Annotated in this window: 51 protein-coding genes and 1 riboswitch (2 of these 52 running past the window's edge); of the genes, 44 read left to right on the top strand and 7 right to left on the bottom strand. The window is 52.7% G+C overall.

What is annotated here, in order from left to right:
• From J2Z18_RS06685 to J2Z18_RS06640, 10 genes are all read left to right on the top strand, one after another.
• A protein-coding gene (locus J2Z18_RS06685; RefSeq protein WP_028403780.1) for an aminotransferase class I/II-fold pyridoxal phosphate-dependent enzyme crosses the window boundary here: on the top strand, positions 1 to 205 show its end. 1,001 nt of this gene lie to the left of the window's left edge; the window shows 205 of its 1,206 coding nt (coding positions 1,002-1,206); the start codon falls outside the window, past its left edge; it ends in the stop codon at positions 203 to 205.
• A 118-nt stretch (positions 206 to 323) separates the two neighbouring features.
• A complete protein-coding gene (locus tag J2Z18_RS06680) occupies positions 324 to 587 on the top strand; it encodes an aspartyl-phosphate phosphatase Spo0E family protein (RefSeq protein WP_007127268.1) in 264 nt (87 codons plus the stop codon).
• A gap of 209 nt (positions 588 to 796) precedes the next feature.
• Positions 797 to 1,357, top strand: coding sequence for a cob(I)yrinic acid a,c-diamide adenosyltransferase (locus tag J2Z18_RS06675; RefSeq protein ID WP_210094421.1), 561 nt, complete (start codon positions 797 to 799; stop codon positions 1,355 to 1,357).
• A 3-nt stretch (positions 1,358 to 1,360) separates the two neighbouring features.
• Positions 1,361 to 2,374: an RluA family pseudouridine synthase gene (locus J2Z18_RS06670; protein ID WP_210094577.1), complete on the top strand. Its 1,014-nt coding sequence runs from the start codon at positions 1,361 to 1,363 to the stop codon at positions 2,372 to 2,374.
• A gap of 34 nt (positions 2,375 to 2,408) precedes the next feature.
• Positions 2,409 to 2,771 carry an arsenate reductase family protein gene (locus J2Z18_RS06665; RefSeq protein WP_007127271.1) on the top strand — a complete coding sequence of 121 codons (363 nt, stop codon included), beginning with the start codon at positions 2,409 to 2,411 and terminating at the stop codon, positions 2,769 to 2,771.
• Between the two features lie 419 nt (positions 2,772 to 3,190).
• Positions 3,191 to 4,054 carry a 5'-3' exonuclease gene (locus tag J2Z18_RS06660; protein ID WP_186332859.1) on the top strand — a complete coding sequence of 288 codons (864 nt, stop codon included), beginning with the start codon at positions 3,191 to 3,193 and terminating at the stop codon, positions 4,052 to 4,054.
• 1 nt (position 4,055) lies between these two features.
• Positions 4,056 to 4,895 carry a molybdate ABC transporter substrate-binding protein gene (modA, locus tag J2Z18_RS06655; protein ID WP_007127273.1) on the top strand — a complete coding sequence of 280 codons (840 nt, stop codon included), beginning with the start codon at positions 4,056 to 4,058 and terminating at the stop codon, positions 4,893 to 4,895.
• Positions 4,892 to 5,569: a molybdate ABC transporter permease subunit gene (gene modB / locus J2Z18_RS06650; protein ID WP_276825267.1), complete on the top strand. Its 678-nt coding sequence runs from the start codon at positions 4,892 to 4,894 to the stop codon at positions 5,567 to 5,569. Before modA ends, modB begins: the two co-directional genes overlap by 4 nt.
• A 93-nt stretch (positions 5,570 to 5,662) precedes the next feature.
• On the top strand, positions 5,663 to 6,544 hold the full coding sequence (locus tag J2Z18_RS06645) for an ROK family protein (protein ID WP_007127275.1): 882 nt from the start codon (positions 5,663 to 5,665) through the stop codon (positions 6,542 to 6,544).
• A 206-nt stretch (positions 6,545 to 6,750) separates the two neighbouring features.
• Complete coding sequence (locus tag J2Z18_RS06640; RefSeq protein ID WP_210094420.1) at positions 6,751 to 7,764, top strand: HRDC domain-containing protein; 1,014 nt, start codon at positions 6,751 to 6,753, stop codon at positions 7,762 to 7,764.
• Between the two features lie 186 nt (positions 7,765 to 7,950).
• Here the strand turns inward: J2Z18_RS06640 and corA are convergent, their stop codons facing one another.
• Positions 7,951 to 8,886, bottom strand: coding sequence for a magnesium/cobalt transporter CorA (gene corA, locus J2Z18_RS06635; RefSeq protein WP_007127277.1), 936 nt, complete (start codon positions 8,884 to 8,886; stop codon positions 7,951 to 7,953).
• 422 nt (positions 8,887 to 9,308) lie between these two features.
• Positions 9,309 to 9,433, top strand: a riboswitch (SAM riboswitch).
• 132 nt (positions 9,434 to 9,565) lie between these two features.
• Here corA and metA point away from each other — a divergent pair.
• The 25 genes from metA to J2Z18_RS06510 all read left to right on the top strand — a co-directional run bounded on the left by metA (position 9,566) and on the right by J2Z18_RS06510 (position 40,297).
• Positions 9,566 to 10,483, top strand: coding sequence for a homoserine O-acetyltransferase MetA (metA, locus tag J2Z18_RS06630; protein ID WP_210094419.1), 918 nt, complete (start codon positions 9,566 to 9,568; stop codon positions 10,481 to 10,483).
• Between the two features lie 23 nt (positions 10,484 to 10,506).
• A complete protein-coding gene (locus tag J2Z18_RS06625) occupies positions 10,507 to 11,691 on the top strand; it encodes a PLP-dependent transferase (protein WP_210094418.1) in 1,185 nt (394 codons plus the stop codon).
• Positions 11,688 to 12,911, top strand: coding sequence for a trans-sulfuration enzyme family protein (locus J2Z18_RS06620; protein WP_210094417.1), 1,224 nt, complete (start codon positions 11,688 to 11,690; stop codon positions 12,909 to 12,911). The genes J2Z18_RS06625 and J2Z18_RS06620 overlap by 4 nt, the downstream gene beginning before the upstream one ends.
• 196 nt (positions 12,912 to 13,107) lie before the next feature.
• A complete protein-coding gene (gene mqnC, locus J2Z18_RS06615; protein WP_007127282.1) occupies positions 13,108 to 14,241 on the top strand; it encodes a cyclic dehypoxanthinyl futalosine synthase in 1,134 nt (377 codons plus the stop codon).
• Positions 14,242 to 14,443: 202 nt separating this feature from the next.
• On the top strand, positions 14,444 to 15,349 hold the full coding sequence (locus tag J2Z18_RS06610) for a putative sporulation protein YtxC (RefSeq protein WP_210094416.1): 906 nt from the start codon (positions 14,444 to 14,446) through the stop codon (positions 15,347 to 15,349).
• Between the two features lie 454 nt (positions 15,350 to 15,803).
• A complete protein-coding gene (gene thrS, locus J2Z18_RS06605) occupies positions 15,804 to 17,741 on the top strand; it encodes a threonine--tRNA ligase (RefSeq protein WP_210094415.1) in 1,938 nt (645 codons plus the stop codon).
• Positions 17,742 to 18,087: 346 nt separating this feature from the next.
• On the top strand, positions 18,088 to 18,636 hold the full coding sequence (locus tag J2Z18_RS06600; protein ID WP_376773063.1) for a 3D domain-containing protein: 549 nt from the start codon (positions 18,088 to 18,090) through the stop codon (positions 18,634 to 18,636).
• A gap of 147 nt (positions 18,637 to 18,783) precedes the next feature.
• A complete protein-coding gene (locus tag J2Z18_RS06595; RefSeq protein WP_007127286.1) occupies positions 18,784 to 19,083 on the top strand; it encodes a hypothetical protein in 300 nt (99 codons plus the stop codon).
• 316 nt (positions 19,084 to 19,399) lie between these two features.
• Positions 19,400 to 20,578, top strand: coding sequence for a cell wall-active antibiotics response protein LiaF (gene liaF, locus J2Z18_RS06590; protein WP_210094413.1), 1,179 nt, complete (start codon positions 19,400 to 19,402; stop codon positions 20,576 to 20,578).
• 4 nt (positions 20,579 to 20,582) lie between these two features.
• Positions 20,583 to 21,683, top strand: a complete 1,101-nt coding sequence (locus J2Z18_RS06585; RefSeq protein WP_210094412.1) for a sensor histidine kinase — start codon at positions 20,583 to 20,585, stop codon at positions 21,681 to 21,683.
• Positions 21,683 to 22,342: a response regulator gene (locus J2Z18_RS06580; RefSeq protein WP_028403794.1), complete on the top strand. Its 660-nt coding sequence runs from the start codon at positions 21,683 to 21,685 to the stop codon at positions 22,340 to 22,342. The genes J2Z18_RS06585 and J2Z18_RS06580 overlap by 1 nt, the downstream gene beginning before the upstream one ends.
• Before the next feature lie 147 nt (positions 22,343 to 22,489).
• Complete coding sequence (locus tag J2Z18_RS06575) at positions 22,490 to 24,139, top strand: S1C family serine protease (RefSeq protein WP_028403795.1); 1,650 nt, start codon at positions 22,490 to 22,492, stop codon at positions 24,137 to 24,139.
• Positions 24,140 to 24,270: 131 nt separating this feature from the next.
• Positions 24,271 to 24,957, top strand: a complete 687-nt coding sequence (locus J2Z18_RS06570) for a response regulator transcription factor (RefSeq protein WP_007127291.1) — start codon at positions 24,271 to 24,273, stop codon at positions 24,955 to 24,957.
• 2 nt (positions 24,958 to 24,959) lie between these two features.
• Positions 24,960 to 26,405, top strand: a complete 1,446-nt coding sequence (locus J2Z18_RS06565) for a sensor histidine kinase (RefSeq protein ID WP_007127292.1) — start codon at positions 24,960 to 24,962, stop codon at positions 26,403 to 26,405.
• A gap of 52 nt (positions 26,406 to 26,457) precedes the next feature.
• A complete protein-coding gene (locus J2Z18_RS06560) occupies positions 26,458 to 27,414 on the top strand; it encodes a 4-hydroxy-3-methylbut-2-enyl diphosphate reductase (RefSeq protein WP_028403797.1) in 957 nt (318 codons plus the stop codon).
• Positions 27,415 to 27,745: 331 nt separating this feature from the next.
• On the top strand, positions 27,746 to 28,702 hold the full coding sequence (locus J2Z18_RS06555; RefSeq protein WP_007127294.1) for an ABC transporter permease: 957 nt from the start codon (positions 27,746 to 27,748) through the stop codon (positions 28,700 to 28,702).
• 31 nt (positions 28,703 to 28,733) lie between these two features.
• Positions 28,734 to 29,630 carry a carbohydrate ABC transporter permease gene (locus tag J2Z18_RS06550; RefSeq protein WP_007127295.1) on the top strand — a complete coding sequence of 299 codons (897 nt, stop codon included), beginning with the start codon at positions 28,734 to 28,736 and terminating at the stop codon, positions 29,628 to 29,630.
• A 200-nt stretch (positions 29,631 to 29,830) separates the two neighbouring features.
• On the top strand, positions 29,831 to 31,513 hold the full coding sequence (locus J2Z18_RS06545; protein ID WP_210094411.1) for an extracellular solute-binding protein: 1,683 nt from the start codon (positions 29,831 to 29,833) through the stop codon (positions 31,511 to 31,513).
• Between the two features lie 76 nt (positions 31,514 to 31,589).
• Entirely contained in the window at positions 31,590 to 33,164 is a 1,575-nt protein-coding gene (locus tag J2Z18_RS06540; protein ID WP_210094575.1) for a response regulator, read from the top strand.
• A gap of 41 nt (positions 33,165 to 33,205) precedes the next feature.
• Positions 33,206 to 34,993: a cache domain-containing sensor histidine kinase gene (locus J2Z18_RS06535; RefSeq protein ID WP_210094410.1), complete on the top strand. Its 1,788-nt coding sequence runs from the start codon at positions 33,206 to 33,208 to the stop codon at positions 34,991 to 34,993.
• 185 nt (positions 34,994 to 35,178) lie between these two features.
• Positions 35,179 to 36,234: a 3-deoxy-7-phosphoheptulonate synthase gene (gene aroF, locus J2Z18_RS06530; RefSeq protein ID WP_210094409.1), complete on the top strand. Its 1,056-nt coding sequence runs from the start codon at positions 35,179 to 35,181 to the stop codon at positions 36,232 to 36,234.
• Between the two features lie 329 nt (positions 36,235 to 36,563).
• On the top strand, positions 36,564 to 37,988 hold the full coding sequence (glnA, locus tag J2Z18_RS06525) for a type I glutamate--ammonia ligase (RefSeq protein ID WP_210094408.1): 1,425 nt from the start codon (positions 36,564 to 36,566) through the stop codon (positions 37,986 to 37,988).
• Between the two features lie 181 nt (positions 37,989 to 38,169).
• Positions 38,170 to 39,255: a 3-phosphoserine/phosphohydroxythreonine transaminase gene (gene serC, locus J2Z18_RS06520; protein WP_210094407.1), complete on the top strand. Its 1,086-nt coding sequence runs from the start codon at positions 38,170 to 38,172 to the stop codon at positions 39,253 to 39,255.
• Positions 39,256 to 39,390: 135 nt separating this feature from the next.
• Positions 39,391 to 39,855, top strand: a complete 465-nt coding sequence (gene trmL, locus J2Z18_RS06515) for a tRNA (uridine(34)/cytosine(34)/5-carboxymethylaminomethyluridine(34)-2'-O)-methyltransferase TrmL (protein ID WP_210094406.1) — start codon at positions 39,391 to 39,393, stop codon at positions 39,853 to 39,855.
• 187 nt (positions 39,856 to 40,042) lie between these two features.
• The gene (locus tag J2Z18_RS06510) at positions 40,043 to 40,297 is read left to right on the top strand and encodes an AbrB/MazE/SpoVT family DNA-binding domain-containing protein (protein WP_007127303.1); all 255 of its coding nucleotides are present in this window, start codon (positions 40,043 to 40,045) and stop codon (positions 40,295 to 40,297) included.
• A 295-nt stretch (positions 40,298 to 40,592) separates the two neighbouring features.
• Here the strand turns inward: J2Z18_RS06510 and J2Z18_RS06505 are convergent, their stop codons facing one another.
• Positions 40,593 to 41,678, bottom strand: coding sequence for a phosphodiester glycosidase family protein (locus J2Z18_RS06505; RefSeq protein ID WP_007127305.1), 1,086 nt, complete (start codon positions 41,676 to 41,678; stop codon positions 40,593 to 40,595).
• Positions 41,675 to 42,088 (bottom strand): hypothetical protein, encoded by a 414-nt coding sequence (locus J2Z18_RS06500; RefSeq protein ID WP_007127306.1) that lies wholly within the window; start codon positions 42,086 to 42,088, stop codon positions 41,675 to 41,677. Before J2Z18_RS06500 ends, J2Z18_RS06505 begins: the two co-directional genes overlap by 4 nt.
• Positions 42,089 to 42,452: 364 nt before the next feature.
• Here J2Z18_RS06500 and J2Z18_RS06495 point away from each other — a divergent pair, with 364 nt between their 5' ends.
• Both J2Z18_RS06495 and J2Z18_RS06490 read left to right on the top strand, forming a co-directional pair.
• On the top strand, positions 42,453 to 43,109 hold the full coding sequence (locus tag J2Z18_RS06495; protein ID WP_028403806.1) for a response regulator transcription factor: 657 nt from the start codon (positions 42,453 to 42,455) through the stop codon (positions 43,107 to 43,109).
• Positions 43,110 to 43,221: 112 nt separating this feature from the next.
• A complete protein-coding gene (locus J2Z18_RS06490) occupies positions 43,222 to 44,442 on the top strand; it encodes an aminotransferase-like domain-containing protein (RefSeq protein ID WP_210094405.1) in 1,221 nt (406 codons plus the stop codon).
• Between the two features lie 373 nt (positions 44,443 to 44,815).
• Here J2Z18_RS06490 and J2Z18_RS06485 read toward each other — a convergent pair whose 3' ends face one another.
• Positions 44,816 to 45,640 carry a DUF2161 family putative PD-(D/E)XK-type phosphodiesterase gene (locus J2Z18_RS06485; RefSeq protein ID WP_210094404.1) on the bottom strand — a complete coding sequence of 275 codons (825 nt, stop codon included), beginning with the start codon at positions 45,638 to 45,640 and terminating at the stop codon, positions 44,816 to 44,818.
• Between the two features lie 265 nt (positions 45,641 to 45,905).
• Here J2Z18_RS06485 and prkA point away from each other — a divergent pair, with 265 nt between their 5' ends.
• Together prkA and J2Z18_RS06475 are read left to right on the top strand one after the other, a co-directional pair.
• Positions 45,906 to 47,801, top strand: coding sequence for an ATP-dependent protease PrkA (gene prkA / locus J2Z18_RS06480; protein ID WP_007127310.1), 1,896 nt, complete (start codon positions 45,906 to 45,908; stop codon positions 47,799 to 47,801).
• 438 nt (positions 47,802 to 48,239) lie between these two features.
• A complete protein-coding gene (locus tag J2Z18_RS06475; protein ID WP_210094403.1) occupies positions 48,240 to 49,310 on the top strand; it encodes a globin-coupled sensor protein in 1,071 nt (356 codons plus the stop codon).
• A gap of 146 nt (positions 49,311 to 49,456) precedes the next feature.
• Here J2Z18_RS06475 and J2Z18_RS06470 read toward each other — a convergent pair whose 3' ends face one another.
• The gene (locus J2Z18_RS06470; protein WP_210094402.1) at positions 49,457 to 50,848 is read right to left on the bottom strand and encodes a SpoVR family protein; all 1,392 of its coding nucleotides are present in this window, start codon (positions 50,846 to 50,848) and stop codon (positions 49,457 to 49,459) included.
• Positions 50,849 to 51,160: 312 nt separating this feature from the next.
• Here J2Z18_RS06470 and J2Z18_RS06465 point away from each other — a divergent pair, with 312 nt between their 5' ends.
• Positions 51,161 to 52,954 carry a S9 family peptidase gene (locus tag J2Z18_RS06465; protein ID WP_210094401.1) on the top strand — a complete coding sequence of 598 codons (1,794 nt, stop codon included), beginning with the start codon at positions 51,161 to 51,163 and terminating at the stop codon, positions 52,952 to 52,954.
• A gap of 102 nt (positions 52,955 to 53,056) precedes the next feature.
• Here the strand turns inward: J2Z18_RS06465 and J2Z18_RS06460 are convergent, their stop codons facing one another.
• Positions 53,057 to 54,046: a cation diffusion facilitator family transporter gene (locus J2Z18_RS06460; protein ID WP_210094400.1), complete on the bottom strand. Its 990-nt coding sequence runs from the start codon at positions 54,044 to 54,046 to the stop codon at positions 53,057 to 53,059.
• A 319-nt stretch (positions 54,047 to 54,365) separates the two neighbouring features.
• On the opposite strand from J2Z18_RS06460, the gene J2Z18_RS06455 reads away from it, so the two are divergent.
• The 4 genes from J2Z18_RS06455 to glpX all read left to right on the top strand — a co-directional run bounded on the left by J2Z18_RS06455 (position 54,366) and on the right by glpX (position 57,391).
• Positions 54,366 to 54,542: a GapA-binding peptide SR1P gene (locus J2Z18_RS06455; protein WP_007127315.1), complete on the top strand. Its 177-nt coding sequence runs from the start codon at positions 54,366 to 54,368 to the stop codon at positions 54,540 to 54,542.
• A gap of 237 nt (positions 54,543 to 54,779) precedes the next feature.
• Positions 54,780 to 55,439, top strand: a complete 660-nt coding sequence (locus J2Z18_RS06450; protein ID WP_007127316.1) for a helix-turn-helix transcriptional regulator — start codon at positions 54,780 to 54,782, stop codon at positions 55,437 to 55,439.
• Positions 55,440 to 55,452: 13 nt separating this feature from the next.
• Entirely contained in the window at positions 55,453 to 56,259 is an 807-nt protein-coding gene (locus J2Z18_RS06445; RefSeq protein ID WP_007127317.1) for a pyruvate, water dikinase regulatory protein, read from the top strand.
• Between the two features lie 154 nt (positions 56,260 to 56,413).
• Positions 56,414 to 57,391, top strand: coding sequence for a class II fructose-bisphosphatase (gene glpX, locus J2Z18_RS06440; protein WP_210094399.1), 978 nt, complete (start codon positions 56,414 to 56,416; stop codon positions 57,389 to 57,391).
• Positions 57,392 to 57,532: 141 nt separating this feature from the next.
• Here glpX and J2Z18_RS06435 read toward each other — a convergent pair whose 3' ends face one another.
• Positions 57,533 to 57,671 carry the final stretch of a hypothetical protein gene (locus tag J2Z18_RS06435; protein WP_007127319.1) on the bottom strand. Its footprint extends 365 nt past the window's final position, so the window shows 139 of its 504 coding nt (coding positions 366-504); the start codon falls outside the window, past its right edge; its stop codon occupies positions 57,533 to 57,535.

The raw sequence follows: 57,671 nt of genomic DNA, 5'->3' as shown, positions 1-57,671 counted from the left end.
CGCATTCCCAAGCATTAAGCGGACGGGGTTAACATCGGAGGATTTCGCCCAGCAGCTCCTGACAGAGGCCAAGGTCGCTGCCGTTCCAGGCACGGCTTTCGGATCGGGCGGGGAAGGCTTTATACGCTGCTCTTATGCAACATCCATATCACAGCTGAACGAAGCGTTGGAGCGTATAGGAAAGTTTATGGAAAAATTAATATAAGCAAGGAATTCGTTGTACGTTTTCCTTGAATTAACAAAAGTTTTACTTTTCATTGGTCAGAAATATGTTATAATTTTATTTTGGGAGCAGAATTTTACTTTCCAAGGAGGGATCACCAGTGTTTTGTGATTATGAATTGTCAAATTACCGTGGTGATTATACGGCTGAAGACAATGATCACGGTAAATGGTCAATGAAATCAGCGAAATCCACTCCTCAGGAAATCACCTTGGAAGACGAAATTCACATGCTCCGCCGGAAGATGGAGCAGATTTTTCTTGAAGAACAGTCCTTCACTTCGGAGATCGTGATCGAAATCAGCAGTTTGCTGGATTTGAAGATTAACGAGTACATGAAAGCCAACCCGAAAAAGAAATTATAAACGCGAGTATCCTCTAATATATGAAAAATATAAAGATAAGGCTGTTCTGTGGGTGATCCAATTACCCGCGTGAGCAGCCTTATTCACATCTGGACAATCCTCTTTTGGCTTGAAGCGATTGGGGAAGTTGTACCGGGTTGTGCTATAGTTGAGCATAATAAGTTGATATAAGAAAGCTGCCTGAATCGGGATAAGGAGGAGACGCGTAAATGAAGATATACACGAAAACAGGGGATGCCGGTGAGACTTCCATTATCGGCGGACGTGTTCCTAAGGATGATCCGCGGATCGAAGCGTACGGTACGATTGACGAATTAAACAGCTTTACCGGACAGGCCGTGTCCCTGGCGAAGGAGAGCGGGTTCGAGGAGCTGGCCCGGCAGCTGGTCCAGATCCAGCATGAGCTGTTTGATTGCGGATCGGATTTAGCTTATGCAAGGCCCCGCGAGGATAAATATAAGGTGAGTGCCGGCCTGGTCGATCATTTGGAAGCGTGGATGGATGAGCTGGAGGAGGGCAATCCGCCGCTGGAACGCTTCATCCTGCCGGGAGGAAGCCCGCTGGCGGCCGCCCTCCATGTATGCCGGACCGTCTGCCGCCGGGCGGAACGGCTGACCGTTAAGCTGCAGCGCGACATTGAGAGTAATCCGGAGGTACGCCGTTATCTGAACCGGCTGTCGGATTATTTCTTCGTGGCGGCGCGCGCGGCGAATGCCCGTGCGGGAATACCGGATGTGGAGTACGAGCGCAGCGGGAAGGTGTTTCGATAATTGATGGACTCGTATTATCCGCCGATCAAGTATGTCATATCCGGGCATGAGGAGGGCATGCTGCTAAAGACGATCCTCCAACAGCGGATGGGGGTATCCCGGAAGCTGCTCTCCCGGCTTAAGCTCACCGAAAAGGGGATCATGCTCAACGGCGAGCGTGTGTACATCAGCGTCAAGGTTAAGACAGGAGATGTCGTTGAAATCCGCATGGAGCAGGAGCGCTCGGATGATATTTTGCCGCAGCCGATGGATCTGGACATTATGTACGAGGACGAATTCATCCTTGTACTGAACAAGCCGGCAGGGGTCATTGTACATCCGACGCACGGGCATTATACGGATACGCTGGCCAACGGCGTCGTTCATTACTGGCTGCAGAAGGGCTGGAACTACCGCTTCCGGGCCGTGCACCGTCTGGACCAGGAAACATCGGGGGTGCTCGTTATTGCCAAGAACCCTTATGTTCATCAGCATATTTCCGAGCAAATGATCGCCGGGACCGTGGATAAAAGATATGTCGCCTTCGTTCATGGACGACCTGAGCCCGCCGATGGCGATATTGACGGACCGATCGATCGGGACCCGCTCGAGCCTCACCGGCGGATCGTTACGCCGAGCGGCTACCCGTCATTGACCCGCTACAAGCTGGTTGCGGCATACCGCGACGCTTCCTTGGTTGAATTGAAGCTGGAGACCGGCAGAACGCATCAAATTCGGGTGCATATGCTAAGCATCGGTTGCCCGCTGATCGGCGATCCGATGTACCGGCATCCGGTCTACAGCCGGGTGTCGGGGGCGGAATGGGCATCCTCCGCAAATACGGACCCGCTACCGCCTGTGCTATATGAGAAGGTGGCGAGGCTGGACGAGAGAATCGGAAGACAGGCGCTTCATGCCTCGAGCCTTACGCTTGTGCATCCGATGGATGGACGGACGGTCCAGTTCCGCGCACCGCTGCCGGATGATATGAATCGGCTGAAAGCATGGCTTCATGAGGCTGAAAGGGCAAGATCTTAGCAGTTTTTACGACATAAGAAGGAGCACATAACGTATGAGCAAATTGAAGGTATACCAATATCCGAAATGCGGCACATGCCGCAATGCCGTGAAATGGCTTCAGAATGAAGGCTATGAGCTTGAGCTCCAAAATATTTTTGAAGAGGCCCCAAGCAAGGAAGAAATGGCCGATCTGGTTGCCAAGAGCGGGCTGGAGCTGAAGAAGTTTTTTAATACGAGCGGCGAGGTTTACAAGGAAATGAACCTGAAGGATAAATTGCCGGGTCTTTCCGATGATGAGAAGATCGAGCTGTTGTCCGGCAACGGCCGGTTGATCAAGCGTCCGATCGTGACGGACGGCAAACAGGTGACCGTTGGTTTTAAGGCCGAGCAATATCAGGAGGCTTGGGGCAAGTAGGATGGCAGCCCCACCGAGTCAGCGGCGGGTATAAGAACCCTCCGGTCAACCCGGACATCAATCGAAATCCGAAATCGTCTCAAAGCTGAACGCTGGTGCTGGAGAAGATGGGCATCATGCCGCCAACGGAGTTCACCCGGCCCCGGCAGCCGGCCAGTCAGCGGGATCCAACGAGGAAGCATCTTAAGGTCATGAGACCAAAGGATGCTTCTTTTTTGCGGATTTTTGAACCAGGCTGGTCTTCAGATGCCACCCGGATGAAAGGAATGGGCAGGAAATTCAAAGAAACGCCTTTAGACAAGCCCAAGATCCGAGGCTGATATGGTATAATGGCAAAGAATCATGATGGTAACCCATGCATAACAGAAGTATACAGTTAGGAGCGATATTACGTGATACCCCATCAACAACCATCCTTAATGCTCGTAGACGGGATGGCTTTATTATTTCGAGCTTATTATGCTACCGCATCCAGCGGATACATTCGCCGTACGAAATCCGGTCTGCCTACCAATGCAGTCTACGGATTCCTGCGTTATTTATGGGATGCAATCGATAAATTCAACCCGACCCATGTCGCCTGTTGCTGGGATATGGGATCGAAAACGTTCCGTTCGGAACAGTTTGCGATGTACAAGGGGAACCGTCCGGATGCGCCGGATGATTTGATCCCCCAGTTTTCCCTCGTACGAGAGGTGACCGAATGCCTCGGAATGCCGAATTTGGGGGTCGAGGGCTACGAAGCCGATGATTGCATCGGAACGTTGTCCAGACGGTTCGGCGGTGACATGAAGGTAATGATCTTGTCAGGGGACCATGATCTGCTGCAGCTTGTCAACGAATCCACCTCCGTCATTATTATGAAAAAAGGCCACGGCAATTATATGGTGTATACTCCGGAAACTTTGTATGCAGAGAAAGGCCTCCTGCCGAAGCAGGTCATTGATGTGAAGGGGCTTATGGGCGACACCAGCGACAACTACCCGGGCGTGCGCGGGATCGGAGAGAAGACGGCGGTCAAGCTGATTCAGGAATATGAATCGGTGGAAGGGATACTGGAAAATCTGGATGCCCTAACGAAGGGGGTTCGGAGCAAGATTGAAGCCGATCTGGATATGCTTCATCTGTCCCGTCAGCTTGCCGAGATCCACTGCGAGGTTCCGATGGAATGCGAGCTGGATCTATGCCGGTTGGCCGTGGATCCTGAACGTGCCCTGCAGAAGCTGGAAGAGCTTGAGATGAAGAGCCTTAGTCATCTGATCGGCGCTGCGGTGGTTTCCTGACATGGCCGGCCGCGGAACCTTCCCGAAACGGCCGATCATGATCACTGCGCTGTTAGCGGTGCTGCTCCTGCTATCGGCATGCGCTTCCGGTCGTTCTTCGGGAAATGATGCTCAAGATATGACGTCCGGCGGGGAAGAACCGGTGGAGCTCTTGGTATCCGCAGCCGCAAGTCTTAAGGACAGTATGGAGGAGGCAGGGCGGCTGTTCGAAGAGCAGCATTCCCATGTCCGGATCCGGTACAATTTCGGCGGCTCCGGCTCTCTGGGCCAGCAGCTGGAGCAAGGAGCCCCTGTCGATTTATTCGTATCCGCTGCAGTGGAGCCGATGGATCGTCTTGTCGATAAGGGGATTGTAAAGGCCGACTCGGTTCAGCTGATGTTCCGGAACAGCCTTGTGCTGATTGAGCCTGGGCCGAAGCCTTCCATCAAACAGCTGGACGAGCTGTTAAGACCGGATGTCCGGATTGTGGCGGTCGGTCAGCCCGATACCGTTCCGGCCGGCGAGTACGCTGCGGAAGCGCTGCAGCATGAAGGGCTATGGGACGAGGTGGAGTCCAAGGCCGTGTACGGCAAGGACGTGTCACAGGTGCTGGCTTACGTGGAGTCTGGCAATGCGGATGCGGGATTCGTCTACAAAACGGATTTGACCCATTCGTCGAAAGCCGTATTGTCCATGGAGATCAATCAGGGCCTGCATCAGCCGATCGAGTACCCCGCAGCCGTGCCGGTACAGGCCAAGCATCCGGAGGAGGCAAGCGAGCTGCTGGCTTTTATGAAAACGCCGGAAGTGAAAGCGATATTTCAGAAGGCAGGCTTCGACGTGGTGGAGGAATCGCCGTGACGGAAGCCGAGATGTTCTGGATGCCGGTGTGGCTGTCGATAAAAACATCACTGCTCTCCAGCATCATTACGTTTATACTAGGTACTGCGGCAGCCCGGTGGATGTCGAGGCGCCGATTTGCCGGCAAGACGGCGGTCGAAACGCTGCTTATGCTTCCGCTCGTCCTGCCGCCGACGGTTGTCGGCTTTCTTCTGCTCGTTATACTGGGCAGAAATAGCTGGGTAGGGATGGCGGCGGAATGGCTGTTCGCAAGACCGGTCGTATTCAGCTGGGGGGCCGCCGTCATCGCGGTGATCGTGGTTTCGTTTCCCCTGGTTTATCAAAGCATGCGCGTCGGGTTCGAATCGGTGGATGCCGAGCTTGAGGATTCGGCCCGTTCGGCCGGAGCCGGCGAATGGCAGGTGTTCCGCTGGATTACGCTGCCGCTCGTGCGGCGTGCGGCGGTCTCGGCCTATATTCTGGCGTTTGCCAGAGGATTGGGCGAATTCGGTGCAACGTGGATGGTGGCCGGCAACATTCCCGGGGTGACACAGACGCTGCCAACAGCGATTTACGTTGCTGTAAGCAACGGTGACAGCCGGCTCGCTTGGGCCTGGACCGGCATGATCGTCCTCTTTTCCTGGCTGCTCCTGGCAGCTTCGGGAACGGGGCGAGGCCCGAGCAAGAGGGATTAGGCTTGACGGAAGAGGAATGTTTCCATATGCTGACGAATAGAGCTTGTTTAACAACCCAAGAGAAAGAGAGCACACGTGGAGAGGATGAGTAGCATGAGTTTACTTGGAGCTATTGAGGCAGGAGGAACGAAGTTCGTTTGCGGAGTTGGAACTGCGGACGGTACGGTCGTGGAACGGGTAAGCTTCCCGACAACAACCCCTGAGGAGACGATGGCGAACGTCTTCAGCTTTTTTGCGGATAAGGATATTGAAGCGATCGGCGTAGGTTCGTTCGGTCCGATCGATCCGGTGAAGGGCAGTCCTACATATGGCTGCATTACGACGACGCCTAAGCCGCATTGGAGCAACTATAACATCGTAAAAGCACTGGAGGAGCGGTTCGGGGTTCCGATCGGCTTTGACACGGACGTTAACGGGGCCGCGCTTGGTGAATATACTTGGGGAGCTGCTCAAGGCTTGGACAGCTGCCTGTACATTACGATCGGCACGGGTGTGGGAGCAGGCGCTGTTGTATCCGGCGAGCTGATCCACGGCTTGTCCCATCCGGAAATGGGTCACATCTATGTCCGCCGCCATCCGGAGGATCGTTATGAAGGCACATGCCCGTACCATGCAGACTGCCTGGAGGGACTTGCTGCAGGACCTTCGCTCGGCAAACGCTGGGGGGTTCCGGGGGCGGAACTGACACCGGACCATCCGGCTTGGGAGATGGAAGCGTACTATCTGGCTCAAGCACTGATGAATTATGTGCTGATTCTCTCTCCACAGCGGATCGTTATGGGCGGCGGCGTCATGAAGCAGGAGCATCTGTTTCCGATGATCCGTACCAAGCTTCAAGAGCTGCTGGCCGGCTACGTTCATCATCCTAGCCTGCGCGAGAACATCGATCAGTTTATCGTGCCGCCGCAGCTGGGCGATAATGCGGGGCTGTGCGGCGCCATCGCGCTTGCCAAGCTGGCTCTTGCCGAGAAGTAACAGAAAGCCCGAAGACTTCGTGACGGTAAACGGATAGATCTTTATAAAATCTGTTGGCTCCCGTTACAAATTATGGTACTATATAGCCAACAGTATAACATAGTGAAACGGGAAGCACCCTTAACGACGCTGCGGCGGAGTAGGGGTGCTTTTTTGCGTTGTCTTAGGTTGTACTGAAGAATGTGATAACGGGAGGTAGACAGGACATGCAAATTGTGTTCATGAATCAGATGAGCAGGACGGACGAGCAGGGGCATTCGAGTTTCGCTCAGGTGTGGATCGGAGAGGAGGAGGGCGTCTGGAGCCTTGGCTGGCGGGACATCGAGCCGGAGGGCGAGGCCGCAGATGACGATTGGTATGAAGGAGGCTCGTGGAATGAGCTGCTCTGTGTATACCGTCACCATTTGGCCAGAAAGCTGGCGGAGGGGTATCGTCCGATCATCGAAGGGATATTTAACGAGACCGGAGAGATCGGCGGCAGGAACCTCCATATGCAGAAGCTTCAATGCTACAGCGAGCTGCACGGCTCGGAGGAGCTGTATACCGAGCTGTGCGCCTGGAGGCGCCGGAAGGCGGCTTCCGGGCGGAAGGCTCCGTACTTTATCGCCAGCAACCGGGTGCTGCGGCTCATCAGCGCGTTCGTTCCCCAGAGCGAGGAGGAGCTGCTGCAGCTTCCCGGAATCGGGCCTGCCAAAGCTTCCGAGCATGGGGCGGAGTGGCTTGAGATCACGGCGAAGATCGAGCGCAAGACAACCTTTCCGCTGGACTGGGTTTATCACCAGCTCCCGGAGGATGTGTTCGTCTCCTGGTTGTATAAGCAGAAGGAGGAGAAGTACAAGCAGGAGCTGGAGCGGTACCGGATCCGCCGCTCGATGCTGCTTGGCATTGCCGAGGGAGCGACGCTGGAGCAGCTGGAAGAGCGAACGTCGCTGTCCCGCCGCGATCTGATCGAGCAGCTGGAGGGGCTTGAGAAGGAAGGCTATGACACCGAACAGCTGGTGCAAGCCGAGCTGTGCACCGTGCCGGATGCTGAGCAAGCAGCGGTATGGAAGGCTTTTGAGGAGCTTGGCGATACGTTTCTTAAGCCGGTTCTTCAGCGGGTATACGGCCAAGAAAAGGGGGGAGAGGAGGTTGGCGGAACGGAGAAGCTGTATGAGCGGCTGCGCCTGATCCGGATCCGCTTCCGCCGAGAGGAATCCAGCCAAGCGAGTGCGGGCTGAAGCAAGAATAGACTGCAGGGTAGCGCTGTCCCATGAGTAGAACCTTCTACTTGTGGGACCGTTTTTTAATGAACGCTTGCTGCGAGGGAAGCATCATTTCACATAGAAAAAGAGGAGCCCCGCAAGATCTAATGATCTCATGGGACGCCTCCTCTTTAACAACAAGCTGCTGTATATGCGGTGAAATTAAATCCAGTCCTTTTTTCGGAACAAATAAAACATCAGCAGGCCGGCGAATACCATGACCCCGATCACAACGTAATACGAATATTCCCAATGCAGTTCCGGCATATTGTCGAAGTTCATCCCATAGATGCCTGTAATCAGCGTAAGCGGGATGAAGATGGTCGTAATAGCGGTAAATACGCGCATGATTTCGTTAGCACGATTCGCAATACTCGACTGATACGCTTCCCGCAGGTTGCCCATCAAATCGCGGTAGGTTTCGAATGTTTCCGAAATTTTCACGGCATTCTCATAAATATCGCTGAAATATTTCTGCAGCTGATCGTCGATCAGCCGAAGATCCTTTTTGTTGAGCGTATTGATAACTTCCTTCTGCGGCCCCAGCACCTTCTTCAGCCATAGAATCTCGCTTCGCAGGCCGATAATTTCGCTGAGATGCGTCTTCTTGGTATGAATAAGAATGTCTTCCTCCAGCTTCTCGATCCGGGCTTCGATCCGGTCGCCGACCGAAAAGTAGTTGTCCGTGACCAAGTCGATCAGCAGGTAGAGGAAACGGTCGGGCGTGCTGACCTCGTCTTCCCATAGAAGGGGCTTGACGGTCCGCAGCTCGTGAATTTTCTGTTTCGTGACCGTGATGATGAAATGTCTGCCCAGGAAAATATTGAGGGCCCGGAGGAAAATCTCCTCGTCATCAAAACGGATGCTGTTTACAACGATAAAATAGTGGTTTTCATATATTTCGATCTTCGGACGCTGCTCCTCTTCGCTCAGGCAGTCCTCCACCGCAAGATCATGCAGGGAGAAAAGCGGCTGCAGCTCGGCTAAATCATCGACATCCGCATCCAGCCAGTAAAAGCCGCTGGCCGGTGCTGTCAGCGTCATCTGGATATCGTCAACAGGGGTAAATACACCCGCATCAACCAACCGGATTTTCATCTGATATCACTCCTTCTTCATTCGTACATTAAAGGCACAGGATATCAGCTTAGCCGGTGTACGGGCTTTGTTGATTTTCTCCTAAGAGAACTATGACAAAAGCGCATGAAAAATAACGCTGCCCTCTGCCGGTAAGCTGATCCTGGTCCTATGCGGTTGTGCATCCTTCGCTTCCACGTTCTGGCTCGGGTCACCGTCCATTTTCATGTTTCACCTCTTTCATCATGGGGCTAAATAGCACTTGTCTAGTATAACGCCGGGTTTGGGAGCTTTCAAGCTGTAATCGGGTCAAACAGAAGGCGTTAATACAGGGTATTGAGAAAGGGGTGTAATGTGACGGCTCGCTTGAAAAGATGCTTGACGAAAATATTCGGATGATATAAAGTAAGTATCAATATAACCATACAACTAAATACAGCGAAATCTTATCAAGAGCAGGTGGAGGGACTAGCCCTATGAAACCCGGCAACCGGCGGCAATATCGCACGGTGCTAATTCTTGCAGGATATACGATTCATGATTGACCGTATAGCCTGGCAGATGAGAGAGGAGCATTGTAGTAATGTATACGACGACCTTTCTCGACCGAGAAAGGTCTTCTTGCGTTTATACAGTCAAAGCGCTCTGACTCAAGCTGCAGCGGATGTACCACTACATATTTTGAAGGAGTGAGCTTAAGGTGCCAATTAAAATCCCTGATGCCCTGCCGGCCAAAGAAGTGCTGGCTGGAGAGAACATTTTTGTTATGGATGAGAGTCATGCCTTTCACCAGGATATCCGCCCGCTGCGGATTGCGATTCTGAACCTCATGCCGACGAAGGAAACGACGGAGACCCAGCTGCTGAGGCTGATCGGTAACTCGCCGCTTCAAGTCGATGTTGTATTGCTGCACCCAAGCTCCCATGTATCCAAGAACACATCGGCTGAGCATTTAAAGTCGTTCTACAAAACGTTCGAGCAAGTGAAGAATCGCCGGTTTGACGGCATGATTATCACCGGCGCTCCGGTGGAGCAGCTCGAATTCGAGGAGGTCAACTACTGGCAGGAGCTCACGGAAATTTTTGAGTGGAGCAAGACGCATGTGACCTCGACCATGCATATTTGCTGGGCATCCCAGGCCGGCTTGTACTACCATTACGGCGTGCCGAAATACAGCTTGGAAGAGAAGTGCTTCGGCGTGTTTTCCCATACGGTCAGCGAGCCCTGTACGAAGCTGCTCCGCGGCTTTGACGACATGTTCTTCGTTCCGCATTCCCGCCACACCGAGGTCCGGCGCGAAGACATTGCGGGCATCGATGACCTGGTCATTCTGTCGGAGTCCGAGGAGGCAGGCATCTACCTGGTAGCAAGCAGGGACGGCAAACAAATATTCGCCACCGGCCACTCGGAATATGATCCGGACTCCTTGAAATGGGAATATGACCGGGATGTTGCGAAGGGATTGGATATTGCGCTGCCGCGCAATTATTATCCGAATGACGATCCGACCAGCAACCCTCCTTCGATCTGGCGGGCCCATGCTAACTTATTGTTTACGAATTGGCTCAATTACTATGTATATCAAGAAACCCCATATGATATCGGTCCACAAATATAGAAGCCGCCAAGGAGGAAGTTGTAATGGAGAGAAAACCGCTGAATATCGAGAGCCGGCTGGCGCAGATCGGATCGGTGCATGAGCCGGTGACGGGAGCCGTCACGTTCCCGATCTATCAGGCGACCGCATACCGTCATCCGAAGCTTGGGCAAAGCACGGGCTTTGATTATATCCGCACGAAGAATCCAACCCGGCAAGTGCTGGAGGATTCGATTGCCGGGTTGGAATCCGGCGATGCCGGCTTTGCCTGCAGCTCGGGCATGGCGGCCTTGCAGACGATATTTGCCATGTTCAGCCAAGGGGATCATCTGATCGTATCTCTGGATCTGTATGGCGGAACCTATCGGCTGCTGGACAGAATCATGTCCAAGTTCGGCGTGAGCGCATCGTATGTCGACACGAATGACCTGGACGCGCTGGAGCAGTCCCGAAAGCCGAATACAAAGGCGGTATTTATCGAGACCCCGACCAATCCGCTGATGATGATCACGGATATTGAAGCGGTCTGTACATGGGCCAGACATCATGGACTGATCACGATTGTAGACAACACGCTGCTGACACCGTATTTCCAGCGGCCGATCGAGCTAGGGGCGGACATCGTCATTCATAGCGCCACCAAGTATTTGGGCGGACATAACGATGTGCTTGCAGGGCTAATCGTAACGAAAGGCAAGGAACTGTCCGAAGAAATCGCCTTTTTGCACAATTCCATCGGAGCGGTGCTAAGCCCTTCCGATTCTTATCAGCTGATGCGGGGCATGAAGACGCTGGCGCTCCGCATGGACCGGCACGAAAGCAATGCGACTGCAGTCGCAAACTTTCTCACGACTCATCCGGCAATCGCAGAGGTGTTCTACCCTGCGCTGCCTGATCACCCGGGTTATGAGATTCAGCACCGGCAGTCCAGCGGAAATACAGGCATCTTCTCCTTTAAAGTGAAAGATGCCCGCTATGTAGAGCCTGTTCTGCGCCATATCAAGCTGATTGCCTTCGCGGAGAGCCTCGGGGGCGTTGAATCGCTCATGACTTATCCGGCGGTGCAGACGCACGCAGACATTCCGGTGGAGATCCGCGAGGCCGTCGGGGTGGATGAGAGACTGCTGCGTTTCTCGGTCGGCATCGAGCATGCGGACGATCTGATCGCGGATCTGGATGAGGCCTTGAACGCAGCTGTGGCCGAGGTGGAAGGAGGCGTTCTGGGATGAGCATCGATAAAGGCGTACGCATAGACGCGAAGGGTCGAAAGCATTCCGGCCCGAAAGGACGGGAAGCGGAATCGCTCCGCTTCGAGACGAAGCTGCTTCATTTCGGCGGGGAGATCGACCGGGCCACCGGAGCGTCAAGCGTGCCGATCTATCAGGCATCGACCTTTCACCACGAGGATATCTACCAGCCTCCGCTTCATGATTACAGCCGATCCGGCAATCCGACCCGCCAAGCGCTCGAGGATTATATCGCGCTGCTCGAAGGCGGTGTTCGCGGATTCGCTTACGCTTCCGGCATGGCAGCGATCTCCAGTTCATTCATGCTGCTCTCGGCAGGCGATCATATGATCGTCACGGAGGATGTGTATGGAGGAACCTACCGTCTATTAACCAGCATCCTGAACCGGATGGGCATTGAGAGCACCTTCGTGGACATGACCGATCTCGATCAGGTGAAGGCTGCGCTTAAGCCGAACACCAAGGCGGTCTATATGGAAACGCCGTCCAATCCGACGCTGAACATTACCGATATCGGCGCAGTGACCGATTGGGCGAAGGAGCATGATCTGCTTACGCTTCTGGATAACACCTTTATGACCCCGTACTATCAGCGGCCGATCGAATTCGGCGTTGATATCGTCATTCACAGCGCCACCAAATTTCTGGGGGGACACAGCGACGTTCTCGCAGGTCTGGCGGTTGCCAGAACGGAAGAGCTGGCTGGGCGGCTGAAGCAGCTGCAGAACGGACTCGGCACGGTGCTTGGCGTTCAGGATTCATGGCTGCTCATGCGGGGAATGAAGACGCTAGGCGCGCGGATGGCTCATTCCGAAGAGAGTGCCGCCAAGCTGGCGGCATGGCTGCAAGGAAGAAGCGATATCGAGCGCGTCTACTATCCGGGTCTCTTGAATCATCCGGGTCGGGAGATTCACGAGAAGCAATCGAGCGGCTATGGGGCCGTCATCTCGTTTGACGTCGGTTCCGGGGAGCGGGCCAAGCAGGTGCTGAACCAAGTGAAGCTGCCGCTGGTAGCGGTCAGCCTGGGAGCAGTGGAGAGCATTCTGTCCTATCCGGCCATGATGTCCCACGCGGCGATGGGGGAGCAGGTTCGTCATGAACGGGGGATTACAGATGGACTGCTGCGTTTCTCGGTCGGACTCGAGGATGTGGATGATTTGATTGCCGATCTGGATCAGGCACTTGCCGGCAGCCGCTATTGAGCGAGACGAACGGCGATAAAATCCCATGGAACATGGCGCTCCGACTGGGTCGTTCACAATATTTCCATATTTTTATTCGGCATCCCGCCCGCAGCGGGATGTCGTTTTTGTTGCCGGATTGTGGTAGGATGAAAAGACGAAGTTTTTGAAATTTTTGTTGAGTTGTCATTTTCTCGGATAAGGGAGGCTGCAAGAAATGAGTGCGGTAAACCGTATTTTGGATAAAGCTTTACGCGGTGAAAGACTAAATCTTGAGGATACTGTAACGCTGTTTGAAAGCGATGAGGTGGAGAAAATAGGGCATGCGGCGAATGTGATGACCAAGCGTCTGCATCCAGACCCGATCACGACATTTGTCATCGGCCGAAATATCAACTATACGAACGTCTGCGACGTTTATTGCCGCTTCTGTGCTTTTTACCGGAGACCGGGCTCGTCGGAAGGATATGTACTGCCGGACGAGACGATCTTTCAGAAGATTCAGGAGACCGAGGACGTTAACGGAACCGAGATCCTGATGCAGGGGGGAACCAATCCGGATCTGCCGTTCAGCTATTACACGGATCTTCTGCGCAACATCAAGAAGCGGTTCCCGAATATTACGATGCACTCCTTCTCGCCTGCGGAGATCATGAAGATGGTCGAGGTGTCGGGTTTGTCGCTGGAGGAGGTCGTACGCGAGCTCCGCGATGCCGGACTGGATTCGCTTCCCGGCGGCGGCGCCGAGATTCTGGATGACCGGATCCGGAAGAAGGTCAGCCGCTTGAAGGGCTCCTGGCGCCAATGGATGGATGTCATGCAGACGGCTCACCGGCTCGGCATGAACACGACGGCCACGATGGTCATCGGTCTCGGCGAGACGATGGAGGAGCGGGCGCTGCATTTGCTGCGCGTGCGGGATGCGCAGGATGAGTGCATTCAGAACGGCTGGAATTCCAAGGGCTTCCTTGCTTTTATTCCATTTACCTTCCAGCCTGACAATACGAACCTGAAGCGCGAGCGGGAGACGCCCGAGGCTTACTTGAAGACCGTTGCGATCGGCCGCCTCGCCATCGATAATGTGCCGAACCTGCAATCCTCCTGGGTAACGATGGGACCGGAGATCGGCAAGCTGTCGCTTAGCTACGGTTGCAACGACTTTGGCAGCACGATGATGGAGGAGAATGTTGTTTCTTCTGCCGGTGCCGTATACAAGGTTAACATCGAGTCGATTCTGAAGCTGATCCGCGAGACCGGCAATATCCCGGCCCAGCGGAACACCCGCTATGAAATCCTCCGCGTGTTTGAGGACAACAGCAGCGTAGAGCGCGATTTTGTCATGCAGAACTAATTCCAAATACTTAGATGTCTTGCTTGAGAAGCGGATCGGGGAACAGCCCCGGTCCGCTTTTTTGCATGCCGGTAAGCGCCCGGCCCTTATTCATTCCTGCGCTTAAATATTCCTTGGACTTGCTTGTTTTTCCAAGCAGGTGTTCCGTATATCCCCGAGCGGGTCCCCATATACTGAAAAGGGATTCGAAAGGAGTGATTCCATGGAACTGTTCAGCATTTCTGTCAGTGCACGGACCGAAGACGAGAAAAGAGCGTTTCACCGTATATTGTCAGACAAGCAGAAGGAGTTACATAAACAATGCAAGCAGCTGAAATTCACGTTCAGCGCTTCCGAGGACCGCGTCATTTGGACTTGCTCCGGCAAGCTCCCGCTGTCATCTTGGACAGTCTCTGCCGAAACCCTTCGGCGCCAAGTCTCCGAAGCCGTAACGGCTTATATTCTCGAGGAGAAGGAGCAGGAGATTGCTGCACGGTTAATGTTCTCGGAATTCGAGTTTGACGATGAGGAAGAGGCCGATCGGATTCTGCAATGGTTTCTTATGCTGTTGACCAAGGAAGAAGGTCCTTCGGGCGACTTCTGGCGGAGCCGCAGGCGTAAGTTGACCGATGGCATTTATCAATGCCTGCTCGAGAGCCCGGAGCTGAATCTGGACGGGTTCATGACCTTCCGGCTTCAAGGATATGAAGAGGAACTCCGCGAGATGGCAGAGTATGCCGTAGATGAATTTATGCTGGATCAGCAGTATGAGGAATTTGTGAGCCTGCTGAAATATTTCGTTTATTTTCAAGAGCCTAAAATGCCGCTGGTCCATGTTATTCATAAGGGAGACGAGGATTTCCTCCTGCTGGACGGCAATTTACGGCCGATTGAGCGCCCTCGGGAGGAGGGGCTTGTGATGGAGCGGCTGGATCAGGAGATGGAAATCGAGGACATGGTTGTCAGCACGCTGATTTCCGTATCCCCTGCCCGGATGATCATTCATACAAGGCAGCCGGAACTTCCGGTTATCGTGACCCTTGCCCATATCTTCGATAATCGCGCCGAGGTATGCTGCAGCTGTCCGGAATGCAGCGCGCTTCTCGGGAGCGGACGGATGATGACTTGACGTTTTGCGCGAGACAGGATTATAATTACTGATAAATTCACGTAAAAAGCTCTGACAAAGACATGAATCAATTCGGACCAGACCGCTTTCAGAGAGAGGAAACATCGGCTGAAATTTCCTCCGGAATGCCATTGATTTACCCCTTTGTAGCTGTGCTGTCGAACATCCTTCGGGCTTAGTAGGCATCACCGGTCATGACCGTTACCTCATGCTGATGAAGGATCCTCCGAGTCTAATGTGTGCGCACGGCTGGAGCGATCGAATTAGGGTGGAACCACGGGTATAACACTCGTCCCTTTGCGGGACGGGTGTTTTTTGTTATTTATAGGCCCGCGAACAGCCTTCACTTAAGCCTAGCTATACGGGGATGAAAGCTGGCACGCACGGGATTGAGCCTGTCCTGCAGAATGTCAATGAACGTGAAAGAAACATCATTTTGGAGGAGGAATGCAAGGTGGCTATCAGTATCAAATTACCTGACGGCTCCGTCCGCGAGTACGAAGCGGGGAGCATCATTGAGGATGTTGCCGCTTCGATCAGCAGCGGGCTGAAGAAAAATGCGGTTGCAGGCAAACAGAACGGGATTTTGGTGGATTTATCGACACCGCTTCAGGACGGGGCGTTGATTGAAATCGTGACCCAAGACTCCGCGGAAGGACTGGAGGTCATCCGCCACAGCACCGCTCACCTGCTGGCCCAGGCAACGAAGCGCCTGTTCGGCGCGAAGGAAGTAAAGCTTGGCGTGGGGCCTGTGATCGAGGACGGCTTCTACTATGATATGGATCTTGAGGAGCCGCTGAATCCGGAGGACCTGCAAAAGATTGAGAAGGAAATGGAGCGCATTACCCAGGAGAACCTTCCCATTGTTCGCAAGGAAGTCAGCCGTGCGGAAGCGCTGCGTATATTCGGTGAGCTGGGCGACCCATACAAGCTTGAGCTGATCAATGCTCTGCCTGAGGACAGCGTGATCACGATCTACGAGCAGGGCGAGTTTTTCGATCTTTGCCGCGGGCCGCACGTTCCGTCTACCGGCAAGATCAAGGTGTTCAAGCTGATGAGCGTTGCGGGCGCTTACTGGCGCGGTGACAGCAAGAATAAAATGCTGCAGCGCGTATACGGAACGGCTTTCGTGAAGAAAGCGCAGCTTGATGAGCATCTGCATCTGCTGGAGGAAGCCAAGAAGCGGGATCATCGCAAGCTGGGTAAGGAGCTCGAGATGTTTACCTTCTCGCAGCTCGTCGGACAAGGACTGCCGATTTGGCTGCCGAACGGAGCCAAGCTTCGCCGGACGCTGGAGCGTTATATCGTCGATATGGAGGAGCGTCTCGGATATCAGCATGTGTACACGCCGGTACTCGGTAACGTAGAGCTGTACAAAACATCCGGACACTGGGACCACTATCAGGAGGATATGTTCCCGACGATGGCTATGGACAACGAGGAGCTTGTGCTTCGTCCGATGAACTGTCCGCACCATATGATGGTTTACAAGAGCGGGATGCACAGCTATCGGGATTTGCCGATTCGCGTAGCGGAGCTTGGGATGATGCACCGTTACGAAATGTCGGGAGCGCTGACCGGCCTTCATCGCGTGCGGGCCATGACGCTGAATGATTCCCACATCTTCTGCCGCCCGGACCAGATCAAGGACGAGTTCGCACGCGTCATTCAGCTGATCATGACGGTGTACAAGGACTTCGGCATTAGAGACTACCGCTTCCGCCTCTCCTACCGGGATCCGCAGGATACCGAAAAATATTATCAAGACGACGAAATGTGGGAAATGTCCCAGCGCATGCTGCGCGAGGTCGTGGAGGGCCTGGATATGCCGTTCTACGAGGCTGAAGGCGAAGCGGCCTTCTACGGTCCGAAGCTCGATGTGCAGATCAAGACGGCGCTCGGCAAGGAAGAGACGCTGTCGACCGTCCAGCTGGACTTCCTGCTTCCGGAACGCTTCGAGCTCGAATACGTAGGCGACGATGGCCAGAAGCATCGCCCTGTCGTTATCCATCGCGGTATTATCAGCACGATGGAGCGCTTTACCGCCTTCCTGCTGGAGAACTTTGCGGGTGCGCTGCCGCTGTGGCTGTCCCCGGTTCAGGTGAAGGTCATTCCGGTTTCGGGCGCATTCGAGGACTATGCGAAGGAAGTGGCCGAGAAGCTGCAGCAGGCAGGCATTTCCGTCGAAGCGGACCTCCGCAACGAGAAGCTCGGCTACAAAATCCGGGAAGCACAGCTTGAGAAAATTCCTTACATGTTCATTGTGGGCGAGAATGAGAAAAATGCGGGTGCGGTTTCCGTCCGCAAACGGGGCGAGGGAGATATCGGCGCCCAGCCGCTCGGCGAAATCATCTCGAAGCTTCGGGAAGAGATCGACACGCGCCTCGTTTAATTTCGGGGCTGAATCGTCGGAGCAGCTTGCGCAACTGAAGGCTGCAATCCATTAAATAGTAAACCGTTAGAACCCTCTGTTATGATGTATATTTCATTCGGGATGTGGGAACCCTCGCTATTAAGGGGGAGGTACTCACATGATCAAATGGAAAACATGGCAGAGGGTTCTTTGCGGTTCCGTTCTGTCAGCTTTGATATTCAGCACATGGACATCTTCAGCGAAAGCCTACAATACCATTTTAAGCGAATCATACAGCAGGATCGATAGCAGTCCTATTTACGAAGGTTTAAGGAAAGGGGAAGTCCGAGGCTCGGATTACGTAGATCTGTCCGTGTTTTATGCCATGCGTGCCGCCGGCTTATCCGATTTGAGCCGGTATATTACCTTGCCCGAAACGGCGCCGAAGAAAACCGGGCCTGCGAAGAGGCGGGCATCCTCCATGCCGGTGCTTGCACCGCCGGAGGATCAGGTGCTTCATACGGTAAAAGTGACGGCAACAGGCTATACGGCAGGATACGAATCGACGGGCAAGAAACCGGGCCACCCGCAATACGGAATTACCTATTCCGGCGTTAAGGTCAAGCGGGATAAAAACACGCTGTCCACAATCGCCGCAGATCCTGATGTGTTTCCGCTTGGAAGCATCCTGTACATTCCGGGCTACGGCTATGGGATCGTCGCTGATATCGGATCGGCGATCAAAGGCCGGAAGATCGACCTGTATTTTGCTACAACCAAGCAGGTGTTCCAGGAGTGGGGAAAGAAGGATGTCGAGGTTCAGGTCATTAAGCAGGGCAGCGGCAAATGTACGGAGCAGATGCTGAGAACGTTTGGCAATGCGATCGAGACGTACCGGTTTCTGCCGTCCTCGGTGCTCGAGGAAGCGATCTAAAGAGCATTCCGAAACATCGATTTGAGCCGGGAGTTCACCTCGCGGAATTTCAGAATAAGGTCACCCTGTTCATCACATACTACATTTCGGGGGGCAAGAACCCCTGAAGAGGATGAAGGTATCGATAAGAACAGGGAGGTGAACATTGTGCCTAAAAAGAACAAAGTGCAAGAGAACTACCAAACTCCGAATGAAAAGTTCAACGCCGAGTTCGCTGAAGATACCAGCGGAATCAAGAGCAATCCTAAGGGGAACGCTAAAGTTCAGGAGAATTTCCAAACACCGAACGAAAAGTTCAACGCTGAGTTCGCTGAAGATACCAGCGGAATCAAGAGCAATCCTAAGGGGAACGCTAAAGTTCAGGAGAACTACAAAAAACCGAACGAGAAGTTTGACGCCGAGTTTGGTGAGCTGAACCAGCCAGGCGACCACCCGACGAACCGCTAACCATTCATTATTGATGGTAGATCGTTCGAGTTCAGATAAAAAGACCTTCGCCTAGGCGGAGGTCTTTTTTTGTAGATATTAGATAGTATATAATCTTCGGAAGATGTGCTGCCCGGCACCGCAAGAAAGACTACCGCTAAACGGTTAGTCTTCTTTGAGAGTACGTCGATAGACGTCTTTCTAATGTCAAGCCCAGAAATATCCAGCGCCTCGGTCTCGAGACCGAGAATAGTTTCATCCCGGCGCCGCTAACCGATTTCCCCCATCATGTAGTACACTGTAGGTAAGCTACAAATAGAACTACGAAAGCAAGGGGATGACCATGAGTAGAAAAGGGTGGAGCAAGCTCAGCAGCGGTTTGCTGCTCATCGGGATCGGTGTATTGTTTCTTCTCAATCAGATGAATATTGTAGATGTGGATCTCGGATATATTTTCTCAACCTTCTGGCCGGTGTTCATCATTTGGTTCGGACTGCAGAGCTTGATTTATGCACGCGGAGGAGGGCTGTGGGGGGCCGTCGTTCCGCTGATCATCGGCTTCTACTTCCTGGGCCGCAATTTGGGGGTTGTCGACTTTTCCTTCGGCGATCTGATTAAATACGCGATCCCGCTTATCTTGATCGGATTCGGTCTGCAGGTGATTTTTAATCCGAAGCATCAAGCACCGCCGCCGTCCCCGCCCAAGCCTGACGATTTCACCTCCTCACGGGGAGAGGGCTATCATGATCTGCCAGAGCCGCCGGAGGCACAGCCGTTGGATTCTTCTTTGGATGAGGAATTCGAGCGCAGATTCGGAAAGCAGGACAGCATGGACAAGACCGACAAGGGCCGCATGAGCGGTATGGGCGGCGGAGCAGAACGGAAGACAAGGCACAACGAATCGGTTAAGGGATACCGCTGGCAGGGCAATCATCATGCGGATCAACGGAATGAAGAACATGGCGGTGAACGGGACGATCGCAGAAAATATCGGGATTATATCGGTATGGATGGCCGGGATTCACAATACGGGAGTGCTTACGGTCCAAACGAGCACGACCCTAATGATCATGGCCCATACGGCCGTTACGGCCATGACGGTCATTATGGACACCATCATGGACATTCCAATCATGATACGGTGAACAAGTCCTCTTTTATCGGGGATGTGCATATGGGCAAGGATTATTTTCAGCTCAAGCCGACGAATATTTCCCAGTTTATCGGCGACACGGTGCTTGATTTAACCAAAGCCCAGATCCCTTACGGGGAAACCAAAATCAATATCTCCGCATTCATCGGCGATGTCAAAGTGTTCGTTCCGAATGACTCGGATGTCGGGATCCATGTATCGACCAGCTCATTCATCGGCGATATGAAGGTGCTGGAGGAGAAGCGGAGCGGATTTATGGGAAGCACCGGTCTGGAAAGCCCGTATTACAGGGAAGCGGGCAAGAAAATTCGAATCAATGTCAGCGTCTTTATCGGTGACGTTAAAGTGAACAAGGTAGGGTAACGCCATGGGATTTTTAAAGAACACAAAATGGATCATCATGGTCAATTTCCTTCTGATTGGAGCCGGAGTCGCTGTATTCCTGTATGCAGCGGACCGAACCGGTTCTATACATATAATAGATAACCGGCTGTGGTTCGTTTACGCGGCCGGTGTCATTCTGTTTTCGGGCATCGCCGGGTACATCGCAGGCCAGCGAATTCAGCGGCCGCTCGATCTTCTTCATCTAAATATGCTTCAGGCAGCGAAGGGCAATTTGACGGTTCGGCTGCCTGTCATTGAGGATGGTTCGTTTTCCAGAGTATATGATGAATTTAACGGCATGATCGAGGCGTTGGAGAAGAAGGTAAAGATACTGCAGCGGCTGGGCGAACAGGAAGTGATGGAGAAGGAAATCGCGGCTGAAGCCGCCGTCCTGGAGGAGCGGCGCCGAATGGCGCGCGATCTGCATGATACGGTTAGCCAGCAGCTCTTCGCCATCCACATGTCGGCCTCCTCGCTGCCGGCCGTACTGAAGCGGAACCCGGAGCATGGGGATCTGGTGCTTGGACAGCTTATCGAGATGTCGCACATCGCTCAGAAGCAAATGCGGGCATTGATTGCACAGCTGCGCCCGGTTGAGCTGGAGGGTCGAACGCTTGAGGAAGCGCTTGAGAAATGGTTCCCCGACTACTGTCGTCAAAATGGTCTAAAAGGCATGAAGGACGTGGAGCTGTACGGCGGCGTGTCGGAGGCGATCGAGCACCAGCTGTTCTTGATCATACAGGAGGCGGTTGCCAACATTGTCAAGCACGCGGGTGCGGGGCTTGTCAGCATGTCGCTGCGGGAAGACCAGAAACGGGTCGTGCTCAGCATCAGCGATGATGGCGTCGGATTCGACGAGATTGCCGGAAGACAGGGCTCTTATGGACTTTCAACCATGCGCGAGCGGGCGGAGAAGCTTGGCGGGCAGGTCGAGATTATCAGCAAAAAGGGAGCAGGTACGACTGTTAGAGTCAATATCCCTCTGTTTGAAGACGAGAACGGACATGAAGGTAGCGGCAAGGATCAGACGGAACGGGAAGTACCGGCAGGCGCCGGCGCATTGGAAAGGGGAGCGGAAGAATAATGAGTGGTGTAATTCGAGTACTGCTGGCTGATGATCATGATATGGTGCGGATGGGGCTAAAAACATACTTGTCGCTTGATCCCGGCTTTGAGGTGATCGGCGAGGCGGCGAACGGGCAAGAGGTTATTGACATGCTGCGCAGCGCGGATGACAGCTCCAGACCGGATCTGATTTTGATGGATTTAATGATGCCGGTTATGAACGGAGCGGAGACGACGCGGGCGGTGATGTCGGAGTTTCCCGAGCAGAAGATCGTCATTCTGACCAGCTTTCTCGAAGATGATCTGGTCGTGGAGTGTATTGAGGCGGGCGCGGTCAGCTATGTGCTGAAGACGGTATCCGCCGATGAGCTGATCTATGCCCTTCAGGGGGCGTTCAGGGGCATGCCGGTCATGACGAAGGACGTTTCGGAAGCGTTGACCCGGGGAATCCGGCGGCATATGGTGAATGAAGACGAGTCCGGATTGACCGAGAGAGAGCGGGAAGTTCTGCTGCTCATCGCCGAAGGAAAGAGCAACAAGGAGATCGGGGAGGAACTGCATATCAGCATTAAAACCGTCAAAACCCATGTCAGCAACCTGCTGATGAAGTGTGAGCTGGAGGACCGGACCCAGCTTGCGATTTATGCCCACCGGAAGGGCTGGGTCAAATCGTCGTAAGCGAGGGAAGCTAAATCCCGTCTGATAAGGTTTTTATCTGCCTTTTAATTGTTTTTAAGGTACTATTAAGGTTTATAGTACACAATAAAGACAGTTAATCAATGAAACCGCTTGGAAGCAGGCGATTCAAATAGGAGGTAAACACCCATGGACGATCCAAGAAAGCGATATGGCTATCCAGATGATGAGCGAGCGAACAACGAACCCGGCAATGAGCCGAACAGACAAGAGGAGCCATCCTCGGGCAGCTCTTCATACTACTATTCGTACGGACCCTTTCAGTCCCTATCCAATGAGGGAGGCAACGAGCCAACCGAGGAAAGCCCGTATCGGAGACGGGAATCCCAAGAGGTTGAGGTTACGGCACCGCAGCCCGTAAAGCCGATTCCGTCTTCCGGCTATGCCCAATCGCAATCGGCCGGACAACAGGGCGGCAGCGGGGGACCGTCGGACGCCGTGACAAGGAATACGCAATGGAACTACAGCTCCAAGCCGAAAACGTCGGTCAAAACGGTGCTGCTGTCCTTTCTCGCAGGCGTCATCGTCATCTCGAGCCTGATGTTTGCGGCAGACCGGACGAATCTGTTCACGCCGGACGCGGCCTTCTCATCCGAACAGCCGTCTCAGGAAACGGCGGCGCCTGTCGATAGCAACGGTAACGGCAACGACAGCGCGACAACGGCATCCGCGATGATTCCAACCAACCAAGGGGACGTTTCGGCTGTCGTGGATGAAGCCGGCCCTGCCGTTGTCTTGATCGAAACGCTGGTCAACAGCCGCAGCGGGCAAAGCTCCAATCCGAGTCTGAATGATCCATTCTGGTATTTCTTCGGCGGGGGCCCGTCCAGTCAGCAGGAAGACAGCGGCAATAGCGGAAACAGCGGTAATGGCGGCAATCAGCAGCTCGTGCCTTCGGGTCTCGGCTCCGGCTTCATATTCGATAAGTCCGGTTACATCCTGACGAACGAGCACGTTATTCATGGCGCCGACGTCATTCAAGTTACGGTTCAAGGCACCAAGAAGCCGTATGAAGCCAAGCTGCTCGGCTCCAGCTACGAGCTCGACCTGGCCGTGCTGAAGATTGAAGGGGATAACTTCCCGGCGGTTAAGCTGGGCGACTCCGATTCCCTGAAAGTCGGCGAATGGCTGGTGGCGATCGGCAACCCGAAAGGGTTCGATCATACCGTAACCGCCGGCGTGTTAAGCTCCAAAGAGCGCGAAATCGATATTCCAGGAACGAATGGGGAAGAGGACCGCAACTATCAGCACCTGCTGCAGACGGACGCCTCGATCAACCCGGGAAACTCCGGCGGGCCGCTCTTGAACCTGAAGGGTGAAGTGATCGGGATGAACGTGGCCGTCAGCGCGGAAGCGCAGGGCATCGGCTTTGCGATTCCGTCCAGCACGATCAAGGAAGTGCTGGAATACCTGAAGAACAACCAGGAAGTTCCGAAAGAGCCGGAACCGTTTATCGGAGCGGAGCTGGCAACCGTCACGCCGCAAATTGCACAGCAGCTTGGCTCGAAGGTAACCGAAGGCTCTTACGTCAATCGCGTCGTATTCCGCTCGCCGGCGTATGAAGCCGACCTTCGCCAATATGACATCATCATTGGCGTGGATGGTGAGAAATACCCGACGCATACCGATCTGGTCGAATTCATTCAATCGAAGAAGGTCGGCGATAAAATTACGCTTAACGTCGACCGCAACGGCAAGAAAATCGACCTGCCGCTGACGATTGGGGACAGAAACGAGTTTGAGGCTTCCCTTCAACAGCAGCAGCAACAGCAGCCGTAAGCACTGACATAGAAGCGATACAAGCGGAAGGGTGGATTCCCTTCCGCTTGTCTTGTGCTTGGACCGGCCGATATAATGGATTGTAAATGACGTAACAATTGAGATGCTAGCAGATAGAGGAGATGTCGCCGATGCGGTCCCGAATTTTAATCGTGGATGATGATGAGAAAATTATTTCGATGCTTCGAAGAGGGTTGGCCTTCGAAGGTTATGATGTGTTGACGGCCTCGAACGGGGCCGAAGGCTTGAAGCTGATTTTGAGCGAAGATCCGGATGTGGTCGTGCTGGATGTCATGATGCCCCAAGTCGATGGATTTGAAGCGCTGAGAAGGCTTCGTGAAGGGGGCAGCACGGTGCCGGTGCTGATGCTGACCGCGAAAGACGAAGTCGAGAACCGCGTGAAGGGGCTCGATACCGGCGCGGATGATTATTTGGTCAAGCCGTTTGCGCTGGAGGAGCTGCTCGCTCGCGTGCGCGCGCTCTTGCGGCGTAAAACAGGGGAGGACTCAGCCTCTCAGCGGCTGACCTTCGAGGACCTTGTTATGGACACCGATGCCAGGGAGGTCATCCGGGCGGGACAGCGGCTGGAATTGACCGCGAAGGAGTTCGAGCTGCTCCATCTGTTTATGCAGAACCCGAAGCGGGTGCTATCCCGCGATTTGATCATGGATAAAATATGGGGCTACGATTACAGCGGGGAATCCAATGTGCTGGAGGTCTACATCGCCATGCTCCGGCAGAAGACTGAGGAACATGGAGGGAAGCGGCTGATCCAGACGATCCGCGGTGCTGGCTACATTCTAAGAGGTGACAATTAAATATGTCCATTCGTTTAAGGCTGACCGCTTGGTATACCGGAATTCTGTTTGTGACGCTGCTGATATTCAGCTCAGCGGTGTACGGCTTTGTGCATTTGTACACGTATGAGGAACTGAAACAGAGGATTGTCAAACAATCAGGCGAGATGGAGCTTGGAACCGACGGCTATGAAGTGTTTCCTAGTCGTGATACAGCCGACCGGCTCGAAGCAGCTGATTTATTTATGCAGACATCGACTACGGAAAGACCGACATGGCGCTCTGATAATATGATCTTTAGCGAGGTTCAGTTTGATATTCCTCCTGCCGACAATATAAAAAAATACGACAATAAGTTTACACGCATGAATATCAACGGAAACTCTTTTCTTGTATATCAAAAAGCATTATTTAAAAACCCTAATCAAACCATCTTGTGGCTTCAGATTGGTGCCAATACTAGGCTAATCGACCAAACGCTGGACCGGCTCCAGTCGATTCTGATCATGGGTTCGGCCGCAACGCTGGTGATTGCTTCCACCTTCGGTCTGTTCTTGGCGCGTAAATCGATGAATCCGATCGGCAAAGTGACCGAGGCCGCAGAACATATCCAGAAGGGAACGGACCTTAGCGTCCGGATTGAGTACGACGGTCCGCAGGACGAAATCGGACAGTTGATCGGCACCTTTAACGCGATGCTCGAGCGAACCGAAGGCTTCTATAAGGAGCTGGAGGACGCCTATGCCGCCCAGCGGCGTTTCGTCTCCGACGCTTCCCATGAGCTCCGCACCCCGCTGACCACGATCCGCGGCAACGTCGACCTGCTGCAGAAGATGTGGACGGCGGAGCAAGGCGAACGAATGGATATGGACGATGAAATGATCAAGCAAATTTCGATCGAAGCGGTTGGAGACATCTCAGATGAGGCCAAACGGATGAGCCGGCTCGTGAACGATATGCTGTCTCTTGCCCGCGCGGATACCGGTCAGACCTTCGAGCTGTCGCCGATTCCTTTGCAGCCGCTCGTTGAGGAGGTTGCGCGGCGGGCACAGTTTCTGGAAAAGACCGCAGAGTGGCACGTCGGCCGGCTGTCGGTTCTTAACGGGGTGTATGTCGAGGGGAACAAAGATTATTTGCAGCAGATGCTGTTCATATTTATCGAAAATGCATTCAAGTATACGCCGGAAGGTGAGGTCAGTCTGGACGCCGTTCTGTACAAGGGACAGGTCGGTCTGAGGATTTCGGATACCGGAATCGGGATGGACAAGGACGAGGTGCCGTTCATCTTCGAACGATTCTACCGCGCGGACCAGTCTAGAGGCGTTACCGCCGGAACGGGCCTTGGGCTCTCGATTGCCAAGTGGATCATCGATGAACACAAGGGCTCGGTCGAGGTCGTTACCCGCAGAGGGGAAGGCAGCACGTTCATTGTATGGCTGCCGGTCGTCTTTGCTCCTCCCCTGGAATAGGGTATAATGGTCTATGAACCTAAGGAATACAACGCGAAAGCAGGTGAGGATCATCGAAGTCATCAAAATATCGCCGAGAGGTTACTGCTACGGCGTCGTGGATGCCATGGTGCTGGCACGTCAGGCCGCCCAGAACCTGGATCTTCCCCGGCCTATTTATATACTGGGCATGATTGTGCACAACAGTCATGTCACGCAATCTTTTGAGGATGAGGGCATCATTACGCTGGACGGTCCGAACCGGATGGAAATATTGAAGCAGGTGGACAGCGGGACGGTTATCTTTACCGCACACGGCGTTTCGCCGGAGGTTCGCAAGCTTGCCCGGGATAAAGGGCTGACCACGCTGGATGCGACGTGCCCGGACGTGACGAAGACCCATGATTTGATTCGGGATAAGGTTGCGGACGGATACGAAATTATTTATATCGGCAAGAAAGGCCACCCCGAGCCCGAAGGGGCGATCGGTATCGCGCCTGAGCACGTCCATCTGATCGAGAAGGAAGAGGAGATTGATCAGCTTGAGGTGGACGCATCCCGGATCATCATCACGAACCAGACCACGATGAGCCAATGGGATATCAAGCATATTATGAAGCGCCTGCTGGAGAAATTCCCGGGTGCCGAAATCCATAACGAGATTTGCCTGGCGACGCAGGTGCGGCAGGAGGCCGTAGCGGAGCAGGCAGGGCAGGCGGACCTCGTAATCGTGGTGGGCGATCCTCGAAGCAACAACTCGAACCGGCTTGCTCAAGTCTCCGAGGAAATTGCCGGCGTTCCCGCGCACCGGATCGGCGATGTGACCGAGCTGAAGCGCGAGTGGCTTGAAGGCATAAGCAAGGTGGCGGTCACCTCGGGCGCCTCGACGCCGACGCCGATCACCAAAGAAGTCATCGCATACCTTGAGCAGTATGAGCATGACAAACCGGAAACTTGGGAAATCAAGCGTACGGTGAACATGAGCAAGCTGCTGCCTCCGGTACGTGCGAAAAGCAAGACGCAAGCTTAAGTACCATAGATATTTATGAAGAAGCCATTGCGGTAATTTCGCAATGGCTTTTTTTGTGTCAAACCGTTGTTTATGCCACCCGGATGCTGCTAGCTCGTTGAATAATATCAATTTTCTTTAAACCGGGGGTAGTAAGAAGTAATTTACCGATGAAGGGGCCGCGACATGCTGCCCTCCTAAGAGTCCTTTAAGGGCTCTTTTTTCATTTGGATACATTTCGATTGAATATTATCATTTTTCGTTGATCAGGCAAATATTCATGATCGCCTCTTTCAACTAGAATGATAGACATTAGAGATACTTCATGGCATAAACATACGGGGGGTTGGAGATGGCACAAATATCCGTTAAGCAGGAACCTGTTCCTAAACGGAAGAAAGACAATTTACTTGTTCGCTTTGCCAAACAGTGGGACATCCAGCTTATGGTGCTTCCCGCGCTCGCGCTGATTTTTATATTCAGCTATATCCCGATGTACGGGATTTTGATGGCGTTCCAGGACTACAACATTTTCAAAGGCATGGGCGACAGCCCTTGGGCGGGACTGAAGCATTTCCGGATGTTCTTTGAATCTCCTGAATTCATGAACGTCATGCGCAATACGATCGTCATCAGTTTGCTCAAATTTCTAATTGGCTTCCCGGCGCCGATCATCTTGGCGCTGATGCTGAACGAGGTCCGGCACATGTTCTTCAAACGCTTGGTGCAGACCGTCAGCTATCTGCCTCACTTCTTATCCTGGGTTATCGTATCAGGGTTCGTCATTTCCCTGTTGTCCACGGATAACGGGAGCGTAAATATTTTGCTGATGAAGCTGAACCTGATCGAAGAGCCGATCAACTTCCTGTCCTTGCCGGAATACTTCTGGACCATTCTTGTAACGACGGGAGTTTGGAAAGAAATCGGTTTCTCGTCGATCGTATATTTGGCAGCCGTAGCGGGAGTGGATCCGCATATGTACGAAGCGGCTGACATGGATGGAGCCAGCAAGTTCCGCCAGATTTTCACCATTACACTGCCTTCGATCATGCCGGTGGTTGTCATCTTCATGATTCTTGCGATCGGCAACCTGTTGACTGCCGGGTTTGAAGACATCTTGCTCTTGGCAAAGAACCCTGTGCTTAGAGAGGTGTCCGATGTTATTGATACATATGTTTACCGAATCGGTATCGAAAACTCCCGGTTCTCCTATGCAACGGCTGTAGGCTTGTTCAAAGCGGTAATCAGCGTGATGCTTCTGACGATCGCCAACCTGATTGCACGCAGATCGGGCAACAGTCTATGGTAAACGAACATTGTGATGAAGGGAGCGGGTAGATTTGGTACGATTAGGATTCGGTGACCGCGTCATGCAGGTTGTCATCTATATCTTGCTTGCATTGTTGGCTTTTGTGACCTTTTATCCGTTTTGGAACGGACTTGTCATATCATTGAATTCCGGTTCGGATACCGCCCTGGGCGGAGTGACTTTCTGGCCGAGAGATTTTACGCTGGAGAACTATGAAATCGTCTTCCAGGACAAACGGCTGCTGAACGGCTTCGGCATATCCGTAGCCCGGACCGTGGTCGGTACGATCAGCTCGATTTTGGTGACGTCGATCTTTGCTTACGGGATGACGAAGCGCGAGCTTATCGGACGCAAATATTACATGGTGATGTGCATCATTACCATGTACTTCGGGGGCGGCTTGATTCCGACGTTCATGCTCGTCCGCAGTCTGGGTCTGATGGATTCCTTCTGGGTGTTCATTATTCCGAGCTTGGTAAGCGTGTGGAACATGATCATATTCCGAACCTTCTTCCAAGGGCTTCCGAACGGGCTGGAGGAGTCTGCCAAGATTGACGGCGCAGGCAATTGGGGGATTTACTTCCGGATTATCCTGCCGCTGTCCGGTCCAGTTATCGCGACACTATCCCTGTTTACAGCCGTGGCGCACTGGAACGAGTGGTTCTTGCCGAGTATCTACATTACGAAGGAAGAGCTTCTGCCGATTCAGACGATTCTGCGTCAAATTCTGAATTCGAACATCATGTCCGAGCAGATGAGCCAGCTCGATTCCTCGTCGGCGGCAGCGCTGTCGAGAATGCAGAGCGTAACGACCAAATCGTTGTCCATGGCAACGATGATCGTGGCAACCTTGCCGATTATTATGGTGTATCCGTTTGTACAGAAGCACTTTGTAAAGGGTGTACTGGTAGGTTCATTGAAAGAGTAGAACCCGAGAGTCTTTGCAAATATTCAAAGAGCGGCTTTCAATCGGCAATATGCAGGGTGAAATGGTTTGGTTCATCTATCTATTGGACCTGGAAGCCGCTGGAATCGAATTTTGCATAATCCTGAGCATCTAAACATGTTGTTTGAAGCATTCGCTTTAGACATAAATATCAAGTGGAAATACGAAAGGGGAATTAGAGAATGAGGTTGAGAAAGAAATCTCTGACCACATCGATGACCGCTTTGCTGGCAGCAGCGCTGATGCTGTCGGCATGTGGCGGCGGCGGTGGCAACGGCGGGACGAAGACGTCCGATCCGGCTCCTAGCACGGGCGGCGATACAGGCACGCCGACAGAGCAAGCGTCCGACAGCAAGTACGTGCTGGGTGAGCAGCCGCTTGAGTTCAGCTTCTATGGTCATTACGATTGGTATACGATGCCTCCTTGGGGTGAGGACGACGCTTCCAAATGGATTAAAGAGAACAAAAAAGTCGATGTTAAAGCGATTAACTCCCAAGGCAACGCGCAGCAAAAATTCAATACGATGATCGCGTCCAAAGAGCTTCCGGACGTTATCTGGCTCGATCGCGGTCCTGACGTGGAGAAGCTCAGAGAGGCGGATATGCTCGTGCCTTTCGATGAGTATTTGGATAAATATCCGAATCTGAAGGAATGGCTCGGCGAAGCCGGGATCAATATGCTTCGTTCCGATGACGGGAAGCTGTATCAGTTCCCGAACTGGTATACGAGCCAGCCGAACGGCAACGCCGGTTACGTCGTGAACAAGAAGATTTACAAGGAGCTTGGAGAGCCGAAGCTCGAGACGACCGAAGATTTGGCGAATTACTTGGCGGCCGTCAAGGCGAAGTACGGCAATGAAGTCGTACCGTTCGAGCCGGGCATTGAAGGCCAAGGGATCGATGTATTGTACTCCGCATTCAAGGAAGATGCGCTGACTCGCTGGATCGCGATCCGCGGCGTGCCAAACGGCGACAAGCTGACCTCGATCTTCACCGATCCGACGTATCGCGAGTCGATGCAGTATGCGGCGAAGCTGTTCCGCGACAAGCTGATTTCGCAGGATGCCCTGACCCAAACGAACGACCAGGTTAAAGAAAAAGTAATGACGGGCCGTGTTGCAGTCTACGCTGCATCAAGCCCGACGGAAAATGCGATGAATGCTCATGCCGAGCTGGCCAAGAAAGATCCGAACGGCGGTTATTTCATGATCTGGCCGATTGCTAAGGAAGGTCTGGATAAGAACAAAATTTATCCGGGTACCTATACGCAGCTGGGATGGAACGTAAGCGTCATTACGAAAAGCGCGAAAGATCCGGAAGCCATCTTTGCTTTCCTGGATTGGTATACGGGTCCTGAAGGACAAAGCGTCCAAATGTGGGGCCCTCCAGGCGGATATTGGGACGGATTTGAAGAAGACGGAAAGACACCGAAGTTTACTGAGAAGTATATAACGGATGCAGAAGGTCTGGCTAAGCTTCAAGCAACAACAACGAATATCCAATGGAACGGTAATACCGTATTCGTCGACACCGCAAAAGCGAAGTACGAAAGCACACTGCCTGAAGAGCAGCGCAACTGGTCGACTCGCTGGCAGTACGAAATAACATGGAAAACGCAAGCGAACGCAACGGAATTCATTAACCTGGATCCGTCACCTGAAAGCGAAGAAGGAATTATTCGTCAACGTATCGAAGATATCTATACCGAAGCTAGAGCGAAGGCTCTGTTTGCGAAGGACGATGCCGAAGTGTTGGCCGTGCTGGATAAGGCAGAAGCCGATGCTCAAGCAGCAGGCTACGAGAAGCTTCTTGCTTTCAAAACCGAAAGATGGCAAGCAAACCTCGCCAAGATGAACGGCCAATAATACCATATGGAATACCGAAAGGGTATGCTGCGGATGCAGTATACCCTTATCGGAATTTTAGGGGGAGTAGATGCCCATGTATAAAGTGCTGCTGGCAGATGATGAAATACTGGACCTAGAAGGCATGAGGAGCTTTATTCCATGGGAAAGCCTCGGCATGGAGGTCGCGGCTGCGGTTAATAACGGATTTGCGGCATGGGAAGTGCTGGAGAAGGAGCCGGTGGATATTCTCGTCACCGATGTTCGAATGCCCAATATGACCGGGATCGAGCTGGCACAGAAGGCGCAGAAGATGAATGAAGAGCTGCAGGTTATTTTCGTGAGCGGTTACCAGGACTTTAGTTACGTTAAACAGGCAATCGCGCTCAAAGCATGTAATTATGTGCTGAAGCCGATGGAGGATGAGGAGCTTATCGAAGCGCTGACCAAGGTCAAGCAGGAGCTGGACCGCCTTCGCGAGCGGAAGGAGACGGAGCGTGCCTATCAACAGATGGTGCCGATCCTGAAAAACCAATACTTTCTTCAAATTTTGCAAAAGCCGTATGATGGAGCGATGCTGGAGATTATCGAACGGGAGTACAGACTGAATGAAATCGAATGGCCTGTCCGTGTAGCACTCTTGGAAATCGATGATGTCAGTACCTGGCGCAGCAGCTATGAGGAGAGGAAAAAGGGGACAAGGGTTAACGAGCAGTTCTTCGCGAAGCTGCACATGCTTCTGGAGCAGGCCGGATTCCGGCATGTATGCAAGGTTACGGACCAGCGAATGGCGGTGCTGCTGGACAGCAAGCACGATAAGCCGGATATACAGCTTCTCCTGGAGCAGCTGAAGGACGATTATGCCTTAACCGTAACGGTTGGCGAGGGCGGCGTTGCCAATCAGCTGGAGCAGCTGCACGCTTCTTATCTGACGGCGGTGGAAGCATTAGATTATAAGATGTTCCGCGGGAAGGGTCAGTGGATTCTTTATCACGAGGTTCCGACCGAGGATCGTGAGGACGCCAAAATTCTGGACATACGCCTCGATTCCTTGTTCACGGCGATGACCAATTACGATATTGTACGGATTCACGACGAGATCGAAGCGATTCAAGCATTGGCCTCAAACATCAGATCCAAATTTACAATCCGTAATTTGGCCATTTATATCATCATGAAGCTGGATGCACATCTTCACACGATGCATGAGGATCTGTTCCGCATGCTTGGGATTGATCTGAAAAATTTGGATATCCTTATGCAGTTTGAGACGATGAATGATATTTTCGCTTGGCTCCGGATGAAAGTGTTTGAAATTTCGGAGCAGCTCAACTTCCGGCAGCATTCCAGGAACGGCCGGCTGGTTGAGGATATCATCAGCAATATCCGCGAACGAATGCATGAAAATATTACTTTACGCGATATGGCGAACCGATTTTCGTTTTCACCGAACTATTTAGGGGTTCTCTTCAAAGAAGAAACCGGATACAATTTTAGCGATTATGTCATCAAGCTTCGTATGGAACGGGCGAAAGAGCTGCTGGTTACGACAAAGCTTAAAATATATGAAATTGCATCCCAGACCGGCTATCAGTATCTGCCCTATTTCAGTCGGCAATTCAAAGAAATGTACGGGATGACGCCGCTGGAATATCGGCGCAAGCACGCATAGCCTTCCATACTATACCGTAGATAATGAGGTCGTGATTGGTCATGACGGGGAAATTCGAACGAATCCGGGTCAAGGTGCCCTTCGGCTATAAATTAATGATATCTTATTGCGTGTTCATCATTATTCCCGTGCTGCTGGTCGGGAACATCGCCACCCAGATCTTTGTTACGTCCATCCGGGAACAGACGCACAATAACATACAAGGCACGCTTCATCAAATGAATAATAACATTACGTACAAGATCGAGGATATCGTGCGGATTTCGGATATGCTGTATTTCGATACCTTATTCAACAATCGCCTTCGTTACACGGAGAGCCAGTGGGTCAGTTACGATACCATGGTCAAGGTTTTGATTCCCAAGCTGGAGACGGCCATCAGCACGGCCAATCGAAAAATATGGATGTCGATCTATTTAAAGAATAACGACCTCGGAGAAGTGTATGATAATTATTCGAATTCCGATCCGCTTGATGCGGATAAACGGCTGTTCGATATTTATCGATATGACCGCCTGGTTGACAAAACCTGGTACAAGCTTTATCCGCCGGAAGAAGAATACGGAACGACGCTGCAATGGAAACAGATCGAGTATGATGCTGCCCAGGGCCGCATCTCGCTCCTTCGCCGTTTGATCGACATCACCACGATCAAGCTGCAGGAAATCGGATTTATGCGGATCAACGTCAGCCTGGATTATTTGTTCGAGAGTATGGACTATAAAAAAATCGGTGAAGGAACGGCCCTCTATTTATCCGACTCGCAGGGGCGAATCATCCTTTCCTCGGGCGGTGTGAAGACGACCGTCTTCAGGGAGAAGGAGCTCCGCAATAACGGCGACTTGCTCATCCGGGAACCGATTCCTCAGCTTGGCTGGGAATTGATCGCTGTTGTCCCCGCGCCAATCGTCGAGAAGGATACAGTCAAGATTCGCAACCTGACGCTGTTGATCTGCCTCGTCTGCATCGTGGTGTTCTTCGTGGTGAGCCTGATCGTCTCGAGGTATTTTAGCCTCCGCGTGTCTAAAATCGTCTCAGTTCTGGATTCGTTCCAGGAAGGGGAATTCCATAAGCGGGCCCATTTCAAAGGCAATGATGAATTCTCGCATATCTCATCCGCGCTCAATGAGATGGGCAGCAACATCGGCAGACTGATCAACGAGGTGTACCTGGCCGATCTGCAGAAGAAGGAAGCGGAGCTGGAATCGCTGCATGCGCAGATCAATCCGCATTTTCTGTACAATACATTATCCTCCATCAGCCGTCTGGCCCGCTTTGGCATGCTGGATAAGCTGCATCGGATGGTTCTGGATCTGGCCAAGTTTTACCGCCTGTCGCTCAATGACGGCCGAAACATTATTTCCGTCAAGAACGAATTGGAGCAAGCACAAGCCTATGTCGATATCCAGAAGATTAAATACGATGAACGAATGCAAGTCAGCTATGACGTAGAGCCGGAAGTCGTCCGGTACGAGACGGTGAAGCTAATTCTTCAGCCGTTCATTGAAAATGTGCTCGAGCATGCCTGGACCGGGGACTCCATTCATATCCGCATCACGGCCAGGGTGCTTCAGAATGTGCTGGAATTCCGGGTTATCGATAACGGGGTTGGTTTCCCTCCTGACCGAAGGCTGGATAACACCGGGGCTCAGAATCTGACGAACGCTGGCTACGGGATCCGTAACGTGGATCAGCGAATCAAGCTGCACTACGGCAGTCAATACGGGGTTACCTTGTTCAGCCGGGCTGGGATCGGAACCACGGTAAGAATCGTTATCCCGCTGGTTAAGCGTAAAGTGTCGGAGGGACGCGACAAACCGATTCCGTAAGTACACCAACAGCTCCCCTTTTCAAAAGGTCCAGGATTTGGGCTTGACGGAAAGGGGCATTTTTTGTATAGTTACTTTAATAGATAAAAGCATAAAAGCTTAAAAGCGAACAAGCGCTTAAGCGTGAAAGTCTATAGTGGAATCAGGAATAATTACTGAGCATATTGAGGAAAGAAGGGCTAAGCATGATCGTAATAACTTCGAATCAAACACCGGAAGAGCAGATTAAGCATATTGTAGGCGAGATTGAGAAGGAGGGGCTGCAAGCCCATGTATCGCGCGGTGCGGACCGAACGGTGATCGGGCTGATCGGCAGCGTCAATCCGAAGCTTGCCGAGCATCTGCGTCAAATGAAAGGCGTAGAGAACGTCATTAAAATCTCTAAATCTTATAAGCTTGCAAGCCGTGATTTCCATCCTGACGACACGGTCATCGATATTAAAGGAACGAAAATCGGCGGCGGCAATCTGGTTGTCATGGGCGGTCCTTGTGCCGTGGAGTCCGCGGAGCAGATCGACGAGATTGCAAGGCTGGTTAAGGCGGCCGGCGGACAGGTGCTTCGCGGGGGTGCTTTCAAGCCGCGAACAGGACCATACAGCTTCCAGGGGATCGGCGTCGAAGGGCTGATCATGATGGCTGAAGCCGGGCAAAAGCATGGCCTCCTGACGATTACGGAGGTTATGACACCGGAGTACGTTGATATTTGCGCGGAATACGCGGATATTCTTCAAGTTGGAACACGGAATATGCAGAATTTCGATTTGCTGCGCAAGCTGGGCACTTGCGGAAAGCCGGTGCTGCTTAAGCGGGGATTTAGCGCAACTTACGATGAATTTTTAAATGCGGCGGAATACATTCTTGCCGGGGGGAACCCGGATGTAATGCTCTGTGAGCGGGGAATCCGAACATTCGAGACCTATACCCGGAATACATTGGATTTATCTGCCATCCCTGTATTGCAGCAGCTCAGTCACCTTCCGGTCATCTCGGACCCAAGCCATGGAACAGGCCGCCGGGAGTTGGTTGAACCGATGTCGAAGGCTTCCGTAGCCGCAGGCGCGGACGGACTTATTATTGAAATGCATACCGACCCGGATAATTCGATGACAGGAGATGGCGTACAGTCCCTGTTCCCGGATCAGTTTGCCGCTTTGCTCAAGGATCTGGAGCAGCTGGCTCCGCTCGTGGGCAAAAGCTTTAATACTTCCAAGGCTCCGGCATCCGATTTTGCCCGCGTATAATACGCTTCGTACCTGATCGCAATGTCGATGCGATGCCGGGAGAAGCAGCCGGGAAACCGCGGGAGAAGTTATGAATAGCGGATATGGATAGGCAGAGTCACAGCATAGCTATGAAGACACTTGCACGTTATTTGCAGGTGTCTTTTTCATGCTGTTTTACTTTAATTGGTTTCATATGTCAATTTATATGACATGGTTTTTAAAAATACCTTACATAGCTATTGACGTGAGGTTATCTGCCAGCATATAATGACGAAAAGAAAACGAAGAATATAGGAACATTGTTAAGCTGTTTTAATCTTAATGTTCGGAAATTGGGAGGAAGAGACATGTCGGTAGAGAAATTATTGCATACAATTCAAGAGAATAACATTGAGTGGGTCGATTTTCGTTTTGTAGACTTGTCGGGACGGGCGCATCACATTTCCCTGCCAGCTTCAGAAGTAGATGCTGAGACGTTTGTGAACGGGGTAGCCTTTGACGGATCTTCTATCCCAGGCTTCCGCGGCATTGAGGAATCGGATATGGTGATGATGCCGGATCCAAATTCCTACTATATCGACCCGTTTACAGCACATCCTACCATCAATATTATGAGCAACATCTATACGCCGGAAGGTGAAGCATATGAGCGTGATCCGCGCGGCATTGCGACACGTGCGGAAGAATATCTGCAGCAGTCCGGTGTAGGTACGGCAGCGTACTTCGCGCCTGAATCCGAGTTCTTCCTGTTTGACGATGTCCGCTATGAAAGCACGATGAACAGCTCCAGCTACTTCGTGGATTCCGAGGAAGCTAACTGGAATACGAACCGTAAAGAAGAAGGCGGCAACCTCGGCTTTAAAGTCGGCGTAAAGGGCGGTTATGTACCGGTGGCGCCGGTGGATACGCAGCAGGATATCCGCAGTGAAATGTGCAGATTGCTGAATGAAGCAGGACTTCGCGTGGAGCGTCATCACCATGAGGTGGCGACGGCAGGGCAAGCGGAAATCAACTTCCGTTTCGATACCTTGAAGAAAACAGCAGACAATCTGTTGATCTATAAATACATCGTTCATAACACGGCTCGTCAATACGGCAAAACGGCAACCTTCATGCCGAAGCCGCTGTTCGGGGACAACGGAAGCGGGATGCACGTTCACCAATCCATTTTCAATGGCGATACTCCGTTGTTCTACGAGAAAGGCGCGTATGCTAACCTGAGCGAAACTGCGCTTCATTACATCGGCGGTATTCTGTACCATGCTCCGGCACTGATCGCCCTGACGAACCCAAGCACCAACTCCTTTAAACGTCTGGTTCCAGGTTACGAAGCACCGGTCAACCTCGTGTTCTCCAAAGGCAACCGTTCCGCGGCCGTTCGGATTCCGGTTGCCGCAGTAACCCCTAAAGGCTGCCGGATCGAGTTCCGTACGCCGGACTCTACGGCGAACCCTTACCTGGCATTCGCGGCAATGCTGATGGCAGGTCTGGACGGAATCAAGCGTAAAATCGATCCAACGGCTCTTGGATACGGGCCATTCGATAAGAACATCTACGAGCTGTCCGATGCCGAGAAGAAGGAAATCCGCAGTGTACCGGGTTCTCTGGACGAAGCGCTGGATGCACTTCAGGCAGATTATGAGTTTTTGACCGAAGGCGGCGTATTTACGAAAGACTTCCTCGATAACTTCATCGATTTCAAGCGTGCCGAGGCCAAAGCCGTTAACATCCGCGTTCATCCGCACGAGTACTCCCTGTACTACGATCTGTAAGAGATCAGCTTCATTTAGCGCCGAGGGCTTATAATTAAGCCCTTGGCGCTTTTTAGGTAGTCACCGGGAGCGGCAAAAAAATTGTGAATAATTACACTTGAAGGACCATCAGATTGTTGCTATGATTAGCGTTAAATCAATAAAGCGATAAAGGGAACACAGAGAAAGGGTGGAGAGTCAATTGAGCAAGAGAGCCTTCAATTTTAATGCAGGACCTGCCGCATTGCCGCTGGAAGTGCTGGAGCGCGCGCAAGCGGAATTCGTCGATTACCGCAATACCGGCATGTCGATCATGGAAATGTCCCACCGTGGTGCCGTTTATGAAGCTGTACATAATGAAGCGCAGGAACGCCTGCTGTCACTGCTGGGGAATCCGTCCGGTTATAAGGTGCTGTTCATTCAGGGCGGTGCGAGCACGCAGTTTGCAATGATTCCGATGAATTTTTTGGGACAGGGCCATGCCGCCAATTACGTCATGACGGGAAGCTGGGCCGACAAGGCGCTCAAGGAAGCGAAGCTGATCGGGGAGACGCATGTTGCCGCCTCTTCCGAAGAGAGCAAATACATGTCCCTGCCGAAGCTTGCGGACATCCAATTGTCCGACAATGCCGCTTACCTGCATCTGACCTCCAATGAGACGATCGAGGGCACGCAGTTCAAGGACTTCCCGGATACCGGCGCAGTGCCGCTGATCTGCGATATGTCCAGCGACATTCTCAGCCGTCCTTTTGACCTGAGACGATTCGGCATGGTCTATGCGGGCGCGCAGAAGAATCTGGGACCGTCCGGGGTGGCCGTTGTGATCGTTCGAGAGGACCTGATTACGGACTCTCCGAAGCATCTGCCGACGATGCTAAGATATAACACGTATCTGAAAAACAACTCCCTGTACAATACGCCGCCGTCCTTCGGCATTTACATGATTAACGAGGTTCTGAAATGGATCGAAGAGAAGGGCGGGCTTGCAGGGGTTCAGGATATGAACCGCAAGAAGGCCGCGCTCATTTATGATGCCATCGACAACAGCGGCGGATTTTACCGCGGCTGCGTGAATCCGGACAGCCGCTCCGATATGAACATTACGTTCCGCCTGGAAACCGAGGAGCTGGAGAAGGAATTCGTGAAGGCTTCCGAGAAAGAAGGCTTTGTGGGACTTAAGGGGCACCGGAGCGTAGGCGGCTTGCGGGCATCCGTATACAATGCGGTTCCTTACGAGAGCTGCAAAGCGCTTGTGGACTTTATGGAGCACTTTAAGAACAACCGCTAATGTGATATAAATCCAACAACAGACCTAAACCCTTCCCTGATAAACAGCGGAAGGGTTTTTCTGGAATCAGCCTGAAAAGTCCGGCGGATCGGTTATAATAGAAGAAAACGTTAAAGAAAAGGTGGACAATACAACATGGCACTGCATATCGTACTCGTTGAACCCGAAATTCCAGCCAATACGGGCAATATTGCCAGAACCTGTGCGGCTACGGGCACACATCTGCATCTGGTTCGACCGCTCGGCTTTAATACCGATGACAAGACCTTAAAGCGGGCTGGCCTGGATTATTGGTATGCCGTACATATTGAATATCATGACTCCTTCGAGGAGCTGAAGGCGAAATATCCGGACGGGCGCTATTTCTATGCTACGACGAAAGCCAAGAAGCGGTATATGGACATTCAATTTCAGGATGAGGATTTTCTTGTATTCGGGAAAGAGACGAAGGGGCTGCCGCCCGAGCTGCTGGCTGCCAATCCGGAGTCCTGCATCCGGATGCCGATGACAGACAAGGTCCGCTCCCTTAATTTATCCAATTCGGCGGCCATTATCGTTTATGAGGCTTTGCGCCAATTGGATTTTCCAGGGATGGAATGAGTCGTGCTGACGCTTAAATCATTCGGAAAAACCATCCAGTATACCTATAAGATATCGAAAAAACTAATAAATTCTTAAAACCAGCAGGATTCGACAGCTTTTTATCGAACTATACTACTAGGCCCTTATTATCAGTTTGAGAATTCCAGAAATCACTTGTTGAAGATGAAAGAGGTGTACAATTGTTATGAAACCTGCTGGTGTAGTTCGAAAGGTCGATCAGCTGGGGAGAATCGTTCTTCCAAAGTCTCTGCGTAAGAGATATCAGATGAACGAGGGCGATCCCGTAGAAATTCTTGTGCAGGGGGACCACATTATTCTGGAGCGTTACCGTCCCAAATGCGTCTTTTGCGGCTCGATGGACGGCGTAAGCGAGTTTAAGGAGCGTTATATCTGCACACAATGCATGTCGGAGATGCAGCAGCTTCCGAGACATGCTTGATTCCTAATATAAAGGTTCTATCGTCTCATTTGATAAGCATCGCGGACAGCGGTGCTTTTTTTTATCGCAAAAAAGTAAAAGACCCCCTCATAAGAAGAGGGAGTCATGCCTTACAGGCCTTTGGTTTTGTCATCATTGTAGGCTGCGGTCAAAATGCCGACCATATAAAGGGCAAATACGATCATGACGATCCAAAAGGTTAATGAGAAAGACATTACGGCCACCTCCTGCTAAGCTAATCTATATTATAACCATCTTAGCCGAAAAAATAAATGATAATATGAAAACTGCCCCTTTATTTGAAAAACAGGAAGTGTGTCGGCACCGGACGGAGTTGTCCGTCCGAGGGCTTGTTCACAACCCGTCCGTTCAGGACGAGGGAGGAGGAGCCGCCCCCATCCAAGTTATATGCGTCGATCACGCCAAGTTTAAGAAGCTTGTTCTGCAGCTCCTGCAGCGTAGCACCCGACTTGCCGTTCTCATCATATCCTTCCGTGACGAGAATCAGCAGCTGATCGTCCTTATAATTGCCGATGACGGTGCGCGGAGCACGTGCAGGCGTGCTTCTCCACTTCTCGGGAATGGTCGTCTTTCTTCCGTTCTGCAGCAGCACCGGCACAAAGGTGGCTCCGAATTTCGGGCTTAGACGGTCAAGCTGCTGTTGACTGTAAAATTTGCCGCCGATCAGTTTTCCGGAGGTGCTCATTCCGACGAAGGCCAGATCCTTAAAGCTAGGCTGAAATCCGGATACATAGTGGCCCTCGTAAAACGTCGTGCCGAGCGGGAAGCGGCCCTTGTTCCCATCGGCGTATCCGCCGGCATTAATGCCGGCTACGGCCCCGTGCCGGCTGACGGCCCGCATCGTCGTTTCCACCGTTCCGGGCTTGCCGCTTTCGCTGCCCAGGGACATGCTCATCGCGGAAGGGTCCTTCAGCTTGACCTTCATCGCATAGCCATGGTAGGGGCCGGGATTGACTTTATACAATTCAATCCGGATCCGGTCGCTGTGAACCGTCTCGATGGGGGCTCCCAGCTTTGAGGTGATTCTCCGGTTATAGATTTGCTCGGGCTTTGCGGCCTGCGTCTTGGCTTTTCCCAGAAGGGATCCTACCTTGGCGGTCGTCTGTTGATAGAGAACGGCCGTCTTTTCAATGGAGGATACGGTTTGTTTGGCAGCTGCGGCCGCTTGGCCGAGATCGCTCCTGATCTTCGCCGACTGCTCGGAGATATGGCTGTCGGCTATGTACTCCGAAGAGTGCAGCGTGATGCGCGGCGGCTGGGTTAATAGCCACATGCACAGCAGCATGCCGATGAAAGGCGCGATGGCAAGCATAAATAAACGGTTTACCTGCTTTGGTCGGATATATTTGAGCTTGCTCACTTTAAGAGCTCCATTTTGCGTTCCAGTTCTTTGAGCTGTTTCTCGACCTCGCTAAGCTGGCTGTACAGCTTGTTGCTGTTGTCGGTTTTGCCGCTGGCCTGATCTTTGGTGAAGGTCAGCAGCTCGTTGAAGGATTGAACCTGACTCTGCATTTCGTCCAATTCCTGTACCAGCTCATTGAAACGCTGATCGTATTCCGATTTGAACGAAGCCATCTGCCTATTGGTATCCTCCTGGAGCTGGATAACGACCTGTTCCTTCAAATGGTTACTGTATAAATAGGCTGCGGTAGTGCCCAGCCCAATCAGTACAATCCAAAATACCCAGAACCATCTGGCCGAAGGTCCTTTGCGCTGCATTTCCTCACGGGACTCATAGGGGGTATTGTTTTCTGATTCCAACACCGGCATTTCATCACCCCTCAAAATCTATCATTTTTTCCAGATATCTATTCTATCATGTCAGAAATACTTTCGCAAAGACGAACAAAAGGCACTTGTTTTATGAAAAAAGATTGCTTAGAAAGTTAGAGTGGGATACAATCTGTATAGATTTGTTTATCAAGTAGGATACATATAAGACATTCGCCATGCTTATTTTGACTTCTCTGCGTCTTCAGGATTAAGTTCGCCACGGATCTGCATGTGATTCACAGTTCGAAATGTCGATCCATGCCGTAAACAACGTAAATTCGCATGTCGGATGTATGCTTCGTGATGATGCCGCTTACTTAGAAATAGAGATATCAAGACGAAACAGGAGGTCTATCGGAATATGAATCAGGTTTGGCGGGTAGTTATCGTCGGCAGTCAACCTACAAGCATGCTGGGAACGAAATTGATATTGGAGGAGGAGCGGGACCTGACCGTCCTGGGGATGACCTCTTCCGGTACGGAAGGGGTGAGGATGGTCGCTGAGCTGTTACCCGAACTGGTCTTATTGGATTACCAACTTCAGGACCAGACCTCGGAAGCGATCCTGGAACAGATGAAGCAGTTGTCCCCGAACACCCATGTGGTGGTCATGACCGACAACGACGGCCTTCCGCTGCTTCAGTCCTTGGTTAACCGGGGAGCGAGCGGGCTTTTGTCCAAGCAGGCCTCGACCTTTCAGCTCATCCATATGATCGCCGGTCTTCGGGAGGGGGTAGCTTCTCTTCCGCTGGAATGGGTAAAACAGGGGATATGGCCGCTGACGGCCTCGGCGATGAACGAAGGCGGGCTGCAGCTTTCTGAGACGGAGGCCTTTATCATGGAACGGATCGTGCAGGGCATTACATACGATAAGATCGCATCTGAAATTCAGGTCAGCCGGCGCTCCATCGACAACTACCTCCGGAAAATTTATGTCAAGCTTGGCGTATCGACCCGGGCGCAGGCCATTGAGAAGTATGCGCTGTATACCCGTCAAGGAAGGCAAATATATGCTTAAAATTTTACATAAGGTATAATATATAGATATCGGGAATATTTTTTAGAGGTTGTAAAGAGGCTCCCTGAATATAAAACCGAGGTTTCCATAAACGGTTAGAGGAGGGATTTCCATGCAGTATTCCTTTGCTTCCCGTGCACAGACCCTGTTGTCATCCCCGCTGCGCAATATCCGTGAGCTTGCGAAGCGGGATTCTTTTATTTCCTTGGCAGAGGAGCTGCCGGCTGAGGAATTATTCCCTATGCATTCGCTGGCCGAGGCCGCTACCTCTGTACTAACCGCCGATCCGGAAGCCTTGCAGTACGGGGAAGCGGAAGGCTATCGCCCGCTGCGTGAGTGGCTGAGCCGGGATCTTGCCAAGCGCAAAGGACTGAGTGTCCAGCCCGGGAATATACTGCTGACAACGGGTACACAGCAGGCCATTGATTTGCTGGTCAGGGTGTACGTCGAGCCGGGCGACGCGGTTCTCGTGGAGAATCCGACGTCACCCGGTCTGCTGCAGGTGCTCCGCCTCCAAGGGGCTGAAATCGTGCCGGTTCCGGGAGATAGCAGCGGCATGCTCCCGGACCGGCTGGCGCCGCTGATTCGCAAGCACAGGCCAAAGCTGCTCATGGCAGCGCCGAATTTCACGAATCCGACAGGTGTCATGTGGAGCCTGGAACGGCGAGCACAGGTGCTGGAGCTGTGCGTGCAGCACGGGCTTCTCATCGTAGAGGATGATTCGTACGGGGATTTGTATTTCGGAGCAGCCGGCGGGCCGGATCGGAAGCAGCGGCTTCCATCCCTGTTTTCTCTGGAGGAGAAGCAGGGAGCGCATGTGCTTTATGTCGGCTCGTTCAGCAAAACGGTAGCTCCGGCGCTCCGCACGGGCTGGGCGGCAGGCAGCCCGCAGGTCATTGAGATGATGACGGCGGTGAAGCAGATGGCGGATTGGCAATCCAGCATGCTGAATCAGCGGATGCTCCATCATCTGCTGGAATCGAATCACTTTAAGCTCGAGGACCATATCGAGATGCTGAACAGAGAGTACGCCACGAGGCTTAAGCTCATGGTGGAGCTGCTGAAGCGGAGCGCCTGGAAGGATGCTAAATACGAGGTCCCTCCCGGCGGCATGTTTCTGTGGGTGGAGCTCCCTCCCGGCTTGAATGGCGATGCTCTTCTGCGGGCTGCATTAATGAAGGGGGCTGCTTTCCTCCCGGGATCGATGTGTTCGGCAGGAGGGGAGAATGCCGAATGCATCCGGCTGAACTTTACCCATCCCGGCCGCGATGAGCTGCTGCTGGGCATGAACCTGATCAGTGAAGCCGTCATGGAATTTACCGCGCGGAATTAACCGTAGCGTGCTCAGAATCCAGTTTGCACAGCGGATATAAGCTTGCTGGGATCCAGTATGAACAGCGGAATTAAGCGGGCTCAGGATCCAGCATGTACAGCGGAATTAAGCGGGGTTAAGATACAAAGACAGCTGCAAGTTACAGCTACAGCCACGAGTTACATCTACAGTAAGATACACGATGAACACAGGCTGCCGATTCAACCAGCGTTTGGTTGGAGCGGCAGCTTTTTTGGGTTCCCAAAACGCCAGTTTTATCTTTATATGGCTTGACTCTGCGGACCAGCCTTGATCCATTGGAATCATCTGTTCTACTCAAATTGGTAACGCGATCCTCTCGGCGCACGGTATAATGATGACTGCTGCACGATGATCAACGTAGACGCTCGGACGACAAGCCATTAAGTCCCGTCATACTAGCGGATTCGAGCACGTTGGCATAATCCGCGAGGGCTTGGAGACCGGCCGGGGTAAGCCGATAGCGTCCGCGGCTAACCCGCCGGAACCAGCCGTAGTAATTGCGCTGCAGGATAGCCGCCGCCGAGCCTACTCCGCTCCGGTCTCGTACAATCGCAGGCGAGACTCCGGGCAAGGGAGCTGCCGTAATGTCCACGGCTGCGGCAGACGCCTCAGCGCTCTGCCGCAGCGTTTCCCGCTGCTCATTCTCCGCGCTGTATAGGGCAGCGGCGACGCGGAGCGTCTTCTCGCGATAAGCCGTTACCAGCTTGGCCCGGGTGACGCCGCCCGTGTTGTAGTCGCCGCTGCGTTCCCTGAATTCGTTCAGCAGCCGCTCCTTGCGCCTGATCGCCGTTCGTCCCCGGGTGACGGCGATCTCCGGCTCGCAGAGCACCTCCACAAACGGGGCCTTCGTCTTGTAGAAGGTGACCGTAATGAGCCCGAGGCCGAGCCGCCCGCATAATCCGGTCAGCTCGGACCAGCGCTGATTGACGGCCCCTTTCTTGGCCCGGCTCTTCTCTACGGCCAGGTACACATAAGGCGTCAGTTTCAGGCGTTCGAGCCCTTGGAGAAGCAGCGCCAGATTGAATGTTTTTTTCATCTCCACGATCAGGGGCTCGTCCGCTCCCTCCTTCATTCCGACCAGGTCGCAATTCCGAACCTCCCCCTTGACTTCATACCCATTTATTTCAAAAAAAGCCTTCAATGGAGCGTACAGCTCGGCTTCATGCTTGATCGCCATGATTGCCCTCCTTGATTATTGCATCTGCTCGAATGTTACGTTCATGTAAAATCAGTATAGCATGAGGACCGCATCGTGGCGTTCCCGATTGGGATAAGACGAGCGGCGCTCAGCAAAAAAGCTCCGGCTTGACTTCGAAAATAAGGTCAACTATTCCGGGCAAGGCGCATAGGTATGTAGTACACTTTTTCGAAATCGAAAATTTCAAATGACGCTGTGGAATGGAAGCCAATCCCCATAAACAGACTCATAGGAGGTAGCGAAAATGGATATTTTCGAACGCATAGCATCATATAGGGCAGAGAGCGACCGTTTGGCGTGGAGCGGCACATTCAGGGAATATATTGAATTATTAAAGAAGGATCCCTCTCCAGCCATGACGGCTCACGCCCGTGTGTATGACATGATCGAATCCTACGGGATCGAGGAGAGCGGCGGCCGGAAAAAATATAAGTTTTTCGAGCAGGAGATCTTTGGACTGGACCGGGCGATTGAGAAGCTGGTCGAGGAATACTTCCACTCCGCAGCCCGGCGGCTCGATGTCCGCAAGCGGATCCTGCTGCTGATGGGGCCGGTCAGCGGAGGAAAATCCACGATCGTTACGATGCTCAAGCGGGGGCTGGAGAAGTACTCCCGAACCGACAGCGGTGCGGTGTACGCCATTTCAGGCTGCCCGATGCAGGAGGAGCCTCTTCATTTGATCCCGCTGGAGCTGCGGCCGGAGATCGAGAAGGAGCTTGGCGTTCGCATCGAGGGGAACCTGTGCCCGGCCTGCCAGCTGCGGCTGAAGACCGAATACGGCGGCGATATTGAGAGCGTGAAGGTTGAACGGGTGCTCATCTCGGAAGAAGGCCGGGTGGGGATCGGGACATTCAGCCCTTCCGACCCGAAATCGCAGGACATTGCCGACCTGACCGGCAGCATTGATTTTTCTACCATCACGGAATACGGCTCCGAGTCGGATCCGCGGGCATACCGGTTCGACGGGGAGCTCAACAAGGCCAACCGGGGGCTGATGGAATTTCAGGAAATGCTCAAATGCGATGAGAAGTTCCTGTGGAATTTGCTGTCCCTGACGCAGGAGGGGAACTTCAAGGCCGGACGCTTTGCGCTGATTAGCGCCGATGAGCTGATTGTGGCCCATACGAACGAAGCGGAATACAAAGCCTTTATCGCCAATAAGAAGAACGAGGCGCTCCAATCCCGGATGATCGTCATGCCGATCCCGTATAACCTCAGGGTCAGCGATGAAGAGAAAATCTATGCCAAGCTGATCGGGCAGAGCGACATGAAGCATATCCATATTGCGCCGCATGCATTGCGTTCCGCCGCAATATTCTCCATATTGACCCGTTTGAAGGAGACAAAGAAACAGGGAATGGACTTGATCAAGAAAATGCGCATGTACGACGGCGAAGAAGTGGAGGGCTACAAGGAAGCCGATCTGAAAGAGATGCAGAGCGAATATTTAGAGGAAGGCATGTCCGGCGTGGATCCCCGGTATGTCATTAACCGGATCTCAAGCGCTCTTATTAAGCAGGATCTTCAGTGCATTAACGCGCTGGATATGCTGCGGGCGATTAAGGATGGGCTGGATCAGCACGCTTCCATTACCAAGGAGGAGCGGGAACGGTATTTGAACTTTATTGCAGCTGCGCGCAAAGAGTATGATGAGCTGGCCAAGAAGGAAGTGCAGAAGGCGTTTGTCTATTCCTTTGAAGAGTCGGCCAAGACGCTGTTCGAGAACTATCTTGATAATATTGAGGCATTCTGCAACTGGACCAAGATCCGCGATCCGCTGACCGACGAGGAGATGGATCCGGATGAAAGATTGATGCGTTCCATCGAGGAACAGATCGGGGTATCAGAGAATGCCAAGAAGGCCTTCCGCGAGGAAATCATGATTCGCATCTCGGCATATTCGCGCAAAGGGAAGAAGTTCGAGTACCATAATCATGAGCGCCTGCGCGAAGCGATCGAGAAGAAGCTGTTCGCAGATCTCAAAGACATCGTCAAAATCACCACCTCCACAAAAACGCCGGATGCGGTGCAGCTGAAACGCATTAACGAAGTCAGCTCCAGACTGATCGAGGAGCACGGCTACTGCCCGGTCTGCGCCAATGAGCTGCTGCGGTACGTAGGCAGTCTGCTGAACCGATAACTTTCGTCCTGAGAGCTGGCGTCATCCACCGTTCTTGCGGGAAGTGAGACTAAACGTCAGGAGCGGAAGGACTCGCAAAAAAATGAACCGGCGGGGGCATAGCCTGTTTTGGAGTCAGCCCGGTCAGCTGTTAGGGATTACGCAGAGGGAGAATGCTTGGGAGCGGTAATCCAAACGAAGGTTGAAGGCGAGCTGCGCTGGCGGTAAATGGTTACCGCCAGCGCAGCTTGTTTCTGTCTGCATGGGGGTATCGAAACTCGTCCGGTATGATCGCATTTTCGATTTAACTTGCATATTCAGGCAATGGCAAGATGTGATTTTATACACTCAATTAGGACTTTAGAATTATGCCTTGATTGGTAAATATAGTCTATAATGAACCCTAAGTACTTAGACCTGTAACAGGGATCATTCTATTTAGGAGTGAAGGATTTCGTCATGATGGATGTTTCACCGAAAAGACGTCAGCAGCTGGAGTATATCGGACTACGTGAGCATGATTTAGAGCTGCTTGCACAGCACCGCGATGTGTTTGTCAAGGTGGTCGAGGAGGTGGTGGACCGGTTTTACGCGAGAATCGGCGAACAGCCGCAGCTCATGCAGATTATTAACCGAATGTCGACCATGGAGCGGCTGAAGGAAACCCAGCGGGTATATTGGTTGTCGCTTGCAGAAGGCCGGGTGGATGAGGCCTATCTCGAGAACCGGATTAAGATCGGACAAGTTCATTCGAGAATCGGGCTGAATACCGATTATTATCTCGGCAGCTATATGCTATATTTGGATATTGCAGCAGATCTGTTTAAGCAGCTGCTTCCTGAGCAATGGACGCATGTCGTGCATGCGCTCAGCAAAATGTTCAATCTGGATTCTCAGCTCGTTCTGGAGGCTTATGAGATGAAGGAGAAAGAAAAAATTCAAAATTTGGTCACGGATCAACAGAAAATGTTGGAAGCGATTACAGAATCGGTGCAGGAGCTGACCGCCATGATCGTTGAGCTGGATCAAAGCGCAGCGCTGATGGCCGATAATGCCATGAAAACCGCGGAGGCTCAAGAGAAGGCCCATACGCTGACCGCCGAGCTTGGCGAGGAGATTCTCCAGATCGAGCAGATGGGCAGCCTGATCCGGGAAATCTCCGACCAGAGCCATCTGCTCGGACTGAATGCCGCGATTGAGGCTGCGCATGCCGGAGAGCTCGGAAGAGGCTTCGAGGTGGTGGCGGGCGAAGTGAGAAAGCTCGCAACACATTCTAAAAAAGCGATGGAAGAGATCCAAAGCAAAGTCAGCGGGATTATACGCAAGCTGGGCCTGGTGGAGCAGGAGTCCGAGAAGACCTCGGTGAACGCCCGAAATCAGGCGGCAAGCTCCCAGGAGCTGGCGGCTTTCGTGAAGATGATGGAGAAGCTCGCGGATGACCTGGAGGCTTTAAAGCACGAGTATGACGTGCACAAGCATGATCTGGAAGCTGAATCGGCTCCGATGAAGTCCGAGAAGGCCACCGTTTGATTCGAAAGCGAAGGCGGTGCTTGGCGATAAATCTTACAGATGAACAAGAAAGCAGCATCCACGGACCGGAGCGATTGCACCGGGAGGATGCTGCTTCTATTTTTATTAATGCGGAAGAAACGAATCGAAGCTGCGACAAAAGTCATTCAAATAAATCGCCGGTGGAGCTTCTTGCCGTCATAGGAGAATAGAATCGGCTTGCCTTCGATCATGCTGTGCAAATGCACCGGCTTGCCCCAGAGCCGGTAAACGTACGGTATTGTGCGCTCCATGTATTTCAGATCAAGCTCGATGCCTTCGAATAGATGCTTGATCATGAGTTCACCGGAACGAAGATGGTCCCCGTCGGTGACGACCAGATAGGGGTTGCCGCCGTTTACGCGGGAGACGACGAGCTGATCCCGAATGTTTTCCCACGCTTTGTCCGTAATTTTCCACTCAGGGCCCTTCTTCTCGAATACGTACAGGTCCAGATCCTCAACGAGCTCCTTGGTCAAATAATTGCGAAGGAACGAGATGTCGGAGTCGTATTCCCTCACGTCGAACATCTTCTCCCGGTCCCAGCGCCGTTCGATGTCCTCGAAGATTTTAAGACCCAGATAGTACGGGTTCAGGCTGTGGCGCAACGGCTGGACGACGGAAGCGTTCAGCTTGGCGAATTCCACCGTTTCCTCGCTGGTCAGGTCCATCTCCCGCAGTATGCGCTGATGCCAGTACGAGGCCCAGCCTTCATTCATGATTTTCGTCTCCATCTGCGGCCAGAAATACAGCATCTCCTCGCGAAGCATGCTCATGATGTCCCGCTGCCAATCCTCAAGAATATCGGAGTGCTCCTGAATAAACCACATGATGTCCTTCTCCGGCTCAGCCGGAAACCGCTTTGGCGCGGCGGGAGCCTGCTCCGCCTTTTCTTCCTCGTCTTCATCCAGCTCCCATAGATCATCGTACCGGCCGGGAGGCTTCTGGCGTTTGGCCTCTTCCCGCCGCTCCAGCATCCGCCGCTCGTTATAGCGCTGCTTGTCGAGTTTTTCGGGCTTCAGGATTTGAGGGTCGACATGCTCCTGGATCGCCAGAACCGCGTCAATGAATTGCTCGACCGCTTCCGTTCCATGCTCCAGCTCATAACGGGATATCCGCTCGGCGGTAGCGGACATGCTCTCCACCATATTGCGGTTGGAGACCGAAAAACGGGCGTTGTTTTTGAAGAAATCGCAGTGGGCGAGCACATGGGCGACGATCAGCTTGTTCTGAATCAGTGAATTGCCGTCCAGGAGGAAAGCGTAGCACGGATTGGAATTGATCACGAGCTCGTAGATTTTACTGAGACCGAAATCGTATTGCATCTTCATTTTATTGAAGGTTTTGCCAAAGCTCCAGTGGCTGAACCGCGTCGGCATGCCATAAGCGCCGAAGGTGTATATGATGTCTGCCGGGCAGATCTCATACCGCATGGGATAAAAATCAAGGCCGAAGCCTGATGCAATTTCGGTAATCTCTGCAATGGAGCGCTCTAACTCAGCAATCTCGTCTTGGTGCACGAGGATCCCTCCTTCGTTAATGGAAACCTGGTTCTTATCATATATATGGGAACTTGATGGAGATATGCGGGCTCAAGGGAGGAGTCGGGCGAAGAATAGGCTTGTTAAGAGAGCGGGCGGTGAAAGCATGGAGACCACTTTTTGGTGTAAAAAAATACCATGCCGAGACTGTCGATCACGGATTTGCCCTCATGCCAATGTCAGGATGTTCGCGGAAATGATTTACGCTATAATATGAGATAATCCGCTGCGTTGGCATAATCCACCAGTTAATCAACCTGTGGATAATTAGAGGGACAGGGAGGCAAAGGAATGATTCCATTTCCTAAACCGGATGTCGAGCAATTTTTCCAGACTTATTTGATTCGTAATTTTGCTGTAAGCGCAGATGAGTCCAGACTGGTATTCAGCAGCATGAACGGAAAGTTCAATTTATGGGCGATGGACCTGAGGGAGGAGACGGCATATCCTTACCCGCTTACCTACAATGACCAGGCCGCAAGCTTCATTAAGCTGGACCCCAAGGGGCGCCATATTCTTACGGGGTTTGACCGCGACGGCAATGAGAACTATCACATGCACGCGCTGCGCTGGAGCGGCGGGGAAGCGATTCCGTTATTCGAGGATGCCAATCCGGATGACAAGTATTTCTTCGTACATCTGTCCGAGGACGGCAGAAGGCTGTATTACGTCACATCGGAAGGCAACCCGTCCTGTCTGAACTCCCTGGTCTATGATCTGGAGACGAGAGAGAAGAAGCTTCTGCATGAAGGCCGGGATACGGCCACCGAGCTGTCTGCCGTGAGTCCTGACGAGAAGACCATTGCTTATACGAAAATGTATGCCAATACCTATTACATAAGCTATGTACAGCGGGAATCCGAGGAGCCTCTGTGTCTGACTCCGTCGCCAGAGCAGGTGCATACCGCCGGCGGCGTGCAGTTTATCGACAACGATCATGTCGTGTTTACGACCGACTATGATTCCGAGTTTTCTTACGTCGCCGCGTATCACATTTCCCAGCGGAAGTTTGAGCCGCTGTGCCGGATCGAACGGGAGAGCGTTCAGCTTCTACGCTGGCATGAGGATTCCCGAACGCTTTATATCCTGACGGAAAAAGGCGTGGAAGATAAGCTGTATGCCTATTCCATGGACAGCAGCGAATTGACGGAGCTGCCTCTGCCGGCGGATATCGTAGAGCAGCTGAACGTGACGAAATCGGGGACTCTGTACCTGCTGGCCCGCGGCGCGGTCAAGCCGCTGAATATTTACTGCTACAAGGACGGCAGCTGGACCATGCTGACGAAGAACGTGTTGACAGGCTTGACAGAGGAGGATCTGTGCTCACCTGAGACCGTTACGTACCCGTCTTTTGACGGCATGGAGATCGAAGCGCTGCTGTTCCGGGCCAAGGAGGGAGTGGCTAACGGATACACGATCTTCTGGCCGCATGGCGGTCCGCAAGCCGCAGAGCGCAAGCAGTTCCGGGCGATGTTCCAGTATCTCCTGGCACAGGGATACCATATCTTCTGTCCGAACTTCCGGGGCAGCACAGGCTATGGCAGCTCCTTCGTCAAGCTGGTGGAGCAGGACTGGGGCGAAGGGCCGCGCAAGGATTGTCTTGCAGGAATGGATTGGCTGTTCGAACAGGGAATTTCAAGCCGGGAAAAGCTCTTTGTTATGGGTGGAAGCTACGGCGGTTATATGACCTTGCTCCTGGCCGGCCGCAATCCCGAGTACTTCAAAGCGGCAATTGACATCGTGGGGGTGAGCAATCTGTTTACCTTCTACAACTCGGTTCCGGATCATTGGAAGCCGATCATGGAGCGTTGGCTCGGCGATCCGGAGCGGGATCGGGAGCGGTTCATCAAGGATTCGCCGATCACCTACCTGGACAACATGGTGAACCCGATGCTGATCATCCAGGGAGCGAATGACCCGCGTGTCGTTCAAGCGGAATCGGACCAAATCGTTGAGGCGCTTCGAGCCAAGGGCCGGGACGTCGAGTATATCGTGTTCGAGGATGAGGGACATGGCATCACAAAGAAAGCCAACGAAAAAATTGCCTATGCCCGCATGGCCGAGTTCCTGCGGAGAAATCAATAATCGGATCACAAAAAGGCGCCTCGCATCAAGCGATTGCGGGCGCCTTTTTTATGGCTGCAGCGGACTGTTCAGTGCTCGCGAGGGGGCGACAGGTGCTGGGCTTTAAGGCTTTTGTGGTTCGCTGCCAAGATCGGCGCTCGGGCTCCAGACCCGGATGTTGTCGTCTTCCAGAATGCCCAGGGTAACATCGGAGATGTCCGGGTTTTGCAGCAGCAAGGAGTTGACCCGCATTTTGGATACGCTGGCCTCGGCCAGGGACATGCCTTGCCGCAGCTCGATGTATGCCTCGACATGGTAGCTTCGTCCTTCCTGCACGATGCGGAGCCGATTGATGTCACGCACATCCGGGTCCGCAAGGATGATCCGGGAGATCTTCTCCTCGACATCCTTCGGCGCTGAAACGCCGATCAGACCGACCATATTGTCGTACCCGACCTTGAAGGCTACGCCGATCATCAGACATCCGATCAGAATCGTTGCGATGCCGTCGAGGATCAGGAAGTCCATGAAGTGGGCAAATACGATGGCGATCAGCGCAAACAGCGCTCCCAGCGTGGCGACGATGTCTTCATAGAACACAAGCCGGGTAGGCGGTGCGGCCTTGCCGGCGTTTTTGAAGGCGGCCGGGAACATGCCGAGTCCGGCAGCTTCGGTCCGGGTTTCTTTTAAAATCTCCTTCATCGCCTTCATCAGGATACCGCCGTCAATCAAGACCGCTATAGCCAGGACAATGAAGTTCAGCCAGAAGCTCGTTGCCTCCTCCGGATGCTTCAGAAGCTTGTAGCCTTTATGAATGGTTTCATAGGCCATAATCGTTACGACGATGACCGCAACCATACAGACCAGATTGATGACCCTCCCGAACCCTGTAGGGAACTTCTTGGTCGGCTTTCGCTCGGCGAGCACGCTGCCGACGAATACGAAGCCCTGGTTCACGGCGTCGGCGACAGAATGCATGGCGGAGGCGAACATCGTCCCGCTGCCGCTGACGGAAGCAGCGATCGCTTTAATGATCGCAAGTCCCGTATTGCCAAGCGATGCGATGGCCGAAGACGTGTTTCCTTTCTTAATGAGCTGCCACAAGTTTTTCATCCAAACCCTCCGTCGATCAGTGTCAATTTCCAGGTGATTTCCGAAATCTATATTATCACAGGATACCGAATATATGGTGATTTTTTCCTCCAGCGTACGGCCGTTTCCTTAGTTTACCCGAAGTTAAAGCTCATTCTCCATGAATTACTCATAACTTTATTTCTTACCCAATACATTAACAATATAGTGGAAAATAAAGGATGGGTGGGGCGAAGCCGTTCTGGATGCGGCGAGAAGGGATTGAAGGTTGAACCATTGGGTAAGGAGTAAGGACATCTGCCTTGCAGCAATGCGAAACAATGCTAAGGAGGAAATGGGAATGAAGGCGTTGACAAGTCCAGAGGCAGGAGTGGCTCAAGGAAGACAGGATATGGGGCTTATTATTTGCTCCGGATGTGAAGAAATGGTTGATACGATCCCCACCGACGGCGTTAAAATCATTCACGGATACTGCGGCAAAGGAGAGTGCGAGCGAAGTACTGCCCAGAATTCATAAGTTCATTAATCTAAGCAAAGCATGCCTAGGAAGTGCATTCCGGGGCATGCTTTTTATTTTCTGCATTTTATTTGGCGTCAGGCATGAGATGGGGACCCGAGGATCATCAGGAGAACAATCTTTATCAATTTTTTTAATAGGCCATACAAAAAATATTAATACTTTATGTCATCATTTTAGACGAAAATATGTTGCATATATAATATATATGACGTATTATATCCGCAAGCAGAGGAAATGGAAGCAGGAGGGATCACTATCGAACTGACGCCAAGACAGCTGGAAATCGTCGATATCGTAAAGAAGCATGCCCCGATTACGGGAGATCAAATCGCGGAGCTGCTTAACGTTAGCCGGGCTACTCTGCGTACCGATTTATCCAAGCTTGTCATACTGGATTACATCGATGCAAAGCCTAAGGTTGGATATTTTCTCGGAAAGCGGGGCGAGCCTGATCGGGAGGAAAAGTTCCGACTGCTCAAAATGAAGGTTGGCGACCTCCACGGCGTTCCGATCATCATAAGGGAGACCACAACGATCCAGGAGGCGGTTGTCGCCCTGTTCCTTGAAAACGTGGGGAACCTCATTGTGACCGATGCGGACGGCCATCTTGCAGGCATCGTGTCCCGCAAGGACCTGCTCAAGGTGACGCTGGGGAATCCGTCGGCCTCGTCCATGCCGGTCAGCCTTATTATGACGCGCCGGGCGAATGTGACCACGGTACAGCCGGAGGATACGGTGCTTGATGCCGCCCGCAAAATCATAACAAGGCAGATCGACAGCCTGCCGGTTGTCGTTCCGTCAGAGGACGGCAATCCGGATCACTGGAAGGTTGTAGGACGCATTACCAAAACTAATATCATCAAAATGCTGCTCGACATGGTAGCCGAGGAATAGTGGGAGGAATCGGATGAATCAGGCATCGACTCATTTTATAGCAATCTGTTCAGATTCAATCGGGGAGACGGCCGAAGCGGTCGTACAGGCAACGCTGCGGCAGTTCGAGCTGGAAGACGCCGAAATCAAGCGATATATGAATGTTCGGGACGAGGAAGAGCTTACGGAGCTGATGGAGGAGGTTGCCAGACGGGGCGGATTTGTAGCATACACGCTGGTGCAGCCGGAGCTGCGGGAAGTAATCCGGGAGGAGGCGGTAAGGCTGAATATCCGCGCGGTCGATATTATGGGACCGATGATGCAGGCCTTCGCCGACACCTTCAACGATTATCCGAAGCGGCTGCCCGGCTTGCTGCATCGCCTGGATGATACGTATTTCCGCCGAGTGGAGGCGATGGAATTCGCCGTTCAATACGATGACGGCAAGGATGTCAGCGCGATCTTGAAGGCAGACATCATCCTGCTTGGCGTTTCGCGAATATCCAAGACGCCGCTGTCAATGTTTCTTGCTCATAAAGGCTACAAGACGGTCAATTATCCGATCGTGCCGGATTTGTCTCCGCCTTCGCAGCTTCAAGAGGTGAAGACGGGGACGATCATCGGCTTGACGATGGAGCCGGAGCATCTGCTGAAGATCCGCAGCGAACGGCTCAAGGTGATGGGGCTTCCGAATGAGGTTCAGTATGCGACCCTTGAGCGGATCCGCGAGGAGCTCGATTATGCGCTGTCGTTGTATGAACGGCTGGGCTGCCCTGTCATTGATGTGACGGATAAGGCCATTGAAGAGACGGCGGGGCTGATCACGAATTTATTGAAATAATATGTCCATAGAAGTTTGTTTTAACGATACGATGCAGGCAAGAGAGTAAAATGATTTCTGCGATTGCAGGAACATTTTACGTGCTTGCCCACGACATGCATTCAATCTGTCCAAATTATATGACGGAACATATAGGAGAGGGAGGGTACGATCAATGGAGAGCTCATTGGCATTGGAGTTGGTACGAGTAACGGAGGAAGCGGCGCTCAGGTCCGCCCGGTGGACCGGCAGAGGAGACAAACACAGTGCCGATGAGGCTGCGACGCTTGCGATGCGCAAGCACTTCGATTCGGTCGTTATGAACGGCGTGGTCGTGATCGGTGAGGGCGAGATGGATGAAGCGCCAATGCTGTATATTGGGGAAAGAGTAGGCAGCGGCAAAGGACCGAAGATGGATGTTGCCGTTGATCCGCTGGAAGGGACTGAAACGGTGGCTAGCGGCTTGAATAATGCTCTATCGGTGATCGCGGCAGCTCCGCGGGGAAGCCTTCTGCATGCACCCGATATTTATATGCACAAGCTGGCGGCTGGTCCTCGGCTCGCGGGAAGGCTGAGCCTGGACGACCCGATCGAAGTAACGCTTCAGAAGGCGGCGGTCATTCTGGATAAGCCGTTATCGGAATTGACGGTATCCATTCTGGACCGTGAGCGTCACAGCGCCATGATTGCGGCTTTGCGGGAATCGGGGGTTCGAATCAAGCTGCTCACTCATGGAGACGTGATGGGAGCGATCGAAACCTGCACCGACAGCGAGGTCGATCTTTATGTCGGGTCCGGCGGGGCGCCTGAAGGGGTGCTGGCCGCGGCCGCGCTGAAATGCCTTGGCGGCGAGCTTCAGGGCCGGCTGATTCCGGTTACGCCGGGCGATATGGAACGCTGCCGCAGGATGGGGCTTCAGGATCCCGAGCAATTGCTTCGGATGGAGGATATGGTAGGAAGGGAAGGCGTGCTGTTCGTGGCGACCGGGGTAACGCCCGGGGATTTTCTGCAGGGCGTCAAATTCCTGCCGGGACAGCGGGCGGAGACGCACTCGGTCCTGATGCATTCGGGTACGCAAACGGTCCGTTATCTGCGGAGCGTCCACCAGCTGTTCGCGGGATCGGGAACGCTGGCGGCTGCGGCATCATCCTGATCGATCCCTCTTGGGGATAAAAAGAGGCTGTTCCAGGTCAAGGGACCTTGGAACAGCCTCTTTGTGCATGCGCACAAGCCGCCCGCCCGGGTTTCCCGTGGCAGCTTTTGTTTGAGTTATTGAATTCGTGCCGGCTTGAATTCAGCTGTGCCGCTTGCGTCCGAGTATGATCCAAGCACCTCCGAGCACGAGCAGAACCGCAATGACAGGCTGGATCACGGACAAATAGTTCAGCATCGGACCAATGGAGAAGACAACAAAGAACAGCAGGGACAGCACG

Origin of the sequence: Paenibacillus lactis, assembly GCF_017873605.1 — a bacterium.
Lineage (GTDB): Bacteria > Bacillota > Bacilli > Paenibacillales > Paenibacillaceae > Paenibacillus_AQ > Paenibacillus_AQ lactis.
Note: the sequence above shows the minus strand (reverse complement) of the source record. Positions and strands in the feature narration are given on the sequence as shown.

What these genes read in the sequence shown, in the direction of transcription:
- J2Z18_RS06675 (WP_210094421.1), top strand. Translation starts at nt 797, where the DNA reads ATGAAGATATACACGAAAACAGGGGATGCCGGTGAGACTTCCATTATC.
- J2Z18_RS06670 (WP_210094577.1), top strand. Translation starts at nt 1,361, where the DNA reads ATGGACTCGTATTATCCGCCGATCAAGTATGTCATATCCGGGCATGAG.
- J2Z18_RS06665 (WP_007127271.1), top strand. Translation starts at nt 2,409, where the DNA reads ATGAGCAAATTGAAGGTATACCAATATCCGAAATGCGGCACATGCCGC.
- J2Z18_RS06660 (WP_186332859.1), top strand. Translation starts at nt 3,191, where the DNA reads ATGCTCGTAGACGGGATGGCTTTATTATTTCGAGCTTATTATGCTACC.
- modA (WP_007127273.1), top strand. Translation starts at nt 4,056, where the DNA reads ATGGCCGGCCGCGGAACCTTCCCGAAACGGCCGATCATGATCACTGCG.
- J2Z18_RS06645 (WP_007127275.1), top strand. Translation starts at nt 5,663, where the DNA reads ATGAGTTTACTTGGAGCTATTGAGGCAGGAGGAACGAAGTTCGTTTGC.
- J2Z18_RS06640 (WP_210094420.1), top strand. Translation starts at nt 6,751, where the DNA reads ATGCAAATTGTGTTCATGAATCAGATGAGCAGGACGGACGAGCAGGGG.
- corA (WP_007127277.1), bottom strand. Translation starts at nt 8,886, where the DNA reads ATGAAAATCCGGTTGGTTGATGCGGGTGTATTTACCCCTGTTGACGAT.
- J2Z18_RS06625 (WP_210094418.1), top strand. Translation starts at nt 10,507, where the DNA reads ATGGAGAGAAAACCGCTGAATATCGAGAGCCGGCTGGCGCAGATCGGA.
- J2Z18_RS06620 (WP_210094417.1), top strand. Translation starts at nt 11,688, where the DNA reads ATGAGCATCGATAAAGGCGTACGCATAGACGCGAAGGGTCGAAAGCAT.
- mqnC (WP_007127282.1), top strand. Translation starts at nt 13,108, where the DNA reads ATGAGTGCGGTAAACCGTATTTTGGATAAAGCTTTACGCGGTGAAAGA.
- J2Z18_RS06610 (WP_210094416.1), top strand. Translation starts at nt 14,444, where the DNA reads ATGGAACTGTTCAGCATTTCTGTCAGTGCACGGACCGAAGACGAGAAA.
- J2Z18_RS06600 (WP_376773063.1), top strand. Translation starts at nt 18,088, where the DNA reads ATGCGTGCCGCCGGCTTATCCGATTTGAGCCGGTATATTACCTTGCCC.
- liaF (WP_210094413.1), top strand. Translation starts at nt 19,400, where the DNA reads ATGACCATGAGTAGAAAAGGGTGGAGCAAGCTCAGCAGCGGTTTGCTG.
- J2Z18_RS06585 (WP_210094412.1), top strand. Translation starts at nt 20,583, where the DNA reads ATGGGATTTTTAAAGAACACAAAATGGATCATCATGGTCAATTTCCTT.
- J2Z18_RS06580 (WP_028403794.1), top strand. Translation starts at nt 21,683, where the DNA reads ATGAGTGGTGTAATTCGAGTACTGCTGGCTGATGATCATGATATGGTG.
- J2Z18_RS06575 (WP_028403795.1), top strand. Translation starts at nt 22,490, where the DNA reads ATGGACGATCCAAGAAAGCGATATGGCTATCCAGATGATGAGCGAGCG.
- J2Z18_RS06570 (WP_007127291.1), top strand. Translation starts at nt 24,271, where the DNA reads ATGCGGTCCCGAATTTTAATCGTGGATGATGATGAGAAAATTATTTCG.
- J2Z18_RS06565 (WP_007127292.1), top strand. Translation starts at nt 24,960, where the DNA reads ATGTCCATTCGTTTAAGGCTGACCGCTTGGTATACCGGAATTCTGTTT.
- J2Z18_RS06555 (WP_007127294.1), top strand. Translation starts at nt 27,746, where the DNA reads ATGGCACAAATATCCGTTAAGCAGGAACCTGTTCCTAAACGGAAGAAA.
- J2Z18_RS06545 (WP_210094411.1), top strand. Translation starts at nt 29,831, where the DNA reads ATGAGGTTGAGAAAGAAATCTCTGACCACATCGATGACCGCTTTGCTG.
- J2Z18_RS06540 (WP_210094575.1), top strand. Translation starts at nt 31,590, where the DNA reads ATGTATAAAGTGCTGCTGGCAGATGATGAAATACTGGACCTAGAAGGC.
- J2Z18_RS06535 (WP_210094410.1), top strand. Translation starts at nt 33,206, where the DNA reads ATGACGGGGAAATTCGAACGAATCCGGGTCAAGGTGCCCTTCGGCTAT.
- aroF (WP_210094409.1), top strand. Translation starts at nt 35,179, where the DNA reads ATGATCGTAATAACTTCGAATCAAACACCGGAAGAGCAGATTAAGCAT.
- glnA (WP_210094408.1), top strand. Translation starts at nt 36,564, where the DNA reads ATGTCGGTAGAGAAATTATTGCATACAATTCAAGAGAATAACATTGAG.
- trmL (WP_210094406.1), top strand. Translation starts at nt 39,391, where the DNA reads ATGGCACTGCATATCGTACTCGTTGAACCCGAAATTCCAGCCAATACG.
- J2Z18_RS06510 (WP_007127303.1), top strand. Translation starts at nt 40,043, where the DNA reads ATGAAACCTGCTGGTGTAGTTCGAAAGGTCGATCAGCTGGGGAGAATC.
- J2Z18_RS06500 (WP_007127306.1), bottom strand. Translation starts at nt 42,088, where the DNA reads ATGCCGGTGTTGGAATCAGAAAACAATACCCCCTATGAGTCCCGTGAG.
- J2Z18_RS06495 (WP_028403806.1), top strand. Translation starts at nt 42,453, where the DNA reads ATGAATCAGGTTTGGCGGGTAGTTATCGTCGGCAGTCAACCTACAAGC.
- J2Z18_RS06490 (WP_210094405.1), top strand. Translation starts at nt 43,222, where the DNA reads ATGCAGTATTCCTTTGCTTCCCGTGCACAGACCCTGTTGTCATCCCCG.
- J2Z18_RS06485 (WP_210094404.1), bottom strand. Translation starts at nt 45,640, where the DNA reads ATGGCGATCAAGCATGAAGCCGAGCTGTACGCTCCATTGAAGGCTTTT.
- prkA (WP_007127310.1), top strand. Translation starts at nt 45,906, where the DNA reads ATGGATATTTTCGAACGCATAGCATCATATAGGGCAGAGAGCGACCGT.
- J2Z18_RS06475 (WP_210094403.1), top strand. Translation starts at nt 48,240, where the DNA reads ATGATGGATGTTTCACCGAAAAGACGTCAGCAGCTGGAGTATATCGGA.
- J2Z18_RS06465 (WP_210094401.1), top strand. Translation starts at nt 51,161, where the DNA reads ATGATTCCATTTCCTAAACCGGATGTCGAGCAATTTTTCCAGACTTAT.
- J2Z18_RS06460 (WP_210094400.1), bottom strand. Translation starts at nt 54,046, where the DNA reads ATGAAAAACTTGTGGCAGCTCATTAAGAAAGGAAACACGTCTTCGGCC.
- J2Z18_RS06455 (WP_007127315.1), top strand. Translation starts at nt 54,366, where the DNA reads ATGAAGGCGTTGACAAGTCCAGAGGCAGGAGTGGCTCAAGGAAGACAG.
- J2Z18_RS06450 (WP_007127316.1), top strand. Translation starts at nt 54,780, where the DNA reads ATGGAAGCAGGAGGGATCACTATCGAACTGACGCCAAGACAGCTGGAA.
- J2Z18_RS06445 (WP_007127317.1), top strand. Translation starts at nt 55,453, where the DNA reads ATGAATCAGGCATCGACTCATTTTATAGCAATCTGTTCAGATTCAATC.
- glpX (WP_210094399.1), top strand. Translation starts at nt 56,414, where the DNA reads ATGGAGAGCTCATTGGCATTGGAGTTGGTACGAGTAACGGAGGAAGCG.